53 protein-coding genes, 2 tRNA genes, 5 pseudogenes and 1 riboswitch (1 of these 61 running past the window's edge) are annotated in these 57671 nt (G+C 36.2%); of the genes and pseudogenes, 22 read left to right on the top strand and 38 right to left on the bottom strand.

Annotated features, from left to right (window positions below):
• Window positions 1-599: the start of a 3-oxo-tetronate kinase gene (otnK, locus tag QV06_RS03895; protein WP_065237029.1), read on the bottom strand. It extends 640 nt beyond the left edge of the window; 599 of the gene's 1239 nt are visible here — the first part of the coding sequence; the start codon lies at window positions 597-599; its stop codon lies beyond the left edge, outside the window.
• 1 nt (window position 600) lies between these two features.
• Window positions 601-1500 (bottom strand): L-threonate dehydrogenase, encoded by a 900-nt coding sequence (gene ltnD / locus QV06_RS03890; protein WP_065237028.1) that lies wholly within the window; start codon window positions 1498-1500, stop codon window positions 601-603.
• A gap of 248 nt (window positions 1501-1748) precedes the next feature.
• On the opposite strand from ltnD, the gene QV06_RS03885 reads away from it, so the two are divergent.
• Window positions 1749-2510, top strand: coding sequence for a DeoR/GlpR family DNA-binding transcription regulator (locus QV06_RS03885; protein WP_065237027.1), 762 nt, complete (start codon window positions 1749-1751; stop codon window positions 2508-2510).
• Between the two features lie 9 nt (window positions 2511-2519).
• Here the strand turns inward: QV06_RS03885 and QV06_RS03880 are convergent, their stop codons facing one another.
• The 4 genes from QV06_RS03880 to hflK all read right to left on the bottom strand — a co-directional run bounded on the left by QV06_RS03880 (window position 2520) and on the right by hflK (window position 8077).
• The gene (locus QV06_RS03880) at window positions 2520-4442 is read right to left on the bottom strand and encodes a DNA topoisomerase III (protein WP_065237026.1); all 1923 of its coding nucleotides are present in this window, start codon (window positions 4440-4442) and stop codon (window positions 2520-2522) included.
• Between the two features lie 72 nt (window positions 4443-4514).
• Complete coding sequence (purA, locus tag QV06_RS03875) at window positions 4515-5810, bottom strand: adenylosuccinate synthase (protein ID WP_065237025.1); 1296 nt, start codon at window positions 5808-5810, stop codon at window positions 4515-4517.
• A 141-nt stretch (window positions 5811-5951) separates the two neighbouring features.
• Window positions 5952-6845, bottom strand: a complete 894-nt coding sequence (hflC, locus tag QV06_RS03870) for a protease modulator HflC (RefSeq protein WP_065232221.1) — start codon at window positions 6843-6845, stop codon at window positions 5952-5954.
• Between the two features lie 2 nt (window positions 6846-6847).
• Entirely contained in the window at window positions 6848-8077 is a 1230-nt protein-coding gene (gene hflK, locus QV06_RS03865; RefSeq protein ID WP_065237024.1) for an FtsH protease activity modulator HflK, read from the bottom strand.
• Between the two features lie 258 nt (window positions 8078-8335).
• Here hflK and QV06_RS03860 point away from each other — a divergent pair, with 258 nt between their 5' ends.
• Together QV06_RS03860 and QV06_RS03855 are read left to right on the top strand one after the other, a co-directional pair.
• A complete protein-coding gene (locus tag QV06_RS03860) occupies window positions 8336-9208 on the top strand; it encodes a DMT family transporter (RefSeq protein ID WP_065234596.1) in 873 nt (290 codons plus the stop codon).
• A gap of 32 nt (window positions 9209-9240) precedes the next feature.
• Entirely contained in the window at window positions 9241-9798 is a 558-nt protein-coding gene (locus tag QV06_RS03855) for a YtfJ family protein (RefSeq protein ID WP_065237023.1), read from the top strand.
• A gap of 69 nt (window positions 9799-9867) precedes the next feature.
• Here the strand turns inward: QV06_RS03855 and QV06_RS03850 are convergent, their stop codons facing one another.
• A complete protein-coding gene (locus QV06_RS03850) occupies window positions 9868-10131 on the bottom strand; it encodes a GrxA family glutaredoxin (protein ID WP_065237022.1) in 264 nt (87 codons plus the stop codon).
• 146 nt (window positions 10132-10277) lie between these two features.
• Here QV06_RS03850 and nfsA point away from each other — a divergent pair, with 146 nt between their 5' ends.
• The 3 genes from nfsA to QV06_RS03835 are packed head-to-tail and all read left to right on the top strand — an operon-like array spanning window position 10278 to window position 12813.
• Window positions 10278-10997, top strand: coding sequence for an oxygen-insensitive NADPH nitroreductase (gene nfsA / locus QV06_RS03845; RefSeq protein ID WP_065237021.1), 720 nt, complete (start codon window positions 10278-10280; stop codon window positions 10995-10997).
• A gap of 1 nt (window position 10998) precedes the next feature.
• Window positions 10999-11925 carry an ATP-grasp domain-containing protein gene (locus QV06_RS03840; protein ID WP_065237020.1) on the top strand — a complete coding sequence of 309 codons (927 nt, stop codon included), beginning with the start codon at window positions 10999-11001 and terminating at the stop codon, window positions 11923-11925.
• Between the two features lie 12 nt (window positions 11926-11937).
• Window positions 11938-12813, top strand: a complete 876-nt coding sequence (locus QV06_RS03835) for a ferritin-like domain-containing protein (RefSeq protein ID WP_065237045.1) — start codon at window positions 11938-11940, stop codon at window positions 12811-12813.
• 37 nt (window positions 12814-12850) lie between these two features.
• On the opposite strand, the pseudogene fghA reads toward QV06_RS03835, so the two are convergent.
• Window positions 12851-13561: pseudogene (gene fghA / locus QV06_RS03830) on the bottom strand (S-formylglutathione hydrolase); the annotation flags it as partial.
• Window positions 13562-13665: 104 nt separating this feature from the next.
• Between fghA and QV06_RS12165 the strand changes: the two are divergent.
• Window positions 13666-13983 (top strand): LysR substrate-binding domain-containing protein, encoded by a 318-nt coding sequence (locus QV06_RS12165; RefSeq protein ID WP_082985035.1) that lies wholly within the window; start codon window positions 13666-13668, stop codon window positions 13981-13983.
• Between the two features lie 132 nt (window positions 13984-14115).
• On the opposite strand, the gene QV06_RS03825 is transcribed toward QV06_RS12165, so the two are convergent.
• The 7 genes from QV06_RS03825 to QV06_RS03795 form a co-directional block, all read right to left on the bottom strand.
• Window positions 14116-14814 carry a HEAT repeat domain-containing protein gene (locus tag QV06_RS03825; protein ID WP_065237019.1) on the bottom strand — a complete coding sequence of 233 codons (699 nt, stop codon included), beginning with the start codon at window positions 14812-14814 and terminating at the stop codon, window positions 14116-14118.
• Window positions 14815-15048: 234 nt separating this feature from the next.
• Window positions 15049-15399 carry a hypothetical protein gene (locus tag QV06_RS03820; RefSeq protein ID WP_065237018.1) on the bottom strand — a complete coding sequence of 117 codons (351 nt, stop codon included), beginning with the start codon at window positions 15397-15399 and terminating at the stop codon, window positions 15049-15051.
• Between the two features lie 286 nt (window positions 15400-15685).
• A complete protein-coding gene (locus QV06_RS03815) occupies window positions 15686-16096 on the bottom strand; it encodes a DUF2750 domain-containing protein (RefSeq protein WP_065237017.1) in 411 nt (136 codons plus the stop codon).
• 60 nt (window positions 16097-16156) lie between these two features.
• Window positions 16157-17776: a hypothetical protein gene (locus QV06_RS03810; protein ID WP_065237016.1), complete on the bottom strand. Its 1620-nt coding sequence runs from the start codon at window positions 17774-17776 to the stop codon at window positions 16157-16159.
• A gap of 617 nt (window positions 17777-18393) precedes the next feature.
• Window positions 18394-25659: a hypothetical protein gene (locus QV06_RS03805; protein WP_065237015.1), complete on the bottom strand. Its 7266-nt coding sequence runs from the start codon at window positions 25657-25659 to the stop codon at window positions 18394-18396.
• 113 nt (window positions 25660-25772) lie between these two features.
• On the bottom strand, window positions 25773-26081 hold the full coding sequence (locus QV06_RS03800) for a hypothetical protein (RefSeq protein ID WP_065237014.1): 309 nt from the start codon (window positions 26079-26081) through the stop codon (window positions 25773-25775).
• Between the two features lie 195 nt (window positions 26082-26276).
• Window positions 26277-27158, bottom strand: a complete 882-nt coding sequence (locus tag QV06_RS03795) for a VirK/YbjX family protein (RefSeq protein WP_065237013.1) — start codon at window positions 27156-27158, stop codon at window positions 26277-26279.
• Window positions 27159-27335: 177 nt separating this feature from the next.
• Here QV06_RS03795 and argA point away from each other — a divergent pair, with 177 nt between their 5' ends.
• The 5 genes from argA (at window position 27336) to QV06_RS03770 (ending at window position 31399) form a co-directional block, all read left to right on the top strand.
• A complete protein-coding gene (argA, locus tag QV06_RS03790) occupies window positions 27336-28664 on the top strand; it encodes an amino-acid N-acetyltransferase (RefSeq protein ID WP_065237044.1) in 1329 nt (442 codons plus the stop codon).
• 39 nt (window positions 28665-28703) lie between these two features.
• A riboswitch (PreQ1 riboswitch) is annotated at window positions 28704-28748 on the top strand.
• Between the two features lie 3 nt (window positions 28749-28751).
• Complete coding sequence (gene queC / locus QV06_RS03785; RefSeq protein WP_065234602.1) at window positions 28752-29417, top strand: 7-cyano-7-deazaguanine synthase QueC; 666 nt, start codon at window positions 28752-28754, stop codon at window positions 29415-29417.
• Window positions 29410-29838, top strand: a complete 429-nt coding sequence (gene queD / locus QV06_RS03780) for a 6-carboxytetrahydropterin synthase QueD (protein WP_065237012.1) — start codon at window positions 29410-29412, stop codon at window positions 29836-29838. The genes queC and queD overlap by 8 nt, the downstream gene beginning before the upstream one ends.
• Window positions 29838-30449, top strand: coding sequence for a 7-carboxy-7-deazaguanine synthase QueE (locus QV06_RS03775; protein WP_065237011.1), 612 nt, complete (start codon window positions 29838-29840; stop codon window positions 30447-30449). The genes queD and QV06_RS03775 overlap by 1 nt, the downstream gene beginning before the upstream one ends.
• A gap of 89 nt (window positions 30450-30538) precedes the next feature.
• Window positions 30539-31399, top strand: coding sequence for a phosphoribosylaminoimidazolesuccinocarboxamide synthase (locus QV06_RS03770; RefSeq protein WP_065237010.1), 861 nt, complete (start codon window positions 30539-30541; stop codon window positions 31397-31399).
• Between the two features lie 157 nt (window positions 31400-31556).
• On the opposite strand, the gene mog is transcribed toward QV06_RS03770, so the two are convergent.
• The 16 genes and pseudogenes from mog to rsgA all read right to left on the bottom strand — a co-directional run bounded on the left by mog (window position 31557) and on the right by rsgA (window position 46453).
• Window positions 31557-32129: a molybdopterin adenylyltransferase gene (gene mog, locus QV06_RS03765; RefSeq protein WP_156540645.1), complete on the bottom strand. Its 573-nt coding sequence runs from the start codon at window positions 32127-32129 to the stop codon at window positions 31557-31559.
• A gap of 4 nt (window positions 32130-32133) precedes the next feature.
• Complete coding sequence (locus tag QV06_RS03760; RefSeq protein WP_065235259.1) at window positions 32134-32604, bottom strand: DMT family transporter; 471 nt, start codon at window positions 32602-32604, stop codon at window positions 32134-32136.
• The gene (gene glnB, locus QV06_RS03755; protein WP_065235260.1) at window positions 32604-32942 is read right to left on the bottom strand and encodes a nitrogen regulatory protein P-II; all 339 of its coding nucleotides are present in this window, start codon (window positions 32940-32942) and stop codon (window positions 32604-32606) included. The genes QV06_RS03760 and glnB overlap by 1 nt, the downstream gene beginning before the upstream one ends.
• Window positions 32943-32962: 20 nt before the next feature.
• A complete protein-coding gene (gene rlmC / locus QV06_RS03750) occupies window positions 32963-34123 on the bottom strand; it encodes a 23S rRNA (uracil(747)-C(5))-methyltransferase RlmC (RefSeq protein WP_082985033.1) in 1161 nt (386 codons plus the stop codon).
• A complete protein-coding gene (gene nagZ, locus QV06_RS03745; protein WP_065237009.1) occupies window positions 34123-35166 on the bottom strand; it encodes a beta-N-acetylhexosaminidase in 1044 nt (347 codons plus the stop codon). The genes rlmC and nagZ overlap by 1 nt, the downstream gene beginning before the upstream one ends.
• 15 nt (window positions 35167-35181) lie before the next feature.
• Window positions 35182-35541 carry a DUF1425 domain-containing protein gene (locus QV06_RS03740; RefSeq protein WP_065237008.1) on the bottom strand — a complete coding sequence of 120 codons (360 nt, stop codon included), beginning with the start codon at window positions 35539-35541 and terminating at the stop codon, window positions 35182-35184.
• Between the two features lie 12 nt (window positions 35542-35553).
• Window positions 35554-36534 (bottom strand): elongation factor P--(R)-beta-lysine ligase, encoded by a 981-nt coding sequence (epmA, locus tag QV06_RS03735; protein ID WP_065237007.1) that lies wholly within the window; start codon window positions 36532-36534, stop codon window positions 35554-35556.
• 76 nt (window positions 36535-36610) lie between these two features.
• Window positions 36611-37408, bottom strand: a complete 798-nt coding sequence (locus QV06_RS03730) for a TatD family hydrolase (RefSeq protein WP_065237006.1) — start codon at window positions 37406-37408, stop codon at window positions 36611-36613.
• 17 nt (window positions 37409-37425) lie between these two features.
• Window positions 37426-37773 carry a SirB2 family protein gene (locus QV06_RS03725; RefSeq protein WP_065237005.1) on the bottom strand — a complete coding sequence of 116 codons (348 nt, stop codon included), beginning with the start codon at window positions 37771-37773 and terminating at the stop codon, window positions 37426-37428.
• A 67-nt stretch (window positions 37774-37840) separates the two neighbouring features.
• Window positions 37841-39330: pseudogene (locus tag QV06_RS03720) on the bottom strand (carbon starvation CstA family protein).
• 172 nt (window positions 39331-39502) lie between these two features.
• Complete coding sequence (gene nrdG / locus QV06_RS03715; RefSeq protein WP_065237004.1) at window positions 39503-39970, bottom strand: anaerobic ribonucleoside-triphosphate reductase-activating protein; 468 nt, start codon at window positions 39968-39970, stop codon at window positions 39503-39505.
• 10 nt (window positions 39971-39980) lie between these two features.
• Entirely contained in the window at window positions 39981-42128 is a 2148-nt protein-coding gene (gene nrdD / locus QV06_RS03710) for an anaerobic ribonucleoside-triphosphate reductase (RefSeq protein WP_065237042.1), read from the bottom strand.
• A gap of 365 nt (window positions 42129-42493) precedes the next feature.
• Entirely contained in the window at window positions 42494-42994 is a 501-nt protein-coding gene (crr, locus tag QV06_RS03705; RefSeq protein WP_065235268.1) for a PTS glucose transporter subunit IIA, read from the bottom strand.
• Between the two features lie 73 nt (window positions 42995-43067).
• The gene (ptsI, locus tag QV06_RS03700) at window positions 43068-44795 is read right to left on the bottom strand and encodes a phosphoenolpyruvate-protein phosphotransferase PtsI (RefSeq protein ID WP_065235269.1); all 1728 of its coding nucleotides are present in this window, start codon (window positions 44793-44795) and stop codon (window positions 43068-43070) included.
• 58 nt (window positions 44796-44853) lie between these two features.
• On the bottom strand, window positions 44854-45111 hold the full coding sequence (gene ptsH, locus QV06_RS03695; protein WP_065235270.1) for a phosphocarrier protein Hpr: 258 nt from the start codon (window positions 45109-45111) through the stop codon (window positions 44854-44856).
• A gap of 283 nt (window positions 45112-45394) precedes the next feature.
• Entirely contained in the window at window positions 45395-46453 is a 1059-nt protein-coding gene (rsgA, locus tag QV06_RS03690) for a small ribosomal subunit biogenesis GTPase RsgA (RefSeq protein WP_065237003.1), read from the bottom strand.
• A gap of 73 nt (window positions 46454-46526) precedes the next feature.
• Here rsgA and orn point away from each other — a divergent pair, with 73 nt between their 5' ends.
• The 10 genes and pseudogenes from orn (at window position 46527) to QV06_RS03645 (ending at window position 54458) form a co-directional block, all read left to right on the top strand.
• Complete coding sequence (orn, locus tag QV06_RS03685) at window positions 46527-47075, top strand: oligoribonuclease (RefSeq protein WP_065237002.1); 549 nt, start codon at window positions 46527-46529, stop codon at window positions 47073-47075.
• An 81-nt stretch (window positions 47076-47156) separates the two neighbouring features.
• Window positions 47157-47232: transfer RNA gene (locus QV06_RS03680), tRNA-Gly, on the top strand.
• 20 nt (window positions 47233-47252) lie between these two features.
• A tRNA-Gly gene (locus QV06_RS03675) sits at window positions 47253-47328 on the top strand.
• A 132-nt stretch (window positions 47329-47460) separates the two neighbouring features.
• Window positions 47461-47946: a tRNA (adenosine(37)-N6)-threonylcarbamoyltransferase complex ATPase subunit type 1 TsaE gene (gene tsaE, locus QV06_RS03670; protein ID WP_065234986.1), complete on the top strand. Its 486-nt coding sequence runs from the start codon at window positions 47461-47463 to the stop codon at window positions 47944-47946.
• A 58-nt stretch (window positions 47947-48004) separates the two neighbouring features.
• Window positions 48005-48301 (top strand): annotated as a pseudogene (locus tag QV06_RS12120) (AMIN domain-containing protein); the annotation flags it as partial.
• 174 nt (window positions 48302-48475) lie between these two features.
• Window positions 48476-49402 (top strand): annotated as a pseudogene (locus QV06_RS03665) (N-acetylmuramoyl-L-alanine amidase); the annotation flags it as partial.
• An 8-nt stretch (window positions 49403-49410) separates the two neighbouring features.
• Window positions 49411-51285 carry a DNA mismatch repair endonuclease MutL gene (mutL, locus tag QV06_RS03660; RefSeq protein ID WP_065237000.1) on the top strand — a complete coding sequence of 625 codons (1875 nt, stop codon included), beginning with the start codon at window positions 49411-49413 and terminating at the stop codon, window positions 51283-51285.
• On the top strand, window positions 51282-52220 hold the full coding sequence (miaA, locus tag QV06_RS03655) for a tRNA (adenosine(37)-N6)-dimethylallyltransferase MiaA (protein WP_065236999.1): 939 nt from the start codon (window positions 51282-51284) through the stop codon (window positions 52218-52220). Before mutL ends, miaA begins: the two co-directional genes overlap by 4 nt.
• Before the next feature lie 163 nt (window positions 52221-52383).
• On the top strand, window positions 52384-52668 hold the full coding sequence (hfq, locus tag QV06_RS03650) for an RNA chaperone Hfq (protein WP_065234982.1): 285 nt from the start codon (window positions 52384-52386) through the stop codon (window positions 52666-52668).
• 335 nt (window positions 52669-53003) lie between these two features.
• On the top strand, window positions 53004-54458 hold the full coding sequence (locus QV06_RS03645) for a catalase (protein ID WP_065236998.1): 1455 nt from the start codon (window positions 53004-53006) through the stop codon (window positions 54456-54458).
• Between the two features lie 181 nt (window positions 54459-54639).
• Here the strand turns inward: QV06_RS03645 and QV06_RS03640 are convergent, their stop codons facing one another.
• The 7 genes and pseudogenes from QV06_RS03640 to QV06_RS12160 form a co-directional block, all read right to left on the bottom strand.
• A complete protein-coding gene (locus QV06_RS03640; protein WP_065236997.1) occupies window positions 54640-54912 on the bottom strand; it encodes a hypothetical protein in 273 nt (90 codons plus the stop codon).
• A 74-nt stretch (window positions 54913-54986) separates the two neighbouring features.
• Window positions 54987-55298: a hypothetical protein gene (locus QV06_RS03635; RefSeq protein ID WP_065236996.1), complete on the bottom strand. Its 312-nt coding sequence runs from the start codon at window positions 55296-55298 to the stop codon at window positions 54987-54989.
• Between the two features lie 40 nt (window positions 55299-55338).
• On the bottom strand, window positions 55339-55701 hold the full coding sequence (locus tag QV06_RS03630; RefSeq protein WP_065236995.1) for an Imm8 family immunity protein: 363 nt from the start codon (window positions 55699-55701) through the stop codon (window positions 55339-55341).
• A 4-nt stretch (window positions 55702-55705) separates the two neighbouring features.
• A complete protein-coding gene (locus QV06_RS03625) occupies window positions 55706-56611 on the bottom strand; it encodes a hypothetical protein (protein WP_065236994.1) in 906 nt (301 codons plus the stop codon).
• Window positions 56571-56684 carry a VENN motif pre-toxin domain-containing protein gene (locus tag QV06_RS11920; RefSeq protein ID WP_245174240.1) on the bottom strand — a complete coding sequence of 38 codons (114 nt, stop codon included), beginning with the start codon at window positions 56682-56684 and terminating at the stop codon, window positions 56571-56573. Before QV06_RS11920 ends, QV06_RS03625 begins: the two co-directional genes overlap by 41 nt.
• 178 nt (window positions 56685-56862) lie before the next feature.
• On the bottom strand, window positions 56863-57255 hold the full coding sequence (locus tag QV06_RS03620; RefSeq protein ID WP_065236993.1) for an immunity 41 family protein: 393 nt from the start codon (window positions 57253-57255) through the stop codon (window positions 56863-56865).
• A gap of 1 nt (window position 57256) precedes the next feature.
• Window positions 57257-57361: pseudogene (locus QV06_RS12160) on the bottom strand (toxin C-terminal domain-containing protein); the annotation flags it as partial.
• Between the last annotated feature and the right edge of the window lie 310 nt (window positions 57362-57671).

Below are 57671 nucleotides of genomic sequence, written 5' to 3'. Positions count from 1 at the left end.
TCCACTGCATCTACAACCGCATAGCGATAACCTTGTTGTTTTAATTGCTCAAAACAGTGTTTAACATGATCAGCTCCTTTAATCACATCAGCATAAGGAACTAATCCTGTTTTACCTTTCGCTTGACGATCCATCAAACGCAACAAATTTGCATCGGTCATTGGTGTAATTGGATGATTTTGCATTCCTGATTCATTCAATAACACTTGTCCTACAAATAGATAACCATTAAAGATAGTGCGCCCATTCACCGGTAATGCTGGTGTAATAATGGTGAAATCTTCGTTTAATTCATCTAATAAGGCATCTGTTACTGGCCCAATATTGCCCTCAGCGGTACTATCAAAAGTTGAGCAATATTTAAAATAAAATTGGGTTGCACCATTTTTTTGTAACCAATGCAATGCTGCTAAAGATTGTTGGATAGCTTCTGCCACTGGATTTGAACGCGATTTTAAACTAATCACAATAGCATCCACTTCTTGTTCTAATACCCCAGTTGGCACACCATTCATCTGTACTGTTCGCAAGCCGTTTTCTACTAGAAAACTGGCAATGTCACTTGCCCCAGTAAAATCATCTGCGATTACCCCTAACATCTTATTTCTCCTGTTTTTGTGGTAATTCAATGCCACTAAAAATCTTGATTACTGCACTATCATCTTGTTTGCCATAACCCGCATTGCTCGCTTCGGTAAACATACTGTACGCTGTACTTGCAAGGTGTAACGGGAATTTTAATGATTTCGCTGTATCATTAACTAAACCAAGATCTTTTACGAAAATATCCACCATTGATAATGGGGTATAGTCACCATCAACAACATGTTTCATTCTATTTTCAAACATCCAAGAGTTACCTGCTGCATGAGTGACTACGTCATACATTAAATCGAGCGGAATACCTGCTTTAGCAGCTAAAGCCATCGCTTCTGCACCTGCGGCAATATGTACCCCAGCAAGTAATTGGTGAATAATTTTAACGGTTGCCCCTAAACCAATTTCTGTACCAATGTTGTAAACCTTACTTGCCACTGCATCTAACACAGGTTGTAATTTAGCAAAGGCTTCCTCTGAACCTGCTGCCATTACGGTCATTTCACCAACAGCTGCTTTTGCTGCACCACCAGATACTGGTGCATCTAACATAATTAAGCCTAATTCTGTTAATTTTTGTGAAATTTCTTTTGAATCTTGTGCTGAAATTGTTGAAGAAACCATCACAACTGTACCTGGTTTTAGTTGTGAAGCTAAACCATTATCAGCAAATAACACTTGGTTTACTTGTTTTGCATTCACAACTAATAACACAACAGCATCTAATTTATCTGCGAATTCAGCCACATTTTTTGCAACACCTTTAGCACCAGCTTCTTTTAATCTATTTAAAAGTTTTTCATCTAAATCAACACCATAAGTATCTAACCCTGCTTTTACACAAGATAATGCTGCACCCATTCCCATTGCACCTAAGCCAACAACGGCTACTGAATATGTCATTTTAATCTCTCCTTTGAGTTGTTCTATTATTGATGTCGATAATACTACTCTATCCATTATTCTAATTCTTCGATCAAGATCACATTTATTAACAATAATTAACAAATTTAATGGTTATTTTTGTGAACAAAAGATAAGAAAAATACAGGAACCGCAAGATAAAGTGTATTGATTTATGCAACTGCTGTATTGAATTGATAGAAATATCAAGGATATAATGACGAAAAAATAGTATGAGAATAACTAAGATGATTCCTGCAGAACGCCAAAAACATATTTTAACACTCCTTAATCAACAAAATATTGTCAGTATCAATAGCCTAATGGAAATGTTAAATGTATCGCATATGACGATTCGGCGAGATATTCAAGCATTAGAAAAAAAAGGCGCTGTGATTTCAGTTTCTGGTGGGGTACAACTCCAACAGCGATTAGCTGTTGAACCAACCCATACAGCTAAATCTTTGTTATTCCAAAGAGAAAAAGAAAAAATTGGTTGCTACGCAGCCGAACGAATTCCAGAAAACTCCACAATCTATCTGGATGCAGGTACCACAACATTAGAAATTGCACGTCATATTGCAGAACGTGAAGATTTGTTAATTATCACGAATGATTTTGCAGTTGCTGACTTTTTGATTAGCCAAGGTAAAGGTGAATTAATCCATACTGGTGGGAAAATCAATAAATTAAATCGATCAGCGGTTGGTGAATTAGCCGCACAATTTTTACGTAATATCTCGATTGATCTTGCGTTTGTTTCCTCTTCTTCTTGGAGCCTAAAAGGTCTCACTACACCAGATGAAAGCAAACTTGCGGTAAAACGTGCAATTTTAAGTTCAAGCCGGCATAAAACATTAGTGAGCGATTCATCTAAATATGGCAAATTAGCAACATTCTGGATTTGTGAATTAACCGCTTTTGATCGCTTAATTACCGACGCTCAATTACCCGATAATATTCAAAAAACAATTAAAAATATGGATATTGAATTAGTCTTAGCAGGGTAAAGCGTAAATCTATTTACGCTTTCTGATGGCTTTTGGTGATTGCGTTGGTGTTACCGTACGCAAAGAACTTAATTTTTGTAAATCGATTTGTCTGACCAACTGTGGTAATTGATTGGTCAGCTGTTGCATAAAGGTTTGATAATTCAACTGTTTATGATAAATCTGATCTAACTGTGATTCCCAGTGTGCTGTCATATCTGGCTGCGTTGCAATCTCTGGTAACGCCTGAATTAAAATTCTTCCTGCATCCGTACTATGAATATAACGCCCTTTTTTCACTAAAAAACCACGTTTAAATAATAATTCAATAATTCCTGCACGAGTTGCTTCTGTACCCAAGCCATCGGTTTCACGCAAGATTTTCTTTAACTCTTTATCTTGCACAAAGCGAGCAATCCCCGTCATTGCGGATAGCAAAGTCGCATCCGTAAAATAACTTGGTGGTTGAGTTTTCTTACTTATCACGTCCGCATCTAAGCAATACAGTTGATCACCTTTTTTCACTACCGGTAAAGCCGCGATATTTTTTTGTTGATCATTTTCATCCTTACCCTGCAATCGTTTCCAACCGGCATTAGCAAGCCCACGAGTTTGAGCAACGAAAACACCACCTTCAATCGTTAAGCTAATTTTAGTCTTATGATATTCAGCATCAGGATAAAATTGCATCAGATATTGGCGAGCAATGAGTTGATACATTTTTTGTTCTCGCTCACTAAGACGTAAACTCTGTTTTTGTGTAGGGATAATTGCATGGTGAGCTTCTACTTGCTTATCATTCCAACAACGGTTGCGTTGCTCCGCATTGAAACCCTCAGCAAAGGTTTGATAATCTTGACAATTTTCACTAATCGCCGCAAAAATCGCTTCTCTTTCCGCAAAATGTTCTTCTGGTAAATAACGGCAATCCGAACGAGGATAAGTAATCGCTTTATGGGTTTCATACAAACGCTGACATATATCCAACACTTCTTGTGCCGACATACCATACATTCTTGCAGCATCAATTTGTAATGCGGACAATGAATAAGGTAGCGGTGCGGTTTCTTTTTCTGTTTTATTCTGATATTCAGTGACGATAGCAGGCTTTTGCTGAATTCGTTTTACAACGTGTTCAGCCAACGATTTGACTAATACTCGCCCCTCTTCATCTTGATATGGCTCGCAAGCTTCACTCGGTTTCCATTGTGCTTTAAATGGATATCCTGTGACAGGTGGCTGTTGCGCAACAGTTTCTGCTGAAAAATAGATATTTGCCTGTACTTCAAAAAAATCTTTTGGTACAAAATGTTCTATTTCTAAATCTCGTCGGACAATTAAGCCTAATACTGGCGTTTGTACTCGACCTACCGATAATACACCTTTATAGCCAACTTGTTGCCCTCGCAATGTATAAGCTCTGGTCATATTAATGCCATATAACCAATCAGCTCGAGAGCGAGCTAATGCAGAAATAGTTAATGAACGAAATTCTTGATTAGATTGTAATTTATTAATCGCTTTACTGACCGCAGTTGGATTCAAGTCATTGATTAGGCAACGTTGAATTTGATCAATACGTGTTTTAGGTAAGTTCAAATAAGCAAATAGTTCATCAATTAATAACTGCCCTTCACGATCTGGGTCTCCCGTATGCACAATAATCTCAGCACGCTTAACTAAATCCGTAATCACTGAAAGTTGTTTAGCTGTTGCTTTTTTCGGAAAAAACTGCCATTTTTCAGGAATAATCGGCAAATGTTCTAAACGCCACTGTTTAAATTGTGGGTTATATGCATCCGGTTCTGCAAGTTCCAGTAAATGCCCGATACACCAAGTGACATAATCATTTTCCCCACATCGAATAAATCCATCACCTCGTTGATGTGGTTTTGGTAAAACTTCAGCAACTGCTCTGGCTAAACTTGGCTTTTCCGCAATAAATAGACGCATAAACAAAATAATCAGATAAAAAGATGGCTATTCCAGATTATGGAATAGCCATATCTCAACACATAATATCAATTAAGCAAACGGATCTTGTAAGATCATAGTTTGTACACGATCTGGACCAGTAGAAAGAATAGCGACAGGTACACCAGTCACTTCTTCAATACGTTTAATATATTTACGTGCATTTTCTGGTAATTGAGCAAGATCTGTCACACCAAAAGTATTTTCTGACCAACCAGGTAAGGTTTCATAGATTGGCTCAACACCTTCCCATTTTTCAGCGGCTAATGGTGCATATTCAAGAATTTCGCCATTTGGCATCTTATATGCCACACAGATTTTAATTTCTTTAAAGCCATCTAATACATCAAGTTTAGTCATACAGAAACCAGAAATTGAGTTAAGTTGGATCGCACGACGAACTGCTACCGCATCAAACCAACCACAACGGCGAGGACGACCTGTTACTGCACCAAACTCATTACCTTTACGTGCGATTTCTGCGCCCACGTCATCAAATAATTCAGTAGTGAATGGGCCACCACCTACACGTGTGCAATAAGCTTTAATAATGCCAAGTACATAATCAAGATTACGCGGACCAAAACCTGAACCGGTTGCCACACCACCTGCAGTAGTATTGGAACTAGTTACGTATGGATAAGTACCGTGGTCAATATCTAGCATTGTGCCTTGTGCACCTTCAAATAAAATTTTATCGCCGCGTTCTCTTGCTTGGTGAAGAATTGTCGTCACATCCGCTACCATTGCTTTAATAACATCTGCAACAGCAGTGATGTCAGCAAGCGTTTTGTCATAATCCACTGGTTCAACTTTATAATAATGAACTAATTGGAAATTATAGTAATCTAGGATATTTTTTAATTTTTCTGCAAACACTGGCATATTAAATAAGTCACCAACACGTAAACCACGACGAGCAACTTTATCCTCATAAGCAGGACCAATTCCACGCCCTGTTGTACCAATCGCTTTTTTGCCTAATGCCGCTTCACGCGCATGATCCATTGCAACATGGTAAGGTAAGATTAATGGACAAGCTTCAGAAATCAGTAAACGGCTACGCACTTCAACACCACGTGCTTCTAATTCGCCCATTTCTTGCATTAATGCTGATGGCGATAACACAACACCATTACCAATCATACAAGTAACATTATCACGTAAAATACCAGATGGAATCAGACGTAATACGGTCTTTTCGCCATTGATAATTAAAGTATGTCCTGCGTTATGTCCGCCTTGATAACGTACGACATACTTCACACGATCTGTTAATAAATCAACAATTTTACCTTTTCCCTCATCGCCCCATTGAGCACCAAGGACTGCTACACTTTTTCCCATAATTTTACCTTTAGGTTGTGATTTCATTTAAACAAAAGGGGTTTCCAGCGGAATACTTTACTACCGCTATTCTAAAACTACAAATTTAATCTATGCTTCCTTGATCGGACATAAGAAAAGCCTCTTATCGAGGCTTTTCGGTTACTCTTGTCCTGCTGGACGTTGCATAAATTTGAAAAACTCACTATCTGGTTTCACTATCAACAAGTTATCTGATTGAGCAAAACTTTTCTCATACGCTTTTAAGCTACGGATAAAGTTATAAAATTCTGGTGCTTGTCCAAAACCATCTGCATAAATTTTTGCAGCAACAGCATCACCTTCACCACGTAATTCTTGTGCTTTCTTATTTGCATTAGCCAAAATCACGGTAACTTTACGATCCACATCTGCTTGGATAAATGCCGCTTTTTCTTGACCTTGTGAACGATGTTCACGCGCTACGGCATCACGTTCTGCACGCATACGTTGGTAGATCGAAGAAGAAACTTCTTCTGGTAAATTGATCTGTTTAATTCGTACATCAATCACTTCAATACCAAGTTCAGAGGTACTATCTGTTCCCGTATTTAATGCTTTTCTTGCGTCTAGCATTAATTCACCACGTGTACCAGACACAATATCTTTAATTGTTCTGGAACCAATTTCTGAACGCAAGCGATCGTTGACTTTACGTCTTAATAAACTATCAGCACGTAAATAATCGCCACCACCAGTAGAAGTAAAGAATTTACCGAAATCCGCAATCCGCCATTTCACATAAGAATCCACTAATAAGTCTTTTTTCTCTACGGTAACAAAACGATCGGCTTGTCCATCTAGTGTTTGAATACGTGCATTTAAAATCTTAATACCATCAATGACTGGAATCTTAAAATGCAAACCCGGGTTATAAACAACCACTTTATTGTCCGCATCACGCTGCACCTTACCAAAACGCAGCATAATCCCTCTCGCCCCCTCCGGCACAACAATAATACTGGTATATAAAATGATTGCAATTACAACAATAATCGGTACTAAAAACTTACGCATCATTAAAATCTCCCTTGACGATCAGCATCAATAGTTGGCTCTTTTACTTGAGTATTGCTTGGCGCTTTAGGCATCTCTAACGGCGTTTTAGCGGACTCACTTTTACCATTGCTTACAGGAGCTTCTGTTGTTGTCTTACCTTTTTTCAATAATTGCTCTAATGGCAACACAGTTAAGTTATTTCCATTATTATCCAGTAAAACTTTTGGCGTATTCGCCATCACTTTTTCCATTGATTCTAAATACAAACGCCCTTTCAATAATTGCGGATTCGCTTTGAACTCAGGAATTAATTTAGTAAAACGTTCGGTTTCCCCTTTCGCATCTAACACAATTTGCTCTTTATAAGCAGTTGCTTGTTCAATAATACGTTGTGCATTACCACGTGCTATTGGCTCACGTTCTCTCGCATAAGCTTCTGCTTCACGAATTAAACGTTGTTCATCTTCTTGTGCTTTAATCGCATCATCAAACGCATCTTTGACTTCTTCTGGTGGACGTGCAGATTGAAAGTTCACATCTAAAATTTCTAAGCCCATATTGTATGGTTTAATAATTTCATTTAATGATTTCCAAGTACGTTCACGCACTACAGAACGTCCTGTGGTTAAGATATTATCCATTGTCATATGGCCAATTACATAACGTAACGCACTATCAGTCGCTTGACTTAAGCTATCTTGAGGATCAACAACGTGGAATAAATAACTCGCAGGATCTTGGATACGATATTGTACCGTCATTTCGACCGTCACCATATTTTCATCTTGTGTTAGCATTGAACCTTGCGTTTTTAATTCGCTAATTCTTTCCACATTAACTGGTAATACGGTATCAATAAAAGTAGGTTTCCAATTAAGCCCTGGTTGCACAATTTTTTCTAATTTACCAAAACGCAATACTACGCCACGTTCAGCTTCTTTAATTGTGTAAAAACCGCTGGCAAACCAAAGTAATACTGCAGCAATCACAACAACAATCGCTAATTTTCCGAAACCTTTAGGTGAGATAGTCGTGTTAGATGGACGTTGTTGTTTATTACCGCCTTGTCCACCTTGGCTCATTTTGTTGAAAAACTTAGCAAGTTCTTCTAATAAATCTGGTGGGTTATCATTATTTTGATGTTGATTGGGTTGTTGATTCTGTCCAGAAGGATTATTTTCTTTACCATTCTTTTGCTCAGAACTACCAGGCTTTGACCAAGGATCCTGTCCTGAATCATTCCACGACATATTTTTCTCCATTTATATAGCAAGATGATGAAACAAAATTGTTAACAAATTTAATTTATCATACTTTTGCCCATTTCAGCATAAAAAAGCCAAAAATCAGTGCAAAAATACAATTTTTCAGAAAGCGTTCAGTCTAAACAAATTTGCATAATAAGTCTAACAGATTTGCCACAATAGATACCAATAAATAAATCAGGTTGCGACAATTTTATTTTCAGTCTTATAATGCGAGCTTTATTTCACTAGCAAGGCGTAATAATGCTTCCTCTGTTTATTGCCATTGCAATTTGGGGTAGTTCACTCCCAATTGGTAAATTGGCTTACAACTCATTTGAACCAGTTATTTTAGTGCAGCTTCGTTTTTGTATTGCAGCGTTAATTATTTTGCCGACATTTTTGCGTTTTTTTCGCAAAATTCCCGTTCATCTATACAAAAGCCTCGCAATCCTTGCTTTTTTAAATTATCCGTTAGTTTTTTTGTTACAATTCATAGGGTTAAAATATACATCTGCCTCTAGTGCGGTCACAATGTTAGGCTTACAACCACTGATTATGGTGTTTGTTGGGCATCTCTTTTTTAAAGAAAAAGCCAGTAAAATAGAATATTTGCTTGGTTTACTCGCTTTTATCGGTATTTCTCTTGTTGTTAGTGATGATGATCCCAATAGCCAGATTGATGCTTGGGGATGTTTCCTAATCTTAACATCAACCATTACTTTTGCATTTACTGTACGTTGGGCTCAAAACATTATGAAAGAGATCCCCTCTCGGAGTTATACCGCAGCAACAATTATGTTTGGTATGATCTTCTGTATTCCCTTTACTCTAATCCTTAACCAACAGTGGCAATTTACACCTTCTTTTATAGATACGATGGCATTGTTATATTTAGGTATTGCGTGCAGTTGGTTAGCACCAAAATTATGGAATAATGGCTTACCTTTTGTGTCTGCTAATATTTCAGGCGTAATCTCAGCACTCGAACCGATTTTTGGGATTCTCTTTGCTATTCTGTTTTTACATGAACAGATTACTTGGAAAATTGGGATTGGTATTACTTTAGTATTGGGCGTGACTTTTATTTTTATTTTATACTCTTTGAAGAAATCACAACCACAGCTTAATGGTTAGATTTATCTATTTTTACTTAAAAGGAAAACTTAATGAAAACATTACAAAAAATCGCATTAATCAGTTTAGCATTTCCTCTATCTGCAATGGCACATAATTTAGTTATTGGTCAATCGCCAACCCCAGTAACCAATGTGCAAAGTGGTGAAGTGTTACTAAATGGCGATAAAGTGAGTTATCAAGCGTGGAACAGCAGCACATTACCTGGCAAAGTACGTGTAGTACAACATATGGCAGGACGCATTTCAGTAAAATCACTTAATGATCCATTAATGGATAAAATTAAAGCCGCCAATTTTCCACACGATAAATATCAAACCACAACTATTGTTAATACCTCTGATGCTACTTTAGGTATGAGCAGTATGGCAAAAAGTAAAACCGAAAAAGGTAAAAAGGAATTTCCTTATACTGCGGTAATTGTTGATGATAACGGTAAAGTAAAACAAACTTGGCAATTACAACCAGAAAATTCATTAATTTTGGTCTTAGATAAGCAAGGGAAGGTACAATTTGCTAAAGAAGGCAAATTGAGTGAAGCTGAAAATAAACAAGTAGTTGATTTAGTTTCAAAATTAATTCAGCAATAATGATAAAAAAACGGAAAGACAAATGCCTTTCCGTTTTACTTACTGTTCTACTTAATTGATCAGTTATGATTATGCAACTACGCCGAATTTTTCTTTCATTAATGCTTCAAAATCAGTGCAACCACCAATTGGTTTTTCATCAATAAAGATTTGCGGTACAGTTTCTACTGTTTTACCAACAGATTTTGAAAGGTCTGCTTTACTGATACCTTCTGCAATAATATCAACATAACGATAATCAAAATCTTCAACAGTATTTTTTAATTTTTCTGCCAACTCTTTTGCTCTTGCGCAATATGGGCAGCCTGGACGACCAAAAATAACAGTATACATAATTGACTCCTTCTTTTTAACTTATGAATGAAAACGAGAGTATTCTACCCCACTAACACGAATCAGGGGAAAACTATTTTAAGCATTATAACGATTGGTATAATATATCGATCTAAAGAATAATTGATAATATTTTGAGGTTTACTATGTCACAACAAGCAGTAAAAATACTTCATTCTCACCGTTCTATTCGTAAATTCCAAGATAAAGCCATTGATGACAATACTCTCCAACAATTAATTCAATCTGCACGTATGGCTTCGTCATCAAACCATTTGCAATGCGTATCCATTATTCGAGTCACTGACTCTGCCATGCGTCAACAAATTATGCAATGGTGCTCTAATCAAGAATATGTCTATTCAGCGCCTGAATTTTGGGTATTTTGCGTTGATTTTGCTAAACACGCAGAAATCTTCCCTGATGCACAATTAGACTGGGCAGAAGTATTATTAATTGGTGCTGTCGATACGGGTATCATGGCGCAAAACGTTTTAGCTTCTGCTGAATTATTAGGCTTAGGTGGAGTTTATATTGGTTCGTTACGTAATCAAATGGAAAAAGTCGGGGAATTATTACAACTTCCTAAACATACTTTGCCATTAGTTGGGATGTGTTTAGGTTATCCAAATCAAGACCCACCTCTTAAACCACGCTTACCACAAGAGTTAATGTTCTTTGAAAATCATTACCAACCATTAGATAAACAAAAATTAGCTGAATTTGATCAAGTTACTGCTGATTACTATCTTGCTCGTAGCAATATTGATAATAATTGGAGCAAAAATGTCATTAAGGCATTAGATAAACCTGTACGCCCTGCGGTATTAGACTATCTTCATAAACAAGGTTTTGCGAAAAAATAACATGAAACTATTAATGTTATGCCGTGAGCCTCGTTTATATAGTTGTGTGCGTTTACAAGAGGCTGCGTTAAATAGTGGTCACCAGATCGATATTCTCGATCCTAATCGTTGTATTCTCTATTTAGATCACAATGCACAACAAAAACTCTATTACCAAGCAGCAAATAGCACAGAATATCAGCTCCTACCCGATTATGATGGCGTTATTCCCCGTTTTGGTACTGCCAGTACCGAAATGGGCTGCCGCGTATTGCGCTATTTTGCTTATCGTAATACCCCCATCTTAAACCATGCTGAGGCCTTTGCTTTGGCACGTGATAAGTGGCAAAGTTTACAGGTATTACATCAACATCACCTTCCCGTACCAACCACGGCCTTAGGTGGTTGTGAAGTGAATGCTGAAGTAATCGCTGATCAAATTGGGACTCCAGCAATTTTAAAAACCCTCTCCGGATCACAAGGTATCGGTGTGATGTTAATGAGCGATAATAATAGTACCATCAGTGTTATGGAAACCTTAAAACACGCTGCTATTCCGGTATTAGCCCAACAATTTATTACCGAAGCCAAAGGTCATGATTTACGTTGTTTTGTCATTGGTGATCGAGTTGTAACTGCAATGGAACGCCAAGGGAAAGTCGGTGAGTTTCGTGCCAATTTCCATCGTGGTGGCAGTGCGATTCCAGCTAAACTTAGCCAACAAGAACAAGATCTTGCGATTCAAGCTGCGAAAGTTATCGGCTTAGATGTGGCTGGCGTTGATATTATTCGAACCCAACAAGGTCCAATGATCTTAGAAGTCAATGCAAGCCCTGGCTTAGAATTAATTGAAAAAACAAGTAGGTTAGATATTGCAGTACAAATGATTGCTTACTTAGAACGTAAAATTGCTTTAGTACAACAGCAATCCTCTACGGAATTATCTTAAGGAATAATAATGATGAAAACGGAAGCAGCTCAGTTTTGGCACGCCGTTACAACTGCATTAGCAGAAAAAGATCCTGCCACCAAATGTCAGTTAGTGAATCAATTAATGGCTACAGATTGGCAATGGCAATTACTCAATGATGAACAAAATTATCCAGTAGTAACACCACAACAAGAGATTGTAGGAATACCTGATAAACCGCAATTAGTTGCCCCACAAGCTGTCCCCAAACGGGCATTTTCAACACCAGAAGGCTATGCAGCAACATTCCATGCCATAGCACATATTGAATTTAATGCGATTAACCTTGGCTTAGATGCTGCTTGGCGCTTTGGTTTAGCTGCTCAACAACAATTAGGACAAGGTCTTGCCTTTGTCAAAGATTGGCTGCGTGTAGCCCATGAAGAAACCTATCATTTCGGTTTAGTCAATCAACATCTGCAAGCGCTTGGATACCAATATGGTGATTTTGAAGCTCATTCAGGACTTTGGGAGATGGCTCAAGCCACTGCACATGATATTTGGCAACGAATGGCGCTAGTTCCTCGTGTATTAGAAGCAAGAGGGTTAGACGCTACACCGCCATTACGTGAAAAGATGGCACAACGCAAAGATTTTCGTGCAGTAGAAATTTTGAATATTATTCTGAATGATGAAATTGGCCATGTTGCCATTGGTAACCACTGGTATCATGCTTTATCGGCAAAACGCCAACTCGATCCATTAACAAGCTTTTCTGAATTATTACGCCAATATCGTATTGTTATCTTTAAAGGGGTTATTAATACTGATGCTCGCCTACAAGCGGGATTCACTCAATTTGAATTAGATTGGATTAAAGAAATTGAAGATTCATTAAAAGCAGAACGGAAAAAAGTGGCTCTCTAAGCAATAGGTCAGATATGTTATCTGACCTATTCTCATTTTATTTCTCAGCTTGCAAAAATTGTTGGTGAAATACAATGTGTTTTTTCACAAATGTTGCAATGAAAAAATAGCTATGATCATAACCAGGCTGTAAAGTGAACTCGACAGCAATCTGATTAGCTTTTGCCGCTGCGACAAATTTTTCAGGCTGAAGTTCTTGTGAATAAAAATTATATGCATCCCCTTGATCAATCAGCATTGGTATTGCATCGGTAACTTGAGCTACTAATTGGGTACTATCGTATTGTTGCCACTGAGCTCTATCATTACCTAAATAGGATTGAAAAGCTTTTTGCCCCCAAGGCGTATCCATTGGATTCACAATCGGAGCAAATGCAGATACAGAACGATAACGCTGTGGATTTTTTAATGCAATCTGTAACGCACCATGCCCACCCATACTATGACCGAAAATAGAACGTTTATCCGTTACAGGGAAGTTCGCTTCAATCAGTTGTGGTAGTTCTTCAACAACATAATCATACATACGATAATGTTTTGCCCATGGCTGTTGTGTAGCATTCAAATAAAATCCTGCACCTTGCCCTAAATCATAGCTTTCATCATTAGCCACATCTTCTCCACAAGGCGAAGTATCAGGCATAACTAATACAATTCCATATTTTGCTGCATGCTGTTGTGCCCCTGCTTTTGTAGAAAAATTTTCATCTGTACAAGTTAAACCAGAAAGAAAATATAGAACAGGGACAAGAGTTAATCCATCATCGTTGCATTATTTATAAAAATAACCTTGGTGAAAATCGTTGGTTAATTAAACAACATGATTAATGGCAGCAATATCAAGTTCCTGCCATCTTAACGACAAATAATGGAGAAACTATCTTTTCTGCTTGTTTACATGGATTAGGACTTTGTTTATTACCCGATTGGTCTGTCTATGAAGCATTACAGAAAGGTGAATTAATCCGGTTATTTCCAGATTTAGAAACTGCGATTCATATCGAGCCGAGAAAAATCGCTATGCTATATCCTAATACACGCTACAATTCTTTAAATACTAAAACCGTAATTGACTTTTTCTCTCATATTTTTGGTGAAAATATCATATTAGCAATAACTGCTAGATTTTTATCTTTTTTGAGTTCATCTAATCTAAATAGAAAAATTTAAATCAAAAATTAGGTTAATAACTCCCCCTTCAATTCTCCTTAGATCAAGATCAAAAAATATCATTTTTCTAAATATTTCTATGTAGCGTCTTCTTGCTAAAATACAGATAATAAGTAAAAATAAACCACCTTATTATGCTTTATGATAAATTTCTTTAACTAAAGAGATTAGTTTAATTTTTGATTTATTTATATCTCCACTAATTTCCCCATGAAGATTCTCACTTACTCCTATATTCTTTCCTAAAATATCTTGCAAGCTAATAAGTATCATTGCATTTACCATTTCAGACTTTTCTATAAGTAATCTTGGATATAAGCAATCTATAATTTTATTTTTTAAGTCAGGGTAATTATACCAAATTTGTCTCATTGCTGTAGCAGAAACCCCTCTTAAGTATTCAATCTCATCAGAGTTAAGAATCTGAGATAAAATACTTATTTCTTTTTCCTTTCCTAACCACCCTAATACAATAATACATTTATAACGAACAAGTTCATCATTATTTAATAAAAAATTTGGTATATATTCAATAACCTGAAAAAACTCCATAAGTCCTAAGATTTGAATAATATCAGCTAACAAAGAGTTTTTTATATTCTTATCTAATGCTTTCTCTAATAAAAAGAAGCAAGCCGAAACAGTCCTTTTTGTAAAAGCCCTACATAACCTTTCATGGAGTAGATCATTAGAGTTATCACATATAAATTGATAATGAATATTATAATATTCATTATTTTCATTTTCTAATAATTCGTTTATAAATTTATTATGTTCCTTAAAAGAATTTGTATTTTTTATTTCATCAAATCTTTTAATTAAATCTATCATAGAACACCTAATTATTTTTCTTAATTCCTTTTTATTCCCCACTCCAAATTTATAATACTATTCCACACACACTTAAAACTTAAAGCAAAAAAAATTTTATTTAAATTAATATTATGTTTTATCTTCCACATATAAATTTCGATCATAATTTTTATACACTTTACCCCCCCCCATCTCATTTTTCAAATATTTTCAGTTTAATAAGTATCTTTTAAAAATTAATTTCTTAAAAATTTAGCCACTTAATTTATTTCTTTGCACCCTTATTAAACATTCTGTCATTTCTCTAAACTTATTATAAACATTTACCTTATATTCAAAATTAATGGGAGGCTCTATTTTATATAAATCCTCCTTATCATTATCACATACAAATAAAAATAAAGTATGTAGAAATACATCCAAAAATTCAGATATTATTTTCTCTCTTCCCTCTATTTTATCTACATTTAATAGAAAGAATTTATATGCTCTAATAAGTTGCTTATATTTCCCTATACTAAATTTATTTTTATAATGTAAGTGACAAATGAATGACTTTTTTGACTCTTTACTCAAAACATTAAATAAATCTACTTTATCCATATTTCTCACTCCCTTACTCTATTATTAGCTCTTTATCAATTGAAAACATAAATGGATCTATATTTTCTATTTAAATTATACAGCTCTACTTCATGTTAGTTCTTATATAAAATATCTATATAAAAACGCTATATTTAATCCTTCATAAATTTAGTCTGTTCTTTTATAGAATATTAGATCTTTTATATTTAATAATATTTTTAGGTTATACTTTAAAATTTTTCTGAAATCTAATAAAAAATATTATTTCTGTCAAACCTAAACAATACCTAAATAATAATAAGTTTTATAGATATGTTAACTCATAACTTTCTCCGAAATATTCACAAGCATATTCATCTATATCTCTAGCAAAATCTTTAGGATGAACAATAAAGTTTTCTGCATTTTCTCTAGGAAAAATAGATAAAAAGTAGTTGTTTTCAATTAAATTTGGAATGAAATCTAATAAGAACTCTTCCAATGAAATACTATAAGGTTTAGCCTCTTTCCATTCATTAGTAGCATTTAATTCTGCAAAAATTTTTTCAGGCCAAATAGGGAAGTAGATTTGCTCTTCATTGCCATAAGTTAATATTCCATCATCATCCAAAACCCAAACTTCCTCATATTCAGAAATTCTTTTTATTGACAGTAAATAAATTTCTTCTATTTTTAATGATAAAATTGAGTTAATTTCTTTTTTTCGATTGGTCATAACAGTCTATTTTATAGAGTTATAATATCAATAAGAAATATCTTTACCTTTTAAATATAATCAGAATATTCCATAGGAATATTCATACGGTACTTCATTGATATCAAGTGATAATCCCAGTCCAACTTGAATTAAATATACCACTCTGTCATATTCATATATCCCTGCCTTTCCAAATAATTTAGGAATAGGTATATCATTACATGGTTCAAATTCACTATTGTATGCTTTTCCAGCATATTCAAATCTTAAATTTTCAAGTATATTTTTATTAATATAATCAATACTTGTAAACTTCACGAAAAACTCTGTCCACCATACTCTTTTATTCACGTTTGTTGGTGGCGCTATTAAATCCAGACTTTCTAATTTATATATAAAATCATTAATAGAAAACTCTGTTATTTCATCTGTACAATAATGAGGTAAGATAACCGTTATGACTACATTATCCTCTATTCTTTTATCTAATTGAGTCAGTACAACCAATCCAAAATAATATTTATTATTGATTCTATAATAAAAAATATCCCCAGATTTTAGTTTTGGTATACCTGTTATAGAGTTATAATACCAATAAGGAATTTCTTTACCTTTTAAATATTTTTCATAATCAGGATCCATATAATATTTATATGGTGCACTGATATCAACGGATAATCCTAGTCCAACTTCAATTAAATATTCCACTCTGTCATATTCATATATCCCTGCTGTTCCAAATAATTTAGGGATAGGTATATCATTACATGGTTCAAATTTACTATTGTATACTTTTCCAGCACATTCAAATCTTAAATTTTCAAGTATATTCTCACTAATATAATCAATACTTGTAAATTTCACGAAAAGCTCTTTCCACCATGCTCGTTTATTCGTGTTTATTGGTGGCGCTATTAAATCCAGACTTTCTAATTTATATATAAAATCATTAATAGAAAACTCTGTTATTTCATCTGTGCAATAATGAGGCAAAGCAACCGTTATGACTATATTATCCTCTATTCTTCTATCTAATTGAGTCAGCAAAATTAATCCAAAATAATATTTATTATTGACTCTATAATAAAAAATATCCCCAGATTTTAGTTTTGGTCTGCCTGTTATAGAGTTATAATACCAATAAGGAATCTCTTTACTTTTTAAATATTTTTCATAGAAAAAGCTCGTATAATATTTATATGGCGCTTCATTGATATCAACGGATAACCCCAGCCCAACTTGAATTAAATATTCCACTCCTTCATACCCATATGCCCCCACACTTCCCAATAATTTAGGAGTAGGGACATCATTACATAGTTCAAATTGACTATTGTATACTTTTCCAGCATATACAAATCTTAAATTTTCAATGATAGTAATATAATCAATACCTGTAAATTTTACGAAAAACCCTTTCCACCATGCTCTTTTATTAATAGTTATTGGTGGCGCCATTAAATCTAGACTTTCTAGTTTATATACAAAATCATTAATAGAAAATTCTGTTATTTCATCCGTGCAATAATGAGGCAAAGCAACCGTTATGGCTGTATTATCCTCTATTCTTTTATCTAATTGGGTCAGTAAAACCAATCCAAAATAATATTTATTATTGATTCTATAATAAAAAATATCCCCAGATTTTAGTTTTGGTCTGCTTTTTTTTATAAATTGTAAATCTATTTCTTTTGACATTTATTAATCCTTCTAGTTGTTTTCCATTAATAGTTGCATTTTTTAAATAATACTTAATGATTTGCCTCTAACTCTATTTATTTTTACATTTACGAATCCCTAACTTAGATGCTACTATAGGATCATTTTTACGAATCCAATTCTCGCCCCAAGAAACGGCATCATTATAAATTTTTCTTTTAGGGCTTATACTATTAATGATATTTTCTCCTTTAAAACCAGCTAGTCTTCTATTATGTATTATTGCTTATTCTATCGCTCGAGCTTGATTTTTTGTTAAATTGCCTGTGTTTGATAATAACTCTATCTGTTCTTTTGTGCCACTCTATTCAATAGACATTCTGTTAAAAACTATTCGTAATGCCTGTATATATCTCGCCAATATAATTGGAATAATTAGATCTTTCTTTATTGATCCATTTATCAAATAAAATAGTTTTCACTCTCAAGGATAGGGGCATAATAGAATGGGAAAGATTGTAAGCTAGTCACTTTCTTGAGCGTAGCACTGCTTTGAAAATAGCAGAGGGAGGCAAGCTATAGATGACAGCACCTCTTTATATTAGATAATGAATCCAATTTTGAGGTGCAAGTCATTATTAATGATAAACTAAAAATTAAAAGCTAATTTTAACTCCAGCATTTACCTCGTTAGATTGACGCCCTGCATCACCGAAAGTACGAGATATATCTAGGTATAAGGAAGATCCAGAGATAAACTGCATTGAAGCACCAACTCCTGTACGATACCAAGTTCCTTTATTTTCTACTTCCCAGTTATATTTAGCAAAGGAATCTACTTCCACTTTTTGAGTGCCAGCAAACTCACGATAAATATCTACTGAGCCATAGAAATTCACTTTCTTATCATTATAAGAGAGTGTTTGCCCTACTAATAAGCCTGTTCTACCTTGTACACTATCTGCTTTCTTCACATTGACATTAGCATCATACATAGTTAGGTAATCGCCTTGTACTAAGGTATATTGTAATTGCGCCTGTGGAATGGCATACCAACCATTACCAAGGTTAAATTGCATACCATATTCCGCACTAACAGCAACATAATCATTACGCATTTTTGTCGTTGTCGTTTCATCTAATACGTTTGCATCAGTATTAACTCTACCAATTGCTCCAACAACATTAGCGTAACCACCATTACCAAAGCGAGTAGTATTATACAATTTAGTAACTACCTTATCCACAGCAATATCCCCATGGGTAATGTCTCCATTTGAACGTGTATATTCAATAGAAACCCCTGTTCGATTTGCTCCATGTAAGCGATCATAGCCAATTTCAGTTTGGTTAGCTTGTAATTTTACGCCTTGCTTATCATAACCAATATGACCATAGCGAGCCCACACGCCATCTTGTGCAACTTGATTACTATCTAATCCAAATTGTCCAAAACGACCTGAACGAGCAGAACCAATCATATCCGTTGCTAACATAAAGCCACCAAATGCGATGTCATTCAAATTATGCAGTGCATTATCATTGATACCAATAGATTGGATAGTTGCATAATAGAAATCACCTGCATTAATACCAGCTTGATTTAAGAACAATTTATCATTGTCAGTTGCATTAGCGACTTTATCATGTCCAAGGAAAACATCTAATACATCAAAACCTGAACCAATTGGATTTGAATTAGTCTTAAAGACTTCTGCATCTGTTGGATTAATTACTCCTGCAAATGGTACACGGCTAATTCCATTAGCCAATTTCGCTTGATCTTTTAAGTCAAGCACAAATTGCTCATATTTCTCTTTATCTGCTAATTGTAGAGTTTGCCCTTCGACCGGCGAATTAACAAAATGAAGATAGCTATTTTGTTGTGGATCAACAGACAAGTTCACCTTATAAATATTTTTACCAGTACCTGGATTGGTAATTTTTAATACTGAACCTGGATTAGAAACATCAAGTGTTGCCCCATTTCCTTCAAAATTTACTAGCTCTGCATTAGGACTATTAATTTTTACAGTACTATTTTCAGCTTGTTTAATAGAGTCAATGATAGCTTTCGTTGTCGCATTAATTGTAACAACACCACTCTCTTCAGCAGTAATTGGTTTGTTAGTTGTCACTGTTTCACCAGTGATAGTAATCTCCCCTTGATTACTCGCTTTAATCTCACCATTAGTAGTAATATTTTTACCATCAAGCGTAATTTGACCATTATTTTGTGCAATTAATGCTGCATCTTCAGCTGTAGTAATCGTATCAGCTTTAACTTCAACTTGGCTACCACTACCATCTGCTACAACATCCTTGCCAATATCCACTTGTGTATTTCCTTTGACACTAATTTGCCCACCATCTGATGCTTGTAGTTTGCCTTCAGTAGCAACAGGATTTCCAGTTAAAGTAACTTGTGATACTTGCTCACCTTTCTTACCTTCAGCCGTTACAGAACCTGTCGTTAGTTTATCTGCTGTACTAACTTCTACCTTACCGCCATTCTGTGCTAATAGAGATTTTGCTGGCGATTCAGTTAGATCTAAAGCACCTTCTGTTTGCTTCACAACCGTACTACCACCATTATTTGCAGTAATATCACCACCTGGTTTAACTGTTTTTGCTGTAACAGAGGTTGCACCGCCATTATCAGAAGAAATTGATCCTTCTGTTTGAACTGTACCTTGTTCAGCCGTTACTGTAGTTTTACCTTGATTATTAGAAGTAATATTCTTCGCTGATACTGCTGGCGTATCGCCACTATCAGACTGGTGTGCTGTCACTGTAACTACACCTTGATTATCAGAAGTAATATCTCCTGTAATAGCAGCTGTTCCTGTATCAACTGTAACTGTAGATTTTTCGCCATCCGCTTTTAGACCATCAGTTCCCGTTACTTTAGTTGTACCAGTCGGTGTTGTAGTAATTTGCACTGAAGCCCCACTTTCAGCTGTCGTATTACCCGCTACAGTTACATTATTTGTTGCTGTCTTATCGCCGATAGCTACTTGCCCTTGATTTTCAGCTTGTATATCCCCAGTGGTTGAAATGCTCTCCCCTTTCACATTAACAGTAGCATCTTTACCATCAGCCGTAACCTCTGCAATAACTGTGGTATCAGTATCATTATCACCAATAATCACATCACTATGAGCATTTGCTGTAATTGCTTTCGCCACCGTTACAGAATTTGATCCATGTACTTCAACGGTTGCCTTATTACCATCTTCTCCTGAAGCTGTAATTGATGAATTAATAGTTGCTGTTGCATTCTTGCTACCTTCTTCTGCACTACCAATTTTTACGGTACCACCATTCTGTGCTGTAACCATACTTTGGTTACTATCTCCTACCGTAATATCTTTTGCATTAACAGTAACTTCTGAATCTTTACCTGATGCAGAAATTGATCCAGTTACACTAGATTTGCCCTCATCATCTGTAGTAGCAGTTACACTCACTGTACCACCACTTTCTGCTGTTACTGCACCTGAAACTGTCGCTGTTTTAGTGTTATCACTGCCAATCGTAATATCACCTCTATTACTTGCTTTTACATCTTGTTCAGCCGTTGCTGTACCTGTACCTGCTACAGTAACACTTGAGCCATCACCAGTCGCTTCGATAGCACCTTTCGCTGTTGCAGTTGTAGTATTCGCTCCCCCAATCGTAACAGCACCTTTATCTGATGCAGTGATTTTACCTTCATCACCTGCTGCACCCGCTTCTGCGGTTTTACCTGTAACAGTTACTGCTGAATCTTCACCTGTTGCGGATACGCCACTTTCTGCTACTGCTTTGCTCTCTGGATCGGTAGTTGAAGCAGTTACACTGACTTTACCACCTTGAGTTGCTTCAATAGCACCTTTCGCTGTTGCTGTTGTGGTATCTGTACTGCCAATCGCAACAGTCCCTTTATCTGATGCAGTGATTTTACCTGCATCACCTGCTGCACCCGCTTCTGCGGTTTTACCGGTAACAGTTACTGCTGAATTTTCACCCGTTGCAGATACGCCACTTTCTGCTACTGCTTTGCCCTCTGGATCGGTAGTTGAAGCAGTTACGCTGACTTTACCACCTTGAGTTGCTTCAATAGCACCTTTCGCTGTTGCTGTTGTGGTATCTGTACCTCCAATCGTAACAGCACCTTTATCTGATGCAGTGACTTTACCTGCATCACCTGCTGCACCCGCTTCTGCGGTTTTACCTGTAACAGTTACTGCTGAATCTTCACCTGTTGCAGAAACGGATCCAGTTACACTAGCTTTACCCCCATCATTTGTAGTAGCAGTTACACTAACTTTACCACCTGTATTTGCGGTAACGGCACCTGAAACTGTCGCTGTTTTTGTACTATCAGAGCCAACTGCTACTGCACCTTTCTCTGTTGCCGATGCACTACCTGCACTCGCAGTTTCTGTACCTTTAATCGCAACCGTTGAACCATCACCATCAGCAGAAACACCGCCTGTTACTGATGCTGTTGTAGTGTTATCTCCGCCAACCGTAACATCACCACCATTACTTGCTTTTACATCTTGTTCAGCCGTTGATGTGCCTGTGCCCGCTACAGTAACACTTGAATTATCACCAGTTGCTTCAATAGCACCTTTTGCTGTTGCTGTTGTAGTATTTGCACCACCAATCGCAACGGTCCCTTGATCTGATGCCGTGATTTTACCTGCATCACCTGCTGTACCCGCTTCTGCGGTTTTACCTGTAACGGTTACTGCTGAATTTTCACCCGTTGCGGATACGCCACTTTCTGCTACTGCTTTGCCCTCTGGATCGGTAGTTGAAGCAGTTACACTCACTGTACCACTACTTTCTGCGGTTACTGCACCTGAAACTGTCGCTGTTTTAGTGCTATCAGAACCAACTGTTACAGCACCTTTATCTGTTGCTGCTGCACTGTCCGCTGTTGCACTTTCTGTACCTTTAATCGCAACTGTTGAGCCATCGCCATCAGCAGTTGCTGCGCCAGTTACGCTTGCGCTTTTTGTCGTGTCAGAGCCAACTGTTACTGCACCTTTATCTGTTGCTGCTGCGCTACCTGCACTCGCACTTTCTGTACCTTTAACCGTAACCGTTGAATTTTCACCAGTTGCAGTTGCTGCACCAGTTACGCTTGCATTTTTTGTCGTATCACTACCAACTGTTACAGCACCTTTATCTGTTGCTGCTGCACTGTCCGCTGTTGCACTTTCTGTACCTTTAATCGCAACTGTTGAGCCATCGCCATCAGCAGTTGCTGCGCCAGTTACGCTTGCGCTTTTTGTCGTGTCAGCACCAACCGATACTGTACCTTTCTCTGTTGCCGATGCGCTACCTGCACTTGCAGTTTCTGTACCTTTAATCGCAACCGTTGAACCCTCACCATTGGCTGTTGCTGCACCAGTTACGCTTGCGCTTTTTGTCGTATCAGAACCAACCGATATCACACCTTTATCTGTTGCTGCTGCACTGTCCGCTGTTACACTTTCTGTACCTTTAATCGCAACCGTTGAACCCTCACCATTGGCTGTTGCTGCACCAGTTACGCTTGCGCTTTTTGTCGTATCAGAACCAACCGATACTGCACCTTTCTCTGTTGCTGCTGCGCTACCTGCACTCGCACTTTCTGTACCTTTAACCGTAACCGTTGAATTTTCACCAGTAGCAGTTGCTGCACCAGTTACGCTTGCGCTTTTTGTCGTGTCAGAACCAACCGATACTGCACCTTTCTCTGTTGCTGCTGCGCTACCTGCACTCGCACTTTCTGTACCTTTAATCTCAACCGTTGAACCCTCACCATTGGCTGTTGCAGCGCCATTAACTGATGCAGTAGTTGTTGTAACATCACCCAGTGTAACTGCCCCTTTATTTGCTGCTTGAACATCGCCTGTGGTTGAGATTGTTGCACCTTTTACGGTAACAGCTGCATCTTGATCATCTGCTTTAATCGTACCATCAACAGTAGTCGTCGTTGTTGCACTATTCCCTACATTTACCGTGCCACCTGTACCATCACCTGTGCTATCAGCTGTACCGTTACCTGCCGTAATATTACCTGTAGTTACCGCACCTTTTTCACTACCACTATTAACATTTACAGTACCAGATTTATCTGCTTTAATATCACCTACTTTAGTTACACCAGCATCTGTTGGATTAGTATTAGCAACTGTCACTGCACCACTATCCGTAGCCGTAATATTGCCTGCTGTTACATTTTTATTGATATTTTGACCTTTAATCGTAACCGTTGAGCCACCACCATTGGCTGTGGTATTACCTGTAATATTGGTATCTTTTGTTTCATTGTCCCCTAATGTGACAGCACCACTAGCACTAGCCGTAATATCTTTCGTCACTGAGATAAGATCTGTCGCGTGTACTGCTACTGTGCTACCTGCACCTGTTGCAGTAATGGTTGAATTAATAGTCGCTTGTGCATTTTTATCTTCGGTACTACCAATAGTTACAGTACCGCCATTTGTTGCCTCAATTGTTTTACTATCAGCACCAACTGTTACTTCCTTACCATTTACTTGTACTTGAGCTGCTGTACCCGTTGCAGTAACTGAACCTGAGATATGAGCGCTACCGCCATCTCCAGTAGAACCAATCACTTTTACTAAACCATGTGAATTAGCAGTAATATCATTCGTAACGCTTGCATTCTTACCCAAAACAGAAACTGTTGCGGTGTCTGAATCTGTACCTGTTGCTGAAATTGTTCCATTTAATGTTGCTGTACCAACGCCCTCTTTACCTAAAGTAACATCTGCCCCGTTAGACGCTCGAATATTCCCATCTACAGTTGAACTTTCAGTCCCCGTAATAGTAACTGTTCCAGCAGTAGATGTAATTGCGCCAGTAACTGCAGAATTGCGGGTATTTTCACTACCAATATTAATATTTCCACTACTTCTATTAGTAATTGCACCATTTACAGCAACAGTTTCACCACCTAAACTAATAGAGCTTGTGTCTGTTGATGTTAAGGCTCGAGCTGCTGTAACCGTAACAGTTTTAGTACTTGTATCGCCAATTGATATTTTACCATCTCCTTGCCCAAGGATTGAATTAGCCACATTAATTGAATAACCTGTAACACTAATATTACTTGGGCGTGTTCCACTTCTTCCCCCTAAGTTAGTTGCTCCAATCTGTGTATTAATAACAACAGTATCATCTGTATTATTCCCACCTATAATACTTATATGAGCACCAGATGTTGCACTGATACCACTATTCACCTCCTGATTCTTATCAATACGAATATGTTTTCCTTTAATTGTAATATTAGATTGATCATCTCCAGCTTGGACACTACCATATATAGTCACTTGTGATGTATTTTGATCACCAATATTGAGATTACCTCCTGTCAAATTAGCATTATCACTTGTTGTCCCTGAAGTACCAACAATAACTACTCGGCCTCTACGATCTTGACTACCAAGCGTAATTGTATTCCCTCTAATCTGTACTTGTGTATTTGCATTAGTAACTTTGGTTTGTCCTTTAATAGTCGTTGAACTTGACTCACTCTCTTTTCCTACTGATATTGATGAATTTCCATCTGCTCGAATAGAAGCACTATTGTCTGGTGAACTTGAATCGGGTGGAGCAGAAACATTAATTATATTTGCATCAATATTAAGAATTGCTCCTGCTGATGCATTAATACTATTTTTAGTTCCATCATTAGCCTCCCCGATAGTAACTTCATTACCTCGGATACTATGAGAACCACTAGAGATCTCAACATATTTATTAATAATGACAGTATCTCCCTCATTACCAATATCTGCATTTGAAATATTATCCTGAGTTATATTCTCAGCAAACGCTATACCCCCCCCCATAGAGATTGTTGAGCCAACTAATAAACTCACAAAACTTTTTTTAAAGTAACTTTTTTTCATAATATATTTCCTCATCCAATAAATTCTTATTTATAAAACTACTTATTTATTAATAATCGTTCGGCATTATATAAAAACTAGTAAAAATTTCAAAAGACCACATACTAATACTTTTAGTCTTTCACATCAAAAAATACCATTAACAAGAATACCCAAATAATTCTCAATGCTGGGCCTAATAAACCAATCACGATGCCGCCTAAACGTAATTCTAACGCATTAAACTTATGCGAATAGAATAAAACCAATAATGAATTAGCAGTGGCAATCATCATCATTGTTGAGGGAATGGGAAGTATATTACTCATCAACATTGACATAATGAAGATAAGCATTATTAATCCTAATAAAATATTTTGTAGATTTTTACCAAACTTTGGCAACATTCCTTTGAGGAATAACAGATCTAACTCTGTTTTCATCACTTCCACAATCGGGTGCTTGGTGAATTTTTTGGCGATGTATAAATAGAATCAGACATAAAAACTTCCTCTTTTTGCCTAATAATCACCTGAATTGATTATAGTAAAAAAGAGAGTTACTACTCTGCCTTACATCACACTTTTAAGGCATAAGAAATTGAATTTATTAACAAATAATTTATATTTTTGAAACACTTAACAGTGTGCTTGAATTCCTGCTTCAATTTGAGCAAATAGCTCATAACGTTTTCGATACATCGACCGTTTTTTACTTTGAATTTCTTCTAACGAGCGCTGTTCAACTTGTAGTGGTAATAACCAATAATCATTCTGATAAGTCGCGCCATTTTCTTGCCAAAACTCATCATAATTCATATAAATTTTTTTACTGCCGTGCAACCGAATCTTTGTTTGATAACGGTGTGGAATACCGACTAATTGCAGTTGCCAATGTTGGGCTAACCATTTAAAACACTCTACTAACATAAACATTGGTCGCATACCATGTAGTTGTTTGGTCAAACGTTTCACAATTTCTGCCGCATTTTCACCTTTAGGTCCTTGCATACTGGCAATTAATAGGCGATTTCCTTCGATAATCGCAAAAGAAGCATCATAATAACGCTGTTCCGTATCATCTTTAATATTAATAGAAAATAATCCCTCATAAGGATCAATTTGATTAATATTAAGATGTAAACGTAAGCCATTACCCAATTCTGCTAGTTGAATCGTGCCTGTTGTCACTAATTGCTGACAGCGTTCCTCACCTAACAATTTTTCTATCATCATAAACGTATTTTGTAGTTGTAGCGTACGTTGCACTGGTGAAAAACGTTTATCACAGTAATGAAATAAGATCGTATGGAAGCGATGTTTATGTTCTTGGAATACAGGTAACCAAACTGAATGTGCATTCAAAAATTGAATAAATTGATTCCCTGCTTGATAGCTGGCTAAACGCCGTCCAAAATAACGTAATACATGGCGGATCTGTTTTAACAAACGTTTTTCCTGCCCTAATGGATACATTTCTCTTACTGTCGGAAAGTGGGTAAAAGGTTGTTGTTCTGACATATTTTTCTTCATTATTAAGTTAAGTGACGTTATTCTATGTAACTCATTGCCATGTGTAAAATTTTACTGCTGTCTTTTTTGATTAAATCATAGAATTACCTTGCAAATCGCCATTTTTTGCATATAAAATCATTTTTATTACATAATTATTCAAAAATAATAATAGGAAGTTTTATGATCCGCAGCACTGAACTCGTACAATGGTTTCGTCAATCTACCCCCTATGTTACTGCGCACAGAGGGAAAACCTTTGTCATTATGTTAGATGGTTATACCACCGCCAGCCCTAATTTTATTAATATTATTGATGATATTAGCTTGTTGCACAGTCTAGGTATCAAATTGGTGATCGTATTTGGCGCAAGAAAACAGATCAATGATGCTTTACACCTTGCACAAATTGAAGAACGCTATCACAAAAATATTCGTGTTACCGATGCAGAAACGTTAAAAATCGTCAAACAAGTTGTAGGAAGTTTACAGCTTGATATTACTGCTCGCCTCTCGTTACGGATGAATAATATTACCCATAGTGGTGTACCTAATGTGGTAAGCGGTAACTTTGTCATCGCTCAACCAATTGGCGTTGATGAGGGAGTCGATTATCAATTAAGTGGCAAAGTACGTAAAATTGATAGCGAGGGCATCAAACAGCAATTAGAACAAAATGCGATTGTGGTGATTGGGCCTATTGGCGTATCTGTTACTGGCGAGAATTTTAATCTCGCTTTTGAAGAACTAGCCGCACAAATTGCAATTAAAGTTAAAGCAGAAAAAGTGATTGGCTTTTGTGAACAGCAAGGTATTCTTGATGAAAATCAACACGTTATACCAGATCTCACGCTACTTGCTGCCGAACACCATCTACAACAATTTATTGCTAATAACCTTTACCATAGTTCAGAAGCACGATTCTTACAAACTGCCTTAGAAGCTTGCCGTAATGGCGTAAAACGCGCTCACTTATTAAGTTATTTAGAAGATGGCGCTTTATTGCAAGAATTATTCTCACGAGATGGGATTGGCACGCAAGTATCATTAGAAAGCTCTGAAATTGTGCGGATCGCCACCATTAAAGATATTCCAAACTTATTGGCTTTAATTCAACCGCTTGAACAACAAGGCATTCTCGTTAAACGTTCTCGTGAACAGTTAGAGATGGAAATTAATCACTATACTGTGATTGATCGTGATGGTGTGATGATTGCGTGTGCTGCATTAAACCCCTATTTCGATGAAAAAATGGCGGAAATGGCTTGCGTAGCAGTTCACCCTGATTATCGTAATTCTGCTCGTGGTGATATTTTACTCTCTCATATCCAAAAACGCGCAATTGCATTAGGCATTGAAAAACTATTTGTACTTACCACGCGTACAGTACATTGGTTCCAAGAACGTGGCTTCAAGATTGCTAATGTTGAAGATTTACCAACTGAAAAAAGAGAAAAATATAATTACCAACGGCGTTCAAAAATCCTAATTCAAGATTTAAAACAAGAAAATTAATTGAGTTTCCAACAAAATTCGCTAGAATGACGTCCTTTGATTGTCGTGGTTCGCAAACCTCCCACGTTAAAAAACTAGGAACACATTATGCAAAACAAAAAAGCGGTCGTCATTTTTTCTGGCGGTCAAGATTCTACTACTTGTTTATTACAAGCTCTACAAACTTATGGCAAAGACAATGTGGAAACTATTACTTTCCAATATGGACAACGTCACCATATTGAATTGGAAAAAGCACGTTGGATTGCCAATGACCTCGGTGTAAAACAGACAATTATTGATACTTCTGTTATTACAGCAATTACCCACAATGCACTATTAGATGCAGAACAAACTATTTCACAAAAACAAGGTGAATTACCGAATACGTTTGTGGATGGACGTAATGCATTATTCTTATTGTATGCTGCTATCTATGCTAAAAGCCAAGGCATTAGTGACATCATTACTGGCGTCTGTGAAACAGATTTTAGCGGTTATCCTGATTGTCGCGACATCTTCATTAAATCAATGAACGTGACGCTCAATTTAGCGATGGATTACCAATTTAATTTAATCACACCATTAATGTGGCTCACAAAAAAAGAAACTTGGGCATTAGCTGACCAACTCGGCAAGTTAGATTATGTTCTGCAACATACGCATACTTGTTATGAAGGTGTCGAAGGTGGCTGTCATCATTGCCCTAGCTGTCTTTTGCGTGAAAAAGGATTGAACGAATACCTTGCAAGCAAAGGACAGTCTGATGTTTAAAGTTGCAAAAGAATTTAGTTTTGATATGGCTCATCTATTAGATGGGCATGATGGCAAATGTCAAAATTTGCATGGGCATACTTATAAATTACAAGTCATTGTAGTAGGTGAAACTCAAACAGATGGCGCCAAAAAAGGTATGGTCTTGGATTTTGCTGATTTAAAACAAGCCGTAAATCAACATATTTTACAACCAATGGATCATGCTTTTATTTATGATCAAACCAGTGAACGTGAGCAAAAAATTGCAGCATTACTGAATGAACTACATTCTAAAACTTTTGCTTTACCGTATCGGACAACCGCTGAAAACCTAGCTCACTTTATTTTTCAGCGATTACAAGCGCATCTGCCATTTACCATTGATAGTATCCGTCTTTGGGAAACGCCAACTTCATTTGCAGAATATAGGCAGGACTAATGCAAACGCGCTATCGAATTGTTGAAATTTTTGAAAGTTTGCAAGGCGAAGGGTTCAATACAGGTATGCCTGCGATTTTCGTTCGCTTTGGTAAATGTAATTTAGCCTGCCCTTGGTGTGATACTGATTATCAACAGTTTGACACCATGACCTTACAGCAAATTGCTGATCAGGTTGCTGTTTTTAAGAGTAAAAATATTATTATCACAGGCGGAGAACCTACTATTCAGCCACAGTTAGGGAAATTATTGGCTTATTTTAAGCAACAAGGCTATTTTCTAGCGATTGAAACCAATGGCTTAAAACCAGTTCCCGCAGAAATCGACTATATTGCCACCAGTCCTAAACGACTATATCAGCATAAATATCAACAATCTTGTATCAGCTCTGCTGATGAAGTCAGGATTGTGAACGATGGCGATGACATTATTGATTTTTGCCAACAAATTGCACAAAAAATTAAGGCAACACACTATTATCTTTCCCCGTGTGAACAACAAGGCGAATTCAATTTATTGGATACAATTCGTAAACTCGGGCAGCTGAATGCAACCTCGACAATCAAATGGCAACTCAGTTTACAAACACATAAGCTAATCGGGATTGAATAATCACAAAAATAAGCAATCGTTTGCGTGAAACTTAACAAGAATAGGCGTATAATTCGCAACGGTTTTCTTTTAAGTACAGGTATCTTGTTATGCAAACTATTAGCCTAAAAAAAATTTATTCTGGGAAAGTTCGTGATCTTTATGAAATTGATGACAAAAGAATGTTGATGGTTGCGTCTGATCGCCTTTCTGCATTTGATGTTATTCTTGATGATCCTATTCCAAGAAAAGGCGAAATTTTAACGCAAATTTCTAATTTCTGGTTCAAAAAACTCGCTCATATTATGCCAAATCATTTCACTGGCGATACCGTTTATGATGTATTACCAGAAGCAGAAGCAAAAGCGATTGAAAAACGAGCTGTGGTTTGTAAACGCCTTACTCCAATTAAAATTGAATCTATTGTGCGTGGCTATTTAACTGGTAGCGGTTTAAAAGATTATCAACAAACAGGCTCTGTTTGTGGTATCGAATTACCAAAAGGCTTAGTTGACGCAAGCAAATTACCTGAACCAATCTTCACCCCATCAAGTAAAGAAGAAATTGGTAATCATGATATTAATATTAGCTATGCGGAATGTGAAAAATTAATTGGCAAAGAATTAGCCGCTCAAGTAAAAACAAAAGCTATTGAACTTTATACTACTGCGGCGGAATATGCTTTAAGCAAAGGCATTATTATTTGTGATACCAAATTTGAATTTGGTTTAGATGAAGATGGTACATTAACCTTAATGGATGAGGTATTAACTCCAGATTCTAGCCGTTTCTGGTCAGTTGATACTTATCAAGAAGGCATAAACCCACCTTCTTTTGATAAACAATTTATTCGTAACTGGTTGGAAAACAGTGGTTGGAATAAACAACCGCCTGCACCAAGAGTACCACAAGAGATTATTGAGCAGACTGTTGCTAAATATCAGGAAGCGTTTGATTTATTAACAAAATAAATAGTTTAAATATTGGGTACTACTAAGTACCCAATATTTTTTATTATAACTAACAAAGTCTAACTATAATAAATACCAGATATCGCATTAATATCTGGCATAGAGAGGAAGAAAAATATATGGATCTTATTCGCTAAATATCCGTTGATAGCGTGAGTTATTTTTTCTTCGGACGAAAACTATCTACCACTGATTTATGGGTATCAATATAGATACCGCTTAATAACTCTAAACAATAAGGGACAGCAGCGAAAATACCTTTCACCATAACCTTACCATTTTCATCTTTTAACCCTTCTAAGGTTTCTTTAATTGCTTTTGGTTGTCCTGGTAAATTAAGAATTAAACTCTCTTTACGAATTACGCCGACTTGACGCGATAAAATCGCAGTTGGTACAAATTGCAAACTAATTTGTCGCATTTGTTCCCCAAATCCTGGCATTTCTCGATCTGCCACCGCTAATGTCGCATCTGGTGTTACATCTCGTTTTGCAGGGCCAGTACCTCCAGTGGTTAGCACTAAATGACAGCCACACTCATCTACTAATTCTTTTAAGGTTTGTTCAATTAATGGTTGCTCATCTGGAATTAAGCGAGTTTCGACTGTAAACGGGTCAATTAACGCTTGGCTTAACCACTCTTGAAGCGATGGTAAACCTTTGTCTTGATAAATCCCTTGTGAAGCACGATCCGAAATTGAAACTAAACCTACTTTAAGTTGAGTCATAATGATTTTATCCTTTTAATCCAAACCATTTATCGCCAAAGAAAAAGAGAACTAATCCTGCCATAACAATCAACATTCCCCCTAATTTCCATAGCGTAATTTCTCTTACTGGCATATAAATCAAACCAAAATGGTCAATTAACATTGCCGCCACTAATTGGCCAATAATGATAAAAAATAACATATTGGTGATCCCAACTTTCGGCGCAAGAAAAATCGTCGTAAATACCACTAACGCCCCTAATGGACCACCAATAAACTTCCAAAAGGGTTGCCCGGCAAGATTTTGTAAGCCTTCCCATAAATTCGTTTTTACCAAACAAACAACAAAAAGTGCTAATGTTCCTGTTGCAAATGAAATTAATGCTGCAATTAAAGGTTGCCCTGCAACCACCTTACTTAATTGACTATTGATGGCAGCTTGTGACGCTAAGCCAACCCCTGCCACCAATGCAATCACAATATAAATAATGCCCACTAAATTGCGTCCTCGTTTTCTTCACCAGTACGAATACGAATAACCCTCTCTACATCATAAACAAAAATCTTACCATCACCGATCTTGCCTGATTGTGCGGTATTCATAATCGCTTCAATACATTGTTCTACTTGATCATCAACCACTACAATTTCTAATTTTACTTTTGGCAGGAAATCCACCATATATTCCGCACCACGATAAAGCTCTGTGTGTCCTTTTTGACGCCCAAATCCTTTAACTTCACTCACTGTCATTCCAGTAATACCAATATCAGATAATGCTTCACGTACATCATCTAATTTAAATGGCTTAATAATGGCTTCTATCTTTTTCATGTTTGCCTCCTGTGGCTGAGTTAGATTAATTCTAATAATCCCAATACCTCATAATGCATGGTATGTGGGAACATATCGAATAATTGTAATTTGCTTAACCGATAATTTGAGAGATGTGCTAAATCACGTTGCATACTCTCAACATTACAACTTGAATAAAGCATAAATTTCGGTTGTAACCCATTTAAATAACTTGCTAATTGTTTACCTATGCCTCGTCTTGGCGGATTCACAATGACTAAATCAGGCTGTTCGCCTTGTTGTGCCTGATATTGACTGGCATCTAAATCCTGAAAATGAATCTTAGTTAGTCCTAATTTATCTGCTGCTCGCTTAGCCGCTTGAATAGCAGAAGCTGAAATTTCAATTCCTACTAAAGATACATTAGGTTCAACTGCTCGGCGAGCCACTGCACAATGCAAACCAAATCCGCCTACACCACAAAAAAGATCCCAGATCTTTTGGATAGAAAGCGCTGCTGTCCACTGTTGTGCCGTGCGATATAACGCTGCAGCTACCTGTGGATTAGTTTGGAAAAAACCTTGTGGACGAATAAACAGAGAAATCTGATTAAATTGTTCTTCTAACATCTGTTCATCTGTCAAATAAACTTCCTGCTCGCCTTCAAGAATCGCTGCTGGCTGCGGTTGAATATTGGCGGTTACCACACTAATTTGTGGTAAATTTTGCAACAATGCTGGTAATTCACGCCGAATTAACTCCAATTTGTTCTCACTTCTTAGCACAAATCGCAACATAAATTTTTTGCTCCACTGGCTCTGTGTGAGCAAGATATATTTTAACTCGCCCTTACGTTTTGCAATGTGATAAGGCACTAATCCCGCCCGTCCAACAAAATCTTTTAGCTGTTGAAAAATAGTTTGAAATTCAGTGGGATATAACAAACAATCTGTTAAATCAACCGCACTTTCCATCACGAATGGATCGGTCAATATACCAAATATTGGTCGCTCTACGGCTCCACTCACTACCATTTTTGCTCGATTCCGCATTGCCACTGGGGCTGAAACTTGGGCAGGTAAACAAATGGTCTTAGTGTCAATAAAATCAGTTAGTGTTTGTTGTAAATGCTGCTGCTTTTGGGCAATTTGTTGTGAGTAATCTTGCTCAATCCAGATACAAGAGCGGCAATCTTTTTGTGCGAAATGCGGGCAATTCATTATGCTTGTGCCTTCTCTTTCATTTCTAACCATTGTTGCTGTAAAGCACTTAGACGCTGATGTGCCGTTACCCAACGAGAAGTCGCTTGCAACTCAGAAAGTGAAAAACGTTGCTGCTTCGCTAACTGTAAATAAGCCGCTTGTTCTTGCTGGGTTGGTTGGTAAGTTAAACCATCTAATACTTCAATAACGCCTGCACGTTCATTACAGAGTAATAAAATATCGCACCCCGCAGCTAATGCTTGTTCACTTCGTTGTACAAAACTCCCCATAAATCCTGCGCCTTTCATCCCTAAATCGTCAGAAAAGATTAAGCCAGTAAAACCAAGCTGTTTCCGTAACACACTCTTTAACCAATAAGCTGAACCACTTGCTGGTTGATCATCTGCCTGTGTATAAATCACATGAGCTGGCATAATGGCTTTTAACTTATTTTTACTAATTAATTGTTGGAAAGGCTGAATATCTTGGCAAAAAATCTGTTCAACTGGACGTTCATCTTTTGGCGTTTCTAAATGCGAATCAGCAATGACTGCACCATGTCCAGGAAAATGTTTACCTGTGGTTGCCATACCTGCTTGCAACATACCATCACAAAATGCTTCAGCTAAAGGCAATAATTGTTGCCAATCTTGATGAAAACTACGATCATCAATCGCTTTACATTGATGCCCCACATCTAACACTGGCGCAAAACTAAGGTCAATATCCATTGCAATCATTTCTGCTGCCATCAACCAAGCACTCTCTTTTGCCCAATATTGTTGTTCCTCTGCTGGCAATATGGGTGCAAAAGCTTGCATCGCAGGTAATTGGGTAAATCCTTGGCGAAAACGCTGCACCCGCCCGCCTTCTTGATCAACCGTAATTAATAAAGGGCGTTTTACCTTTTGGCGAATATTTTTAATTAAAGCTTGTAGCTGCGGAATATCCTCAAAATTTCGAGTAAATAAGATCACACCAGCAATTAAAGGATGGTTTAAAATCTCAACTTCTTCTTGTTCTAATTCTTTCCCTTGTAAATCAACAATCAATTTAGCCATATAGCTTCCTAGCCTCTAATTTGCTTTAAAGTAAACTCGATAATTGGTACTTTCCGCTGTTGTTTTTTGTAACGTAATTTTCGCTTGTTGTTTCGCCGCTAAAATTAATTTCTGCCAAACCTCTTGTTGCTGCCAATCAGCTCGTTGCGTTACACCCTTTTTATCATACCAAGTTAATAAATAAACGGTTTGTATGCTTTGATTACTCGCATTTTTTAGCAGTAATTGATTTGCTGATGCTGTTACTTCCAATGTAGGCACTAATTCTGATTCAATATTCACAATCGGCGTTGCACTATATAACGGAGAGATTGTTTTTGATGAACAGGCACTTAATCCAAGCAACATACAACATAAATAAATTAATTTACGCATTTCCTCTCCCCATTATGCATTGTTAATTGAAAATGAAATCACATCTTCAATATTATCGGTTGATAGTGCAATCATTAATAATCGATCAACACCTAACGCCACGCCTGAACAAGAAGGAATCCCCGATTTTAAAGCCGCTAAAAAACGAGAATCCATCTGTTGTAGTGGTAAATGTAATTTTTCACGTAATAAATTATCTTGTTCAAAACGATGTAATTGTTCATTTGCATCTGTTAATTCATGAAAGCCGTTCGCAAGTTCTAAGCCCTTATAATAGAACTCAAAACGTTCTGCCACACGGTGATCTTCTGAGCTAATTTGTGCTAATGCCGCTTGTGCCGCTGGGAAATGATATACCGCTACTGGATGATCCTGACCAATATTCTTTTCTACAATTTCGCTAAACAGATATTGTAATAAGGTATCTCGTCCTTCCATATCTGCATTGACTAATCCTTGTTTTTTCGCTTTTTCAACTAATTCTACTTTGGTTGCTGAAAGAGGATCTAAACCAACATACTCTTGAAACACAAATTGATAACTTAGAGATTCTGTCGGTGGGCAATCTAAAATTTGTTGCAATAAATCATCAACTTCATTGATTAACCGATACATATCAAAAAAGGGACGATACCACTCCAACATCGTAAATTCTGGGTTATGTCGTTTACCCGCTTCTTCATTACGAAATACTTTGCTAATTTGAAAAATAGGACCACTTCCTTCCGCCAATAAACGCTTCATATGATATTCAGGGCTAGTAATTAAATGCAACGTTTGCGGATTGGCGTCAAATGGTGGGGTAAATTCAGTTTGGAATGTCGATAAATGTACGTCTGTTACCGAAAAAGCACTTAAAATCGGCGTTTCTACTTCAAGCAAGCCTCGATCAGCAAAGAATTGTCGAATAGAGGCAATAATTTTGGCACGCTTTAATAAGTTTTGAATAGAAGAAGTCGATTTCCAATTTTCATCTTGGACAATAGCTGACATAGTTGATCCCTTGTTGATAAAAACAAACGTTTTATTGTAATGGGTTAAAGATGAAATAACAATTTAACCAATAAGATTAAACTGCTTCTGTTAAGGCAAAAAGTTGATGGCTATTTTGCCAAATTTGTTCTACTAAAGTTTCGTAACATTCAGAACGCAATTCTGCTAACGCTTGTGCAATTAAAGGCAAGCGTGCTGGATGATTAGGCTGCCCTTGCCAACCAGATACAGGCATATCCGGACTATCTGTTTCTAATACTAATGCAGTTAATGGTAATTGAGCGATTGTTTGGCGTGTTTTATTCGCTCTTGAATAGGTAATTGTACCACCAACCCCAATTTTATAGCCTAAATCAACAAAACGTTTTGCCTGTTGATAACTACCAGAAAAGCCGTGAATTACGCCTTTTTTGGCTACATCATACCTTTTTAAAAAAGGAAATAATTGATCATGCGCGCGACGAGAGTGCAAACTTACTGGTAGTTGATAACGCTTGGCTAATGCTAATTGTGCCTCCAAAAAATCGCATTGTTTTTGCCATAATTCCGCTGTGGTAATTTCTGGCGGATAACGATCTAAACCAATTTCGGCAACCGCAATACAATTCGCTTTGCGTTCAGCTAAACATTGCTCTAATAGAAATAAATCCTGTTCTGTATGTTGAGCAATAAATAAAGGATGTAATCCTAAGCCATAATAAAGATTAGATTCAGTAGATACCCATTGAGGCAGTTTGACTAAGCTTTGCCGATCAATCCCCACCACCAGCATTTTGAGCACTTTTTGGGCTGTCGCTGCCTCTACAATTTGATGTAACGATTGCTGTAAATCGTTCGCTAAGTAATCAAGATGTGTATGGGTATCAAAAAACATAAATTAAGCCTAAATCACTAAAACGAGTTTGAATAACCTAACCACATTGCAGCAATAAAACAGATGAATGCTAATGGCAGTAATTTATTTTGTGGATGCTCACGTTTGAATACTTTGGCAGCAAAAATGATATATAACACTAATGCAGCGATCTTAATAAGCAGCCAATCAACTAAACTAAAATTAAACACTAATAGAAAAGTTAAGCCACTCACTAATAAAGCGGTATCAGCAATATGAGGTAAAATCCGCAATAATTTATATTGACGCCATGACTTACCCTGCCATTGTAAACCGCCACGAATCATAAATAAGATTAAACTTGCCCAAGCGGCAAGAAGATGAACATAAATTACAGTAATCATAAGATAAAAAAATAGCCGGCTAAAAATAGACGGCTATTGTGCATAATCACTGTTTTAAAATCAATAATTAAGCTGGGTTAGTTTCTGAGTCTGGGTCACCATCAGCAATTGGTTTCAACATTGTGAAGAAACAAACTGTTGCTAATGCAGTTAAACCAACACCTACCCATACAGCTGTATCATAAGCTAAACCAAAACCAATCTTCGCATAGGCTAAGAATGTTGCTGATACCATAGTCATAAAGATTGCTGGGATAGTACAAATCCAGTGGAACTTATGATAACGATAGAGATATGCAGCAGCAGTCCATAACATTACCATTGCTGTGGTTTGGTTTGCCCAACCGAAGTAACGCCATAATACTTGGAAATCAAGTTTAGTAATGATAAAACCAACTACGAATAAAGGCACCGCAATCATTAAACGTTTTACTAAATTCTTTTGATCAATTTTAAAGAATTCTGCAATGATTAAACGTGCTGCACGGAATGAAGTATCCCCAGAAGTAATTGGTAATACCACCACACCAAGCACAGCTAAGATACCACCAAAGTAACCTAACATTTGAGTTGCTGAATCATAAACCACTTTTGATGGTGTACCCATGTTAATTGCTTCGTTCATTTCTGCTGGGCTGTTATAGAAAGTTAAACCAACCATACACCAGATTAACGCAATAATACCTTCACCAATCATTGCACCATAGAATACAAAACGACCTTCTTTTTCATTTTCCATACAACGCGCCATTAATGGAGATTGGGTAGCATGGAAACCAGATACTGCACCACAAGCAATGGTTACGAAAATTAATGGCCAAATTGGTAATCCAGTAGGGTGTAAGTTTTCAAAAAATTTAGAGAAACTCATCTCACCAACACTATGGAATAACGCTTTATCTTCAAATAATAATGCGAAAAACATACCGAATGACATAAAGAGTAATAATGCACCAAATAATGGATAAACACGTCCAATAATTTTGTCAATTGGTATTAAAGTAGCAATGATGTAGTACAAAAAAATCACAGTTGTCCAGACAACAAGGGTATGACCACGATCAAGATTCATTGATTCGCCAAGATTATCCATTGTTAAGTTGGTTAGTAATCCGGCTGGAGAAATTACGAATACTACCCCAACAAGCACCAACAGCACTAATGCTAAAGCATTCATAAAATGTTTAACTGGTGCACCTAAATATTTACCTGTTAAATTAGGCACTGAAGCACCGCCATTACGTACACTTAACATACCACTAAAATAATCGTGTACTGCACCAGCAAACACACAACCTAATACACGATCCATAGCATTGCAACTGGCCCATATAAAGCCCCTAAAATTGGTCCAAAAATCGGTCCAGTTCCAGCGATATTTAATAACTGAATTAACCAAATTTTTCCTTTAGACATAGGAACGTAATCCACACCATCATTCATTAAATGGGCTGGTGTATCACGTTTTGGATTGATTTTAAAGACTTTTTCTACAATAGAACCATAAATGAAGTAGCCCGCAATTAAGAAAGCTACTGATAAGAGGAACCACACCATAATTTTCACCTCAAAAATCTTATTTAAAACCGCGAGATTTTAACAAAAGAAAAATAAGAGTGTTAAAAATTTATTTAAAGATGTGATTAATATCACATCTCTCTTGTCATAATGCTGAAAAAGCTAGCAGTGATATCGTGATAAATCACTAAAACCATCTGAAAAACCTTCTTTATAGGGAAAATCGATAAATAACTTGATTCGCCGATCCTCGCCAAACCAAGGTAGGATCGGCTTGTTCTTGAATAAATTTACCATCAATTAAGACGTCAATATAAGCCAACATCTCGCGTTGTTGCTGATCTAACTCTGCAAGTTGATAACCGGTCCAACACCAAATATCCTTATCTGGACATTCCGTTTTAATCCGTTTCACCAAAGGCAACAATCTATTAACATTTCGTGGATGCAATGGATCACCACCAGATAAAGATAATCCTTGGCGACGAATCCTTGTATCTTTTAGATCACGGATAATTTGCTCTTCCATAGCTTGATCAAAAAAAACACCAGAATCAAATGACCAACTCTTTTGGTTATAACAGCCCCGACATTGATGCGTGCATCCTGCGACGAAAAGTGTACAGCGAGTACCTTCACCATTCACCACATCCACTGGATAATATTGCAGATAATTCATTGATTAAGCCTTATAAATGTTTTACCCGACGTTTGACTTCTTCTTGTTTACCTGGGTTAAACGGTCGTGCATCAGGACTACCTAAATAACCACATACACGACGAATTACCGATACTTTTTCACTATTATGGTTACCACATTTTGGGCAAACAAACCCTTTGCTAGTACAAGCAAATTCCCCTGTAAATCCACATTCATAACACTCATCTATCGGCGTATTGGTACCATAATAAGGTACTCTGTCATAGCTATAATCCCAGACATCCTCTAATGCTTTTAGATTATGTTGCAAATTCGGATATTCCCCATAGCAAATAAAGCCACCACTTGCTAAAGGTGGATATGCCATTTCAAAATCTAACTTATCGTAAGGATTCACTTTCTTTTCCACATCTAAATGGAAACTGTTCGTGTAATATCCTTTATCTGTCACCCCTTCAATAATACCGAATTGCTTACTATCTAAACGGCAAAAGCGATCGCATAAACTTTCACTTGGGGTTGAATAAAGACTAAATGCATAGCCAGTTTCGGCTTGCCATTTTTTTGTAGCCTCGCTGAGATAACCTACAATCGCAATACCTTTTTCACGTAAAGTTTCATTGTCAAAGATATGACCTTGGGCATATAAGGCATTTATTGTTTCATGAATGCCAATATATCCTAGCGAAATTGATGCTCTGCCGTTTTTAAAAATTTTCGCTACATTCTCATCTGCCTTTAATCGTACCCCACAAGCCCCCTCCATATAGAGAATTGGCGCAACTCGGGCTTTTGTTTGTTCTAAACGGGCAATTCTGGTTAATAATGCTTGTTTTGCGATTGCCAAACGTTGATCAAGAATTTGATAAAATCTTGCTTCATTGTGTTCTGCTTCCAAAGCAATTCGCGGTAAATTTAGGCTTACCACGCCAAGATTATTGCGTCCTGCGTGAATCTCTCTGCCATCTTCCACATAACGACCAAGAAAACTACGACATCCCATCGGTGCTTTAAATGAACCTGTTACTTTCACCACTTGATCATAGTTTAAAATATCAGGATACATACGTTTAGATGCACACTCTAAAGCTAACTGCTTAATATCATAATTCGGATCTTGAGGTTGTTGATTTAAACCGCGTTTAATCGTAAACACTAATTTTGGAAAAACTGCTGTTTTATGATTCTTGCCTAAACCTCGAATACGATTTAATAAAATAGAACGTTGAATTAATTTCGCCTGCCAGCTTGTTCCTAAACCAAAACCAAAAGTAACAAATGGCGTTTGCCCATTAGCAGTATGTAATGTATTAACTTCATACTCTAAAGACTGAAATGCGTCAAAACACTCTTTTTCAATTAACGCTTGTGCATACGCTTCCTGATCTGGAATTTGCCATATTTTTGCATTTTGTAGATGTTTCTGATAACTCTTTTCTACATAAGGTGCTAATACTTCATCTAGACGATCGATCGTTGTGCCACCATAAATATGGCTTGCGACTTGTGCTATGATTTGTGCGGTTACTGCAGTGGCAGTAGTAATTGATTTTGGTGGCTCAATTTCAGCATTTCCCATTTTAAAACCTTGCGTTAGCATTCCTTCTAAATCAACTAACATACAGTTAAACATTGGGAAAAATGGTGAATAATCGAGATCATGATAATGAATTTCACCTTTTTCATGTGCAACTACAACCTCAGGTGGCAAAATATAACTTTTAGCATAATGTCTAGCGACAATACCTGCTAATAGATCGCGTTGTGTTGGTATTACTTTTGCATCTTTATTCGCATTTTCATTAATCAACAACACATTATTTTGTTCAATTAATCCTTCGATCTCTTTTGTCAATCGGCTTCGTTTTTCTCGTTCTTTATCACGATCATGGCGATATTCAATATATGCACGTGCTACTTGAGGATATTCACCACGCATTAAATGATCTTCAACAACTTGTTGGATATAGGCAATATCAACCTGTTGTTTAAAACTATCCACAATCGCAATACTAATGGTTTGGCTTAATTGCTCGAAATATCCATCATCATAAATACCGACCGCTTGTGCTGCTTTTTTCATCGCATTACTAATAAATTGAGCATTAAATGGTACCTGTGATCCGTCTCTTTTAATAACAGTTAATAATGCAGCTGCATCTTGATATGTGGTTATTGCTGGTGAGGAGGAAAGAATTTTATTGAACATAGCTGTCTCCTTATTTAAATCGGAGATACTATATATTGATATTTTAATTAATTCAAACACAATATATTGTGTTTTGTTATCCTAAATCAGTAAACATTACAAATCTGTAATCATCTTTTTTCTCTAACAGAGAAACCACTTTATCCATCAGAAAGCTCAAAATTAACAAATTTAACAATTCTTTTTAGACGCTTTAAAAATTTTTTCCTATCTTAAAATGATATAGCCTATTCATTAAGCGGTTGTACAAATAACAGACAAAACTGCAAATTTTAAATATAAAAAAAGATTGAGTATTGCTACCCAATCTTTTTCACTCAATATCTAATTAATTATTTTTTGATAACTAAAACAACTGATTCCCCAGCGACAGTTTCACCCACTTTTTTCTCCATATGAGAAACTTCGTCCATATTAGAGATAACAATCGGAGTAAGCACTGATTTTGCTTTTGCTTCTAATAATTCTAAATCAAGTTCAATCACAGTATCGCCACGTTTTACAGTTTGTCCTTCTTGAGCAATACGGGTAAAACCTTCACCTTTTAATTCAACTGTATCAATACCAAAGTGAACAAAAAGCTCGATACCTTCTTTTGATTCCATTGAAAACGCATGATTGGTTTCAAAAATTTTACCAATCACACCATCAACTGGAGCAACGATTTTGTTACCTTTTGGACGAATCGCAACACCATCACCAACGATTTTCTCAGAGAAAACAACATCTGGAACATCTTCAATGTTTACGATTTCACCTGTTAATGGTGCATAAATTTCTACTTCAACGGCTTTATTGTCCTTTGAACCAAATAACTTATCGAATAAACCCATTTTTTTCTCCTTATCAGAAAGATTTTAAGCTCAGATCTGTGCCTAATATTAGCTGAATTTTTTACTTTTGTATCTAATTTAATGCTTTTTCAGATAAAAAATTCTCAATCAACTGATCAACATCTGCTGCTGTTGGTTGTAACAATACTTCTTTCGCAAGATCTTGAGCATCTTGATAATTCACATTACGGATTAATTTCTTAATCTTCGGTACCGAGATAGAACTCATACTAAATTCATCTAATCCCATACCTAATAACAAGATTGTTGCTTTTTCATCACCTGCTAACTCTCCACACATTCCTGTCCATTTGCCTTCAGCGTGTGACGCATCAATAACTTGCTTAATTAATGATAACACAGATGGTGTTAATGGATTATACAGATGAGAAATCAATTCATTACCACGGTCAACCGCTAATGTATATTGCGTTAAGTCGTTAGTACCAATACTAAAGAAATCAACCTCTTTCGCTAAGAATTTCGCATTTACTGCGGCAGATGGTGTTTCTACCATCACACCAACTTGAATATTTTCGTCAAATGCTTTTCCTTCTTCACGAAGTTGTTGTTTTAAGGTTTCTAACACAGATTTAAGTTCACGAATCTCTTCTACTGAAATAATCATCGGGAACATCACTGCTAATTTACCAAATGCAGATGCACGTAACACAGCACGTAATTGTGCATTAAGAATTTCTCGACGATCCAAAGCAATACGAATTGCTCGCCAGCCTAAGAATGGATTCATTTCTTTTGGTAAATTCATATATGGCAATTCTTTATCGCCACCAATATCCATAGTACGAAGAATCACTAAACGATTTTTCATCGCTTCTACAACGGCTTTATAAGCTTGGAATTGCTCTTCTTCTGTTGGTAATTGATCACGATCCATAAACAGGAACTCGGTACGATACAAGCCAACACCTTCCGCACCATTACGCTCTGCCCCGTCAATATCACGGATAGTGCCAATATTCGCACAAACATCAACACGGCGACCATCTAATGTCACCGCCGGTAGATCTTTAAGCTTAATTAATTCTGCTTTTTCTTCTTTATATTGCTCTTCTAATACTCTTAAGCGAGCAATTTCTTCCTGAGTTGGATTGACATAAACTGCATTATTTAATGCATCAAGAACGAGATAATCCCCTGTATTCACTTTTGCAGTAACATTATTCGTTCCCACAATTGCTGGTAACTCAAGAGAACGTGCCATAATCGAGGTATGTGAAGTACGTCCACCAATATCGGTAATAAAACCAAGCACTTTGTCTAAATTTAATTGTGCTGTTTCAGATGGTGTTAAGTCATAAGCTACTAAAATTGATTCTTCAGCAATTTCGCCTAAATCAATAATATGCATACCTAAAATATTTTTTAATAAACGATTTCCAATATCACGAATATCTCCTGCACGTTCTTTAAGATACTCATCATCAATATCAGAAAGCATAGCCACTTGTTGATCAATGACTACAGAAGCAGCGACATCTGCTGTTACATGGTGTTCTTTTAGATAAGCAATGATTTCTTCTTCTAGCTCTTCATCTTCAAGAATCATTAAATGACCTTCAAAGATAGCTTCTTTCTCTTCACCCAGAGTTTGGCGTGCTTTTTCTTTAATTGCTGTTAATTGTGCTGATGCAGCTTCTCTTCCTTTATAGAAGCGTGCAATTTCACCTTCAACTTCATCTTCAGAAATCTTACGTTTATCAAGAACAATAGGTTCTTCTTTCAACACTAATGCCTTACCAAAAACAATACCTGGGGAAGCTAAAATACCTGAAATCATAATATAACCTTCTTCAAAATCACTAAATAAACACAGATGCCGACTTCGATTGGACGACTTATTCTAAAGTTGGAATTAATGCAACAAGGTGATCTACTGCTGCTTTTTCATCTTCACCTTCTGCAGAAATAGTGATTGTAGTTCCTTGAGTTAAGCCTAAAGTTTGTAATTTGAACAAACTTTTTGCACTCGCACTTTTACCACCAGATGTCACAGTAATATCAGATGAAAAACCTTTAGCTTCTTTTACGAATTGCGCTGCTGGACGAGTGTGTAAACCGTTTGGTGCTGTGATGGTAATTTCTTGAGAATACATTTTTCTCTCCTTAAATCTCATGGATAGGTTAAGAATCATAAAAAAATCTGCACTTTCCTTTCTGTCATTTAAACAACAAAAAATAAAATGCAGAATAACAACAATTTTTTAATATTTATTTTATTGGATAAAATAAATGTCATCGCTAGTATCGACATTCTTCATCAAGAATCAAGCATAAATCCTCAAAAATTTGCGTTACCGCACAAAAATAATTGTTTTTAGGTACTCCAAATGCAAAAACAGATTATTTTTTATGCAATTAATCAATAAGAGCGGCTATTTATTTTATCTTTACACTACTAAAATGACGTTGCGATTTTGTTTCACTTTTACTGCTTAGCAATCGGTGATAATTCTCAAAACGGATTGGATTTATTTCACCTGCTTCCATCGCTTCTCGAATAGAGCAACCAGGATCTTGCAAATGTTTGCAATCTTTAAATTTACAAGTGCCTAAATAAGGCAAAAATTCACGATAACCGCGAGTAATATCATCATCTTCTAAATGCCACAACCCAAACTCTCGAATTCCCGGTGAATCAATTAAATTACCACCTTGTGGCAAATGATAAAGAGTTGATGCTGTTGTCGTATGTTGTCCTAAACCAGAGGTTTCACTAATTTCTCCAGTTGGTGTATCCACTTCAGGCAAAATTGCATTCACTAAACTGGATTTACCTACCCCTGATTGACCAACAAAAATAGAATTACCCTGTGCCAATAAATTAGTTAAATCTGCCATACCTTCGCCAGTCAAGGTAGAAAGCATCAAAGTTTGATAACCAATCGCCTGATAAATTGCAAGGGTTTGTGATAACTCTTCACGCTCAGTTTGCGTTAAAAGATCAATCTTATTAATCACTATCACTGGCTTAATTGCTGCTTTTTCACAAATTACTAAATAACGATCAATAATATTTAATGAAAGTTTCGGTGCAATAGCTGACACAATCACAATCTGATCAATATTCGCTGCAATCACTTTTAAGCCATCATAATAGTCTGGACGACTTAATTCGCTGGTACGAGGATGTTTAGCTTCTACTACCCCACTGATCCCTTGCATTTCTGCTAACCCTTGTCGCCAAATAACTCGATCTCCCACGACAACATCTCTGAGTGTTCGTCTTAAATTACAACGGAATTTTTCACCTTCTGGTGTTTCAACATCAACGTGTTGTGAATATCTTGTTACTACAACACCTTCTTGTGCGGCACCTAACATATCTTCTTGCCAAGTTGGTTCTTGCTTTAATTTTTGTTGATGTTTTCTAAGATTTTTATGTTGATTAGAGGCAATACGTCTTTGTTGATTATGGGTTAACTTACGTTTACTCAAGTCCACTCCTTATCGTTTATAAAAAAATGGCGTAAAATAGCCGCCGATATTAATTAGTAGGATACCTAATATTATGCAATTAGATAAACAAAATCTCATTTGGATTGACCTAGAAATGACAGGGCTTGATCCAAATACCGATCGTATTATTGAAATCGCCACTATTGTAACAGATAAAGATTTAAATATTTTAGCCGAAGGACCAGTATTAGCGATCAAACAAGATGATGCTACGCTCGCGGGTATGAATGAATGGTGCCAAAAGACACATCGGGAAAATGGGTTAATTGAACGTGTTCGCCAAAGTACACTTAGCGAGCGCGCTTCTGAATTACAAACATTAGATTTTCTCAAAAGATGGGTACCAAAAGGTGTATCGCCAATTTGTGGCAACAGCGTAGCTCAAGATAAACGTTTCTTATTTAATTATATGCCAGAACTTGCCGATTACTTTCATTACCGCTATCTCGACGTGAGCACATTAAAAGAGTTGGCTGTACGTTGGAAACCTGAAGTATTAAAAGGCTTTCAAAAGAAAAACTCTCATCTCGCCTTAGACGATATTCGTGAATCTATTGCGGAGTTAGCTTATTATCGCCAACACTTTATTAAGATAGATTAACTGAGTGCTTGATAAATCAGCAAATATTCTTCCTTAGTTATTGCACAACCTCATTTTTTTCGTATAATGCTCTACCGTTAAGCGGGAATAGCTCAGTTGGTAGAGCACAACCTTGCCAAGGTTGGGGTCGCGAGTTCGAGCCTCGTTTCCCGCTCCAAATATTCTTTTCTACTCATTGCGGGAATAGCTCAGTTGGTAGAGCACGACCTTGCCAAGGTCGGGGTCGCGAGTTCGAGCCTCGTTTCCCGCTCCAAGTTTCTCTTATTACGCTCATTGTTCAAAGTACTCTTTTTTATTTATTTCTTTGACAATATACCGTTATTTTTTGCTATCATAACCGCCTTTTAACATTGGCATTTAACTACTGCGAACAATAGGAATTTCTATGGCATCACAATTTCGAGCTTTTCTTGAAAACGAAGCTGCAACCCTTGAATTAGGCAAAAAGTTAAGTTCCCTACTTGCTAGTTATACTGAAAATTTTACTATTTATTTGAATGGACAGCTTGGCGCAGGTAAAACAACCCTGACACGTTCAATTATTCAAAATATGGGACATCAGGGAAATGTTAAAAGTCCGACCTATGCATTAGTAGAAGAATATCATTTAACCAATAAAAGTATTTATCACTTTGATCTTTATCGTTTAAGTGATCCCGAAGAGTTAGAGTTTATCGGTTTTCGTGATTATTTTCGTGAAAATACATTGTGCTTACTTGAGTGGCCTGAGAAAGGCGGTGACTTAATTCCTCCTGCTGACTTATTGATTACAATTAATTATCAAGGCAACGCACGTGAAATTACTTTACAAGCAAACTCTAATGCTGCTGAGCAAATTATTTGCGCTTTAAATAAGGATCAAGCAAAATAACTGCTGATTAATTACATTTCAAATATTCCACAATAGCTTATTGATATAAAAGAAAAAGATGAGAAAAATCACAGCATTTACCTATTGGCTAATCGCCTTTTTATGTTTTACTTTTAGTCTAGCGAGTAATGCTGGTACGCTAAAATCACTCAATATTCGTAATACTGATAAGGAAACTCGTGTTGATTTCCGCTTTAGTTTACCAAGTAAATACAGTTATTTTTATTTAGAAAAACCAAATAGATTAGTGATTGACTTTGTCAATAGTCAAAGTAGCTCCGGTATTTTACCGCGTAAAAACAATACAAACTTACAAAAAATAGAACAAAGTAAATCTAATCGACCAAATAATTTGCGTGTTGTTTTGTATTTAGAACAAAGCGTGCGAGCTATCTTTATCAATAATAAAAATGGTATTTCTGTAAAAATTGCCAACCCAAATAGCAGTAATAAAACTCAAAACACCTCGAAAACTGGTACCGTTCACCGTATTCCACAACAAGATCAAAATGACAATAACGATAACGTGTTGCCTGTGGTGAGCAAGAAACCTGCTCGTTCTACTCCTTATGTCGTTGCAATAGATCCTGGCCATGGTGGGAAAGATCCGGGTGCCGTCGGAAAACTTTTAAAAGTTAAAGAGAAAAATATTACTCTTTCTATCGCAAAAGAATTAAAAGTATTATTAGATCAAGATCCTAACTTTAAAGCCGTACTTACCCGCAATGGCGATTATTTTATTTCTGTAACCAAACGTTCTGATATTGCTCGTAAATATAAAGCAAACTTTTTAATTTCAATTCATGCAGATTCGGCACCTAATACTTCAGCGAAAGGTGCTTCTGTATGGGTGCTATCTAATCGCCGCGCTAATAATGAGATGGGTAAATGGTTAGAAGATCATGAAAAACAATCTGAATTGCTTGGCGGTGTTGGAAATGTATTATCTACACATAATGAAAAATATCTCGATCAAACCGTACTCGATCTACAATTTGGTCATTCACAACGCGTTGGCTATGAACTCGGTGATAATATTTTGCGCCGTTTTGGACAAATTGCGCAATTAAGTCGCAAAGATCCTCAACATGCGAGCTTAGGCGTGTTACGTGCTCCAGATATCCCTTCTGTATTAGTTGAAACAGGTTTTGTAAGTAATAAAGTAGAAGAAAGTAAACTTAATACACTTACCTATCGTCAACAAATTGCCCGGGCAATTTATAACGGTTTAGTTGATTATCGTAAAAATAATTTAGTCAATATTGTGCCAATACCAAAATCAACTGCACAGAAAAAACATGATGCAGCAATGCCAGAATTTCATAAAGTAGGTAAAGATGAAACACTCTACCAAATTTCTCGAACCTATAAGATTTCGATTAATCAACTGTTAAAACTAAATCCAAAGCTTAATCCGGATCATCTTTTAGTAGGTCAATCTATACGTTTAAAAGAGAAATAATTATGCCAATTCAAATTTTGCCCCCATTACTCGCGAATCAAATTGCGGCAGGAGAGGTCGTAGAGCGTCCCGCTTCTGTGGTGAAAGAGTTGATTGAAAACAGTTTAGATGCTGGGGCAAATAAAATCCAAATTGATATTGAGCAAAGCGGTAGCCGCCTTATTCGAATTAGAGATAATGGTGTAGGCATTCCAAAAGAAGAACTGAAACTCTCTCTGATGCGGCACGCTACCAGCAAAATTGCTTCACTTGATGACTTAGAACATATTCTCAGTTTAGGTTTTCGTGGTGAAGCATTAGCAAGTATTAGTTCTGTTTCTCGTTTAACTTTAACCTCTCGAACCGCAGAACAAACAGAGGCTTGGCAAGTCTATACGGAAGGACAAGATATGGAAGCCACAATTATTCCAGCTTCTCATGCTGTAGGTACAACCGTTGAAGTGGCTAATCTTTTCTTTAATACCCCCGCTCGGCGGAAATTTCTACGTACAGAGAAAACAGAATTTGCTCATATTGATGAAGTCGTTAAAAGAATCGCATTAGCTAAACCTACAATTCACTTCATCTTGACCCATAACGGAAAAATGGTGCATCAATATAAGCCTGCTGATGACACTGCATCACAATTAAAACGCTTAGCTATGATTTGTGGGAATGAGTTTACTGACTATGCACTACGCATTGATTGGCAATATAATGATATGCACTTACATGGTTGGATTGCAGCTCCACAATTTTATCGTACTCAAAATGATTTTAACTATAGTTACGTCAATGGTCGTATGATGAAAGATAAAGTCATTTTACACGCGTTACGTCAAGCTTATGCTGACTATCTTTCTACGGATCAATATCCTGCATTTGTCCTGTTTTTAGATATTGATCCTACCTTAGTGGATGTGAATGTACATCCAACTAAGCACGAAGTGCGCTTTCATCAATCTCGATTAGTGCATGATTTTATTTTACAAGGTGTTATCAACGCTTTAGCACAAACCGAACAATTATTAACCGATTCTTCGCAGCCAACCCACGTAGAGTCAGTAACTAATTATGTAGCGGAAGATAATGCGGATTACCAATCTGCAGCAATACCTAACTATAATCCAACAACAATACCGCAAAACCGTTCTGCTGCTGGAAGAAATATCTTTAATGACTCAGTAACTTACTATTCGTCAAAAACACCAAAAGCAGCGACAAATGAAACTGCTTACCAACAATATACTCGTTTAATACAATCTGCTCATCAAGCAGATATGAATATTTCTAATGATAATTCAGCATTATCTGAAATAAGTCATCATACTCAAGTCAGCTTAACTCAAACTGCACCATCTCAGCTTGAAACCGAACAACACCTCAAAGTATTAACTTTATTACCGCAAGGTTATCTTTGTTTACAACAACACGATAAATTATATTTGTTAGCGACAAAAACATTGCAACAATTAGCTTATGTTCAGCAATTACAAGCTTCTGATAAAGACTGTCAGGCATTACTTATTCCTGTTTCATTTCAATTAGATAAAAGCCAAATTAACAACTATATTCGCTACCAAGATTTCTTTACTCAAACAGGTTTCACAATTCAATGTTATGGTGAACGTATTACTATTACTCATGTTGCAACCTTATTGCGTCATCAAAACTTACAACAATTAACGATTAAATTACTGAATACAGAAATTCAAGATTTTACACATTTTGTACAAATCATCTGTGACAATATATTAGTTGAGCCAATTAAGGTATTGGCTGATGCTATCAACTTATTACAAAATATTGAGCAGTATTCACCAAATAAGCACAATCTCATATTAGCTTCTTGTACAGAATTAGATCTTACCCCTTATTTCACGGGACATTCATTATGATCAAGAAACCATTGGCGATTTTCCTAATGGGGCCAACTGCTTCAGGTAAAACCGGCTTAGCCATCCAACTAAGCAAACAATTCCCATGTAAAATTATTAGTGTTGATTCAGCACTGATTTATCGTGGTATGGATATTGGTACCGCAAAACCAACGCCCCAAGAATTAGTCGAAACACCACACAGACTGATTGATATTAAAGATCCGGCTGAAAGCTATTCTGCAGCTGATTTTCGTTTAGATGCTTTACAAGCAATGCAAGAAATCAGCGATAATGGCAAAATTCCACTATTAGTAGGTGGGACTATGCTCTATTACAAAGCTTTATTAGAAGGGTTGTCGCCATTACCACAAGCAAATCCAGAAATCCGTTCACAAATAGAAGAGAAAGCTCAAAAATTTGGCTGGCAAGCTTTACATCAAGAATTAGCTAAAGTAGATCCACAATCAGCATCTCGGATTCATCCCAACGATCCGCAACGAATTAACCGTGCGTTGGAAGTTTATTACTTAACTGGCAAATCATTAACAGAATTAACCGAACAAAAAGGTGAACCACTACCTTATCAACTTTTACAATTTTCTATTGCGCCGCAAGATAGAAGTATTTTACATCAACGTATTGAATTACGTTTTCAGCAAATGTTAGAGCAAGGTTTTATTCAAGAAGTAGAAAAACTTTATCAACGAAAAGATCTTCACCTTGATCTTCCTTCTATTCGTTGTGTCGGTTACCGACAAGCCTGGGAATTTTTACAAGGTAAATATGACTACGACGAAATGATTTATCGTAGCATTTGTGCTACAAGACAATTAGCCAAACGTCAAATTACTTGGTTACGAGGTTGGAAATCACCAATTATTTGGTTAGATAGTTTAAATATTGAACAAACAAAACTAACAATTCTTGAAAAAATATCACAAATTGAAACTTAACCAAGAATCTTGTCATTTCAGGGATGACATAGCAAAATATTATTGCTATATTGTTATACGGGCTTTCAAGCCATTTGGCTTCTTAGTTGTCTTGATTCACAACATCTAACACTAAGATTTTTTTGCATAATTACTAGCATTTTAACCAAAAAAGGAAAAAAAAATGGCAAAAGGACAATCATTACAAGATCCTTATTTAAATGCACTTCGTCGTGAACGTATTCCTGTTTCAATCTACCTAGTAAACGGTATTAAATTACAAGGACAAATCGAATCTTTTGATCAATTTGTCATTCTTCTTAAAAATACTGTCAGCCAAATGGTATATAAACACGCCATTTCAACAGTAGTTCCAGCAAGAGCGATTACTCATCATAATCATCAATCTAATGGATCTGCTACACAAGAAGAAGATATTGATACCAATATCGTGACAGAAGAAGAATAAATTTCTCAATTACTACAAATTTCTTGATAAATGATTTCCTTCTTATTAGAGGGAAATCTATGTTTTTTTTTCTTATTTTTTCTTTAAATACTCTCTTATTTTTCATATCAACCCACTGATTCCCCTATAAAAGAGCATAAATTCTAATACACAAATAGTTTTGTTATAAGGCTTACATTAACATCACTAATACCAATTAATTCACCAATTATTAATATATTAAAACTATCAAATGGATAGTTTCCCATCTTATTTTTAATAGGTAATAATAATAAAAAATCAAGTTATTGATAGATTATTCTTAATTTATTCCAATTATGCTATAAGGAAATACTATGAAAAAATGTCCATTTGATCACCAATCAGCTACCTTAACAACAGCAGCAGGTTCACCTGTTGTTGATAACGATAACACAATGAGTGCAGGTGCAAGAGGCCCATTATTACTGCAAGATGTATGGTTTCAAGAAAAATTAGCACACTTTGCCCGTGAACGTATTCCAGAGCGTGTTGTACACGCAAAGGGTTCTGCGGCATTTGGTACTTTTACCGTAACTAATGATATTTCTAAATATTCAAAAGCGGCACTATTTTCTGAAGTAGGTAAAAAAACAGATGTGCTATTACGTTTTTCTACTGTAGCAGGTGAGCGTGGTGCGGCTGATGCAGAGCGTGATGTTCGTGGTTTCTCATTAAAATTCTATACCGAGCAAGGTAACTGGGATTTAGTGGGCAACAACACACCTGTCTTTTTTATCCGTGACCCATTAAAATTCCCAGATTTTATTCATACCCAAAAACGTGATCCAAAAACTAACTTGCGTAGTGCGGATGCAGCGTGGGATTTTTGGTCAAAACACCCAGAGTCGCTACACCAAATTATGATTCTATTTAGTGATCGTGGTATTCCAACGGACTACCGTCACTTAAATGGTTACGGCAGCCATACTTATAGCTTTGTGAACAGCAATAATGAACGTTTCTGGGTGAAATTTCACTTCAAAACACAACAAGGACACCGTTACTATACTAACGAAGAAGCTGCAAAAGTAGTGGGTGAGAATCGTGAATCAGCACAAGAAGATCTATTCTTTGCTATTGAACGTGGCGAATTCCCTCGTTGGGACGTAAAAGTACAAGTGATGCCAGAAGCAGACGCATTAAAACACAATTATACATTTGACTTAACAAAAGTTTGGCCACATAAAGACTACCCATTAATTGATTTAGGTGTATTAGAATTAAACCGCAACCCAGAAAACTATTTTGCTGAAGTGGAGCAAGCAGCGTTTGCACCATCTAACATCGTACCGGGTATTGGTTTCTCACCTGATCGTATGTTACAAGGTCGCCTGTTCTCTTACCAAGATGCACAGCGTTACCGTTTAGGGGTAAATCATCACCAAATCCCAGTGAATGCACCGAAATGTCCATACCACACGACACACCGTGATGGGGCAATGCGTGTTGATCACAATGGTGGTGCACATCCTAACTATGCACCAAACGGCTTTGCAACTTATGTGCCTACTCACGATCAAGCTCCAGCATTAACGCTAGAGCGTGAAGCAGCACACTTTAACTTTAGAGAATATGATGAAGATTATTACAGCCAGCCTGCTGCATTGTATAACTTATTTGATGCTGGGCAGAAAGCACGAACCGCTGCAAACTTTGCTGCATCATTGGCAGAAGTAACGGATAAGGCGATTGTAGAAGTTCAGCTTGCTCACTTTGAGAAAGTAAGCAAACAGCTAGCTGATGATATTCGTGCTAATTTAACCAAATAACTAACAACTACTAAACCTTTTGCAAAAAATATAGCTAGATAGTTATTCTATCTGGCTTTCTCTTTATGGCTATTCAAATTTAATTACAAGAATATGATTAATGATTTAGTTTAATTTGAATCTATTGTTTAAAAATCATTTTATTACCACTAATAAAATCTCTAACTAAATCACTAGCAAGTTAGATTAAGATGAATATGGCTTGTTTTTGTGCTTCGGTTAGTTGGTCTGGTGTTTTGTGGTTAAGTTGTTTAGTGATAATTTTTGCTGCCAATTCACCGCCAACTGCACCAGCTGCTCCTGCGGCAGCGTTGTTCCCTGTGGCATAGGCTTCGATTACACCTAATAGAGCATGGGCAATTAAATTTGCTTGGGTATCTACTTCGCCTGTTATTTCATTAGTGGTTGTTTCCTTTATCGCATAATTTGCATAAGGAGATACCCCTCCGACCACTGCTTGCGAGGCTTCACCTGTTGCTATTCCTTGTAAGACGCTTCATATAACGTATATTACTAACGATTATTACATTATTTTATTTCAATAGAAAATATTTTAGTAAAATCAATGATACATGTATTTTTCTTAGATTTTATAAATAACTTATTGTCTTTTTTATCAATGCTTATTACTTCTTGCATAGGAAAAAAGAATATATCTAAAGTCTGATAATTAAGAAAAATATTAACTTCTGAGAGATAAGTATAAATATACATATTTAGCTTAAAGTTTTTTTCTTCTCTAGAGTATAAAATATTTCCATCAAGATCATTGTTAAAAATACTTTTTCCTTTAGATTTAAAAAATGATTCTATATCGTACTCATTATATTGAATAAACATATAATATTATTTTTATGATAAAAATACTTCTTAAACAAAATCAATCAATATGATAGTAGGTTTCATTGTCATATTCTGACCCCATATAATATATTAAATGATTCCTTATTTCATCCCAAGATGTTCCTGTAATAGATGATATTGTTTTTCTAATTATAGTTTCTATTTTATCTAAATCATTATTCGAAACAAACAATACATTTTTCCCCCAACTATATTCATTTTTTAATAAATAATTATAATCCATTATATATAAATAAAAATATTCAATAGCATCATCATCCTTACAGCCAATACCTAAGCATACAGATAAGCAAAATTCCTTGCTAAGACAAACTTTTTCTGCTTCATCTCGTCCAATGGGAGAATCATAAGTAATAAATTTTAATTCTGCTTGATACATAATATTATTCCTTTACATTGATATGTTGATTACTTATAGAGTGAAAACGTTGCTTATTATCCATATATCCTCTTTCAAAATTTGCTTGTATACCTGTTTTAGCATATGGAGAATATTTTTTTAGTTTCGGTGGTCTATAACGTCTTGTACCATCAGCACTAATAAAACTCCCATCACTATTAATTTTATAATTTTCTCCAACCCAATCTTTAGCTAAGTTATCTAAAACTTTTTTATCGACTATACCTGGTGTTGTTAAATTACCACTCCCAAAAGCAGCATGCTCTAAAATAGGATTATTTTTGACAATATTCGTTAAATTCTCTTGAACTAACTGTTCTTTTAATTTTGGATATAAAGCAATATTTTCAGCACCTCTAGAAATACTAATATTTGCTACTTGATTTTCATATCCTAAAGATTCCCCAACAACAGGTAAATTCTTTGTAGAATCTAATGGTTCGGGTACACGATAAGCAAAATTATCTAGTGCTCCTTTATTTGGTACTCCTTTAATAGCAGATGTGAACAGTCCTATGATGACTCCCGAAATGTCTTCAAAGGCTTTTTGATCTCCTTGTTGATAAGCCTTGATGACTGTTGACTGAATCGTATTCCAATAACTTCCATCCATTAGGCTATTTACAGCATCTGAGATAGCTTGATTTTTTTTACTTAAATCCTGCTTCGCTTGATTACAGTAACTATCTTTTACTGCACAGGTTGTAATAGTAGCTAAAGTATCAAATCCACCATCTATTAAGAATAATGCACCATCAGAAGTTTCTTCTATAACATTAATTGTCCCATTTATCAGTTGAGAAGTTGCTCCTTCACCGAATATATCTCGGACATTTTGTTTCCAGCTTTCAGCATCGGCTTTTTTTTGCTGCTCTAAACTGATCCACAAGTAAAGAATTATTCTCAACCGCCCGTTTACCAATTTCTGCTGAACTAATCGCTCCTGCGGTATTGTCGCTAATTAACCCGCCGGTTAAACCACTGGCAAGTTGGCTTAAGGTGGATACCGTTTTTTTTGAGCTTCGGTGAGTTGGTCTGGTGTTTTTTGGTAAAGCTGTTTGCTAATTACTTTGGCAGCTAATTCACCGCCAACCGCCCCAGCCGCTCCTGCGGCAGCGTTGTTCCCTGTGGCATAGGCTTTTACTTCTCAGATAACACCATCGGGGAGGGGGGGGGGGGATCATAAAAGAACCCTCTAGTTTCAATATTACTTTCACTAAATAACATTGAAATAATGTATTTAAATCTTTCATATCTATCATGTATACTGCCATTTTTAATATTAGATGGTTTAAAATCATTCCAATTAGGAACAATAAGTAATTGAATTATTCTCATTATTCCCATTAATATATCCGTAGACACATTCTTCTCTATTCTATACATATTAGAAATTTCTAATAAAGATTTTTCTAATTTCCAATATTCAACGTCATTCCATTCTGAATAATCTAGCCATCTGCCAATAAATGAGTTTTCATCATATTGTTCAAAATAAGTTATATTTCTATAAAAATCATATAATTTATCCATTTTAATCACCTATTTTGTTTAAATTGATATCAAATATACCATTTCTAGTTTCTTTTGAATCCAATTTCTCAGGACTTGATGCTTCTTTCCAAGCACCTCCATTATGTCCGTCAACATCTCATGTTATGTAGCTATTATCTTTTTTAAATACAGCTGCACCCTGTTTTGTTCTATAATTGGTTTTTTATATATCTCTCAATTCTTTTATCACATCATAAATAAACGTTAAAAAAACTGACATTAATTTTAATAAGGATAACTAAATAACTTAACTGATAAGCGGTGAAGTAATAATGCAAAATAAGATAATGACAAATTGCACGTGAAACATATATTTTTTTCTACTATTCGATAAAGACCTAGCTTCACATATCATTCAGGTGACATGGTGAATACCGATAATAAGGTGTAGTAGA

This window comes from Gallibacterium genomosp. 3 (assembly GCF_001678475.1).
Classification (GTDB): Bacteria; Pseudomonadota; Gammaproteobacteria; order Enterobacterales; family Pasteurellaceae; genus Gallibacterium; species Gallibacterium faecale.
Note: the sequence above shows the minus strand (reverse complement) of the source record. Positions and strands in the feature narration are given on the sequence as shown.

Coding starts and splice junctions, on each gene's coding strand:
- ltnD (WP_065237028.1), bottom strand. CDS start 1,500: ATGACATATTCAGTAGCCGTTGTTGGCTTAGGTGCAATGGGAATGGGT.
- QV06_RS03885 (WP_065237027.1), top strand. CDS start 1,749: ATGATTCCTGCAGAACGCCAAAAACATATTTTAACACTCCTTAATCAA.
- QV06_RS03880 (WP_065237026.1), bottom strand. CDS start 4,442: ATGCGTCTATTTATTGCGGAAAAGCCAAGTTTAGCCAGAGCAGTTGCT.
- purA (WP_065237025.1), bottom strand. CDS start 5,810: ATGGGAAAAAGTGTAGCAGTCCTTGGTGCTCAATGGGGCGATGAGGGA.
- hflC (WP_065232221.1), bottom strand. CDS start 6,845: ATGCGTAAGTTTTTAGTACCGATTATTGTTGTAATTGCAATCATTTTA.
- hflK (WP_065237024.1), bottom strand. CDS start 8,077: ATGTCGTGGAATGATTCAGGACAGGATCCTTGGTCAAAGCCTGGTAGT.
- QV06_RS03860 (WP_065234596.1), top strand. CDS start 8,336: ATGCTTCCTCTGTTTATTGCCATTGCAATTTGGGGTAGTTCACTCCCA.
- QV06_RS03855 (WP_065237023.1), top strand. CDS start 9,241: ATGAAAACATTACAAAAAATCGCATTAATCAGTTTAGCATTTCCTCTA.
- QV06_RS03850 (WP_065237022.1), bottom strand. CDS start 10,131: ATGTATACTGTTATTTTTGGTCGTCCAGGCTGCCCATATTGCGCAAGA.
- nfsA (WP_065237021.1), top strand. CDS start 10,278: ATGTCACAACAAGCAGTAAAAATACTTCATTCTCACCGTTCTATTCGT.
- QV06_RS03840 (WP_065237020.1), top strand. CDS start 10,999: ATGAAACTATTAATGTTATGCCGTGAGCCTCGTTTATATAGTTGTGTG.
- QV06_RS03835 (WP_065237045.1), top strand. CDS start 11,938: ATGAAAACGGAAGCAGCTCAGTTTTGGCACGCCGTTACAACTGCATTA.
- QV06_RS03825 (WP_065237019.1), bottom strand. CDS start 14,814: ATGATAGATTTAATTAAAAGATTTGATGAAATAAAAAATACAAATTCT.
- QV06_RS03820 (WP_065237018.1), bottom strand. CDS start 15,399: ATGGATAAAGTAGATTTATTTAATGTTTTGAGTAAAGAGTCAAAAAAG.
- QV06_RS03815 (WP_065237017.1), bottom strand. CDS start 16,096: ATGACCAATCGAAAAAAAGAAATTAACTCAATTTTATCATTAAAAATA.
- QV06_RS03810 (WP_065237016.1), bottom strand. CDS start 17,776: ATGTCAAAAGAAATAGATTTACAATTTATAAAAAAAAGCAGACCAAAA.
- QV06_RS03805 (WP_065237015.1), bottom strand. CDS start 25,659: ATGAAAAAAAGTTACTTTAAAAAAAGTTTTGTGAGTTTATTAGTTGGC.
- QV06_RS03800 (WP_065237014.1), bottom strand. CDS start 26,081: ATGAAAACAGAGTTAGATCTGTTATTCCTCAAAGGAATGTTGCCAAAG.
- QV06_RS03795 (WP_065237013.1), bottom strand. CDS start 27,158: ATGTCAGAACAACAACCTTTTACCCACTTTCCGACAGTAAGAGAAATG.
- queC (WP_065234602.1), top strand. CDS start 28,752: ATGCAAAACAAAAAAGCGGTCGTCATTTTTTCTGGCGGTCAAGATTCT.
- queD (WP_065237012.1), top strand. CDS start 29,410: ATGTTTAAAGTTGCAAAAGAATTTAGTTTTGATATGGCTCATCTATTA.
- QV06_RS03775 (WP_065237011.1), top strand. CDS start 29,838: ATGCAAACGCGCTATCGAATTGTTGAAATTTTTGAAAGTTTGCAAGGC.
- QV06_RS03770 (WP_065237010.1), top strand. CDS start 30,539: ATGCAAACTATTAGCCTAAAAAAAATTTATTCTGGGAAAGTTCGTGAT.
- glnB (WP_065235260.1), bottom strand. CDS start 32,942: ATGAAAAAGATAGAAGCCATTATTAAGCCATTTAAATTAGATGATGTA.
- rlmC (WP_082985033.1), bottom strand. CDS start 34,123: ATGAATTGCCCGCATTTCGCACAAAAAGATTGCCGCTCTTGTATCTGG.
- nagZ (WP_065237009.1), bottom strand. CDS start 35,166: ATGGCTAAATTGATTGTTGATTTACAAGGGAAAGAATTAGAACAAGAA.
- QV06_RS03740 (WP_065237008.1), bottom strand. CDS start 35,541: ATGCGTAAATTAATTTATTTATGTTGTATGTTGCTTGGATTAAGTGCC.
- epmA (WP_065237007.1), bottom strand. CDS start 36,534: ATGTCAGCTATTGTCCAAGATGAAAATTGGAAATCGACTTCTTCTATT.
- QV06_RS03730 (WP_065237006.1), bottom strand. CDS start 37,408: ATGTTTTTTGATACCCATACACATCTTGATTACTTAGCGAACGATTTA.
- QV06_RS03725 (WP_065237005.1), bottom strand. CDS start 37,773: ATGATTACTGTAATTTATGTTCATCTTCTTGCCGCTTGGGCAAGTTTA.
- nrdG (WP_065237004.1), bottom strand. CDS start 39,970: ATGAATTATCTGCAATATTATCCAGTGGATGTGGTGAATGGTGAAGGT.
- crr (WP_065235268.1), bottom strand. CDS start 42,994: ATGGGTTTATTCGATAAGTTATTTGGTTCAAAGGACAATAAAGCCGTT.
- ptsI (WP_065235269.1), bottom strand. CDS start 44,795: ATGATTTCAGGTATTTTAGCTTCCCCAGGTATTGTTTTTGGTAAGGCA.
- ptsH (WP_065235270.1), bottom strand. CDS start 45,111: ATGTATTCTCAAGAAATTACCATCACAGCACCAAACGGTTTACACACT.
- orn (WP_065237002.1), top strand. CDS start 46,527: ATGCAATTAGATAAACAAAATCTCATTTGGATTGACCTAGAAATGACA.
- tsaE (WP_065234986.1), top strand. CDS start 47,461: ATGGCATCACAATTTCGAGCTTTTCTTGAAAACGAAGCTGCAACCCTT.
- mutL (WP_065237000.1), top strand. CDS start 49,411: ATGCCAATTCAAATTTTGCCCCCATTACTCGCGAATCAAATTGCGGCA.
- miaA (WP_065236999.1), top strand. CDS start 51,282: ATGATCAAGAAACCATTGGCGATTTTCCTAATGGGGCCAACTGCTTCA.
- hfq (WP_065234982.1), top strand. CDS start 52,384: ATGGCAAAAGGACAATCATTACAAGATCCTTATTTAAATGCACTTCGT.
- QV06_RS03645 (WP_065236998.1), top strand. CDS start 53,004: ATGAAAAAATGTCCATTTGATCACCAATCAGCTACCTTAACAACAGCA.
- QV06_RS03635 (WP_065236996.1), bottom strand. CDS start 55,298: ATGTTTATTCAATATAATGAGTACGATATAGAATCATTTTTTAAATCT.
- QV06_RS03630 (WP_065236995.1), bottom strand. CDS start 55,701: ATGTATCAAGCAGAATTAAAATTTATTACTTATGATTCTCCCATTGGA.
- QV06_RS03620 (WP_065236993.1), bottom strand. CDS start 57,255: ATGGATAAATTATATGATTTTTATAGAAATATAACTTATTTTGAACAA.